This is a genomic window from Acinetobacter sp. 102 (assembly GCF_037028485.1).
Classification (GTDB): Bacteria; Pseudomonadota; Gammaproteobacteria; order Pseudomonadales; family Moraxellaceae; genus Acinetobacter; species Acinetobacter higginsii.
Genome location: NZ_JAZEZK010000007.1, coordinates 1 through 57,671, shown reverse-complemented (window position 1 = coordinate 57,671; position 57,671 = coordinate 1). Strand labels below are relative to the sequence as shown.

51 protein-coding genes and 4 tRNA genes (1 of these 55 running past the window's edge) are annotated in these 57,671 nt (G+C 41.8%); 18 read left to right on the top strand and 37 right to left on the bottom strand.

The genetic code is table 11. The features are described 5' to 3' along the window. The 7 genes from nusA to tpiA all read right to left on the bottom strand — a co-directional run. On the bottom strand, positions 1–199 hold the 5' end (the start) of the coding sequence (gene nusA, locus WA352_RS08580) for a transcription termination factor NusA (RefSeq protein ID WP_004802322.1). 1,286 nt of this gene lie to the left of the window's left edge; only the first 199 of its 1,485 coding nucleotides appear in the window; its start codon is at positions 197–199; its stop codon lies beyond the left edge, outside the window. 37 nt (positions 200–236) lie between these two features. Further along, a complete protein-coding gene (rimP, locus tag WA352_RS08575; protein ID WP_005314955.1) occupies positions 237–761 on the bottom strand; it encodes a ribosome maturation factor RimP in 525 nt (174 codons plus the stop codon). A gap of 201 nt (positions 762–962) precedes the next feature. Beyond that, positions 963–1,039 (bottom strand) — tRNA-Met (locus tag WA352_RS08570). A gap of 87 nt (positions 1,040–1,126) precedes the next feature. Continuing rightward, positions 1,127–1,203 (bottom strand) — tRNA-Met (locus WA352_RS08565). Between the two features lie 44 nt (positions 1,204–1,247). Then, positions 1,248–1,332 (bottom strand) — tRNA-Leu (locus WA352_RS08560). Positions 1,333–1,389: 57 nt separating this feature from the next. Then, complete coding sequence (gene secG, locus WA352_RS08555; protein ID WP_004802318.1) at positions 1,390–1,719, bottom strand: preprotein translocase subunit SecG; 330 nt, start codon at positions 1,717–1,719, stop codon at positions 1,390–1,392. Between the two features lie 12 nt (positions 1,720–1,731). Then, positions 1,732–2,523: a triose-phosphate isomerase gene (tpiA, locus tag WA352_RS08550; protein ID WP_005314950.1), complete on the bottom strand. Its 792-nt coding sequence runs from the start codon at positions 2,521–2,523 to the stop codon at positions 1,732–1,734. A gap of 371 nt (positions 2,524–2,894) precedes the next feature. On the opposite strand from tpiA, the gene pilB reads away from it, so the two are divergent. The 4 genes from pilB to coaE are packed head-to-tail and all read left to right on the top strand — an operon-like array spanning position 2,895 to position 7,331. Next, a complete protein-coding gene (gene pilB / locus WA352_RS08545; protein ID WP_005314945.1) occupies positions 2,895–4,607 on the top strand; it encodes a type IV-A pilus assembly ATPase PilB in 1,713 nt (570 codons plus the stop codon). A 24-nt stretch (positions 4,608–4,631) separates the two neighbouring features. Further along, positions 4,632–5,858, top strand: a complete 1,227-nt coding sequence (locus WA352_RS08540) for a type II secretion system F family protein (RefSeq protein ID WP_005314943.1) — start codon at positions 4,632–4,634, stop codon at positions 5,856–5,858. Positions 5,859–5,863: 5 nt separating this feature from the next. Beyond that, complete coding sequence (locus WA352_RS08535) at positions 5,864–6,724, top strand: prepilin peptidase (RefSeq protein WP_005314940.1); 861 nt, start codon at positions 5,864–5,866, stop codon at positions 6,722–6,724. 1 nt (position 6,725) lies between these two features. Then, on the top strand, positions 6,726–7,331 hold the full coding sequence (gene coaE, locus WA352_RS08530) for a dephospho-CoA kinase (protein WP_005314937.1): 606 nt from the start codon (positions 6,726–6,728) through the stop codon (positions 7,329–7,331). On the opposite strand, the gene WA352_RS08525 is transcribed toward coaE, so the two are convergent. The 3 genes from WA352_RS08525 to ppnP all read right to left on the bottom strand — a co-directional run bounded on the left by WA352_RS08525 (position 7,328) and on the right by ppnP (position 9,476). Further along, complete coding sequence (locus WA352_RS08525; RefSeq protein ID WP_005314935.1) at positions 7,328–8,239, bottom strand: DMT family transporter; 912 nt, start codon at positions 8,237–8,239, stop codon at positions 7,328–7,330. The two genes, coaE and WA352_RS08525, sit on opposite strands and share 4 nt — an antisense overlap. Positions 8,240–8,269: 30 nt before the next feature. Beyond that, positions 8,270–9,019: a 23S rRNA (guanosine(2251)-2'-O)-methyltransferase RlmB gene (gene rlmB / locus WA352_RS08520; protein WP_004802304.1), complete on the bottom strand. Its 750-nt coding sequence runs from the start codon at positions 9,017–9,019 to the stop codon at positions 8,270–8,272. 130 nt (positions 9,020–9,149) lie between these two features. Continuing rightward, entirely contained in the window at positions 9,150–9,476 is a 327-nt protein-coding gene (ppnP, locus tag WA352_RS08515; protein WP_004802302.1) for a pyrimidine/purine nucleoside phosphorylase, read from the bottom strand. A gap of 516 nt (positions 9,477–9,992) precedes the next feature. Here ppnP and recN point away from each other — a divergent pair. The 3 genes from recN to ruvX all read left to right on the top strand — a co-directional run bounded on the left by recN (position 9,993) and on the right by ruvX (position 12,756). Next, positions 9,993–11,651, top strand: coding sequence for a DNA repair protein RecN (gene recN, locus WA352_RS08510; RefSeq protein WP_005314931.1), 1,659 nt, complete (start codon positions 9,993–9,995; stop codon positions 11,649–11,651). Positions 11,652–11,765: 114 nt separating this feature from the next. Continuing rightward, positions 11,766–12,320, top strand: a complete 555-nt coding sequence (locus WA352_RS08505; RefSeq protein ID WP_004802298.1) for a YqgE/AlgH family protein — start codon at positions 11,766–11,768, stop codon at positions 12,318–12,320. Beyond that, the gene (ruvX, locus tag WA352_RS08500; protein ID WP_005314927.1) at positions 12,313–12,756 is read left to right on the top strand and encodes a Holliday junction resolvase RuvX; all 444 of its coding nucleotides are present in this window, start codon (positions 12,313–12,315) and stop codon (positions 12,754–12,756) included. Before WA352_RS08505 ends, ruvX begins: the two co-directional genes overlap by 8 nt. A gap of 109 nt (positions 12,757–12,865) precedes the next feature. Here the strand turns inward: ruvX and WA352_RS08495 are convergent, their stop codons facing one another. The 3 genes from WA352_RS08495 to WA352_RS08485 form a co-directional block, all read right to left on the bottom strand. Next, entirely contained in the window at positions 12,866–13,867 is a 1,002-nt protein-coding gene (locus WA352_RS08495) for an HlyD family secretion protein (RefSeq protein WP_005200512.1), read from the bottom strand. 65 nt (positions 13,868–13,932) lie between these two features. Beyond that, a complete protein-coding gene (locus tag WA352_RS08490; RefSeq protein ID WP_005314924.1) occupies positions 13,933–14,139 on the bottom strand; it encodes a DUF1656 domain-containing protein in 207 nt (68 codons plus the stop codon). After that, positions 14,132–16,225 carry an FUSC family protein gene (locus WA352_RS08485; protein ID WP_005314922.1) on the bottom strand — a complete coding sequence of 698 codons (2,094 nt, stop codon included), beginning with the start codon at positions 16,223–16,225 and terminating at the stop codon, positions 14,132–14,134. Before WA352_RS08485 ends, WA352_RS08490 begins: the two co-directional genes overlap by 8 nt. Before the next feature lie 430 nt (positions 16,226–16,655). On the opposite strand from WA352_RS08485, the gene WA352_RS08480 reads away from it, so the two are divergent. Next, entirely contained in the window at positions 16,656–17,435 is a 780-nt protein-coding gene (locus tag WA352_RS08480) for an IclR family transcriptional regulator (protein ID WP_005314920.1), read from the top strand. A 216-nt stretch (positions 17,436–17,651) separates the two neighbouring features. Here the strand turns inward: WA352_RS08480 and pgsA are convergent, their stop codons facing one another. From pgsA to lpxO, 5 genes are all read right to left on the bottom strand, one after another. Then, positions 17,652–18,239: a CDP-diacylglycerol--glycerol-3-phosphate 3-phosphatidyltransferase gene (gene pgsA / locus WA352_RS08475; RefSeq protein ID WP_004802289.1), complete on the bottom strand. Its 588-nt coding sequence runs from the start codon at positions 18,237–18,239 to the stop codon at positions 17,652–17,654. Positions 18,240–18,342: 103 nt separating this feature from the next. Beyond that, positions 18,343–19,140 (bottom strand): thioesterase family protein, encoded by a 798-nt coding sequence (locus tag WA352_RS08470; protein WP_004802286.1) that lies wholly within the window; start codon positions 19,138–19,140, stop codon positions 18,343–18,345. Positions 19,141–19,244: 104 nt separating this feature from the next. Then, positions 19,245–21,044 (bottom strand): excinuclease ABC subunit UvrC, encoded by a 1,800-nt coding sequence (gene uvrC / locus WA352_RS08465; RefSeq protein ID WP_005314917.1) that lies wholly within the window; start codon positions 21,042–21,044, stop codon positions 19,245–19,247. A 103-nt stretch (positions 21,045–21,147) separates the two neighbouring features. Then, positions 21,148–21,567 carry a PH domain-containing protein gene (locus tag WA352_RS08460; protein ID WP_336142091.1) on the bottom strand — a complete coding sequence of 140 codons (420 nt, stop codon included), beginning with the start codon at positions 21,565–21,567 and terminating at the stop codon, positions 21,148–21,150. Positions 21,568–21,657: 90 nt separating this feature from the next. After that, positions 21,658–22,572, bottom strand: a complete 915-nt coding sequence (gene lpxO / locus WA352_RS08455; RefSeq protein ID WP_004802281.1) for a lipid A hydroxylase LpxO — start codon at positions 22,570–22,572, stop codon at positions 21,658–21,660. A 394-nt stretch (positions 22,573–22,966) separates the two neighbouring features. Here lpxO and fadB point away from each other — a divergent pair, with 394 nt between their 5' ends. The 3 genes from fadB to WA352_RS08440 all read left to right on the top strand — a co-directional run bounded on the left by fadB (position 22,967) and on the right by WA352_RS08440 (position 27,097). Further along, on the top strand, positions 22,967–25,120 hold the full coding sequence (gene fadB / locus WA352_RS08450; protein WP_004802278.1) for a fatty acid oxidation complex subunit alpha FadB: 2,154 nt from the start codon (positions 22,967–22,969) through the stop codon (positions 25,118–25,120). A gap of 12 nt (positions 25,121–25,132) precedes the next feature. Beyond that, on the top strand, positions 25,133–26,305 hold the full coding sequence (gene fadA, locus WA352_RS08445; RefSeq protein ID WP_004802276.1) for an acetyl-CoA C-acyltransferase FadA: 1,173 nt from the start codon (positions 25,133–25,135) through the stop codon (positions 26,303–26,305). A 168-nt stretch (positions 26,306–26,473) separates the two neighbouring features. Further along, the gene (locus WA352_RS08440; RefSeq protein WP_005314910.1) at positions 26,474–27,097 is read left to right on the top strand and encodes a PH domain-containing protein; all 624 of its coding nucleotides are present in this window, start codon (positions 26,474–26,476) and stop codon (positions 27,095–27,097) included. Positions 27,098–27,145: 48 nt separating this feature from the next. Here WA352_RS08440 and WA352_RS08435 read toward each other — a convergent pair whose 3' ends face one another. Next, entirely contained in the window at positions 27,146–27,652 is a 507-nt protein-coding gene (locus WA352_RS08435) for a hypothetical protein (RefSeq protein ID WP_005314907.1), read from the bottom strand. A gap of 275 nt (positions 27,653–27,927) precedes the next feature. On the opposite strand from WA352_RS08435, the gene WA352_RS08430 reads away from it, so the two are divergent. Together WA352_RS08430 and WA352_RS08425 are read left to right on the top strand one after the other, a co-directional pair. After that, complete coding sequence (locus tag WA352_RS08430; protein ID WP_032859206.1) at positions 27,928–28,644, top strand: hypothetical protein; 717 nt, start codon at positions 27,928–27,930, stop codon at positions 28,642–28,644. An 87-nt stretch (positions 28,645–28,731) separates the two neighbouring features. After that, positions 28,732–29,430: a hypothetical protein gene (locus WA352_RS08425; RefSeq protein ID WP_005314896.1), complete on the top strand. Its 699-nt coding sequence runs from the start codon at positions 28,732–28,734 to the stop codon at positions 29,428–29,430. A gap of 41 nt (positions 29,431–29,471) precedes the next feature. Here the strand turns inward: WA352_RS08425 and WA352_RS08420 are convergent, their stop codons facing one another. Both WA352_RS08420 and WA352_RS08415 read right to left on the bottom strand, forming a co-directional pair. Beyond that, the gene (locus WA352_RS08420) at positions 29,472–31,277 is read right to left on the bottom strand and encodes an ABC transporter ATP-binding protein (RefSeq protein ID WP_005314893.1); all 1,806 of its coding nucleotides are present in this window, start codon (positions 31,275–31,277) and stop codon (positions 29,472–29,474) included. Between the two features lie 56 nt (positions 31,278–31,333). Further along, complete coding sequence (locus WA352_RS08415; RefSeq protein ID WP_005314890.1) at positions 31,334–32,083, bottom strand: hypothetical protein; 750 nt, start codon at positions 32,081–32,083, stop codon at positions 31,334–31,336. Positions 32,084–32,260: 177 nt separating this feature from the next. Here WA352_RS08415 and WA352_RS08410 point away from each other — a divergent pair, with 177 nt between their 5' ends. The 4 genes from WA352_RS08410 to WA352_RS08395 all read left to right on the top strand — a co-directional run bounded on the left by WA352_RS08410 (position 32,261) and on the right by WA352_RS08395 (position 37,365). Beyond that, a complete protein-coding gene (locus WA352_RS08410) occupies positions 32,261–32,956 on the top strand; it encodes a DsbA family oxidoreductase (protein ID WP_004802262.1) in 696 nt (231 codons plus the stop codon). Between the two features lie 596 nt (positions 32,957–33,552). After that, a complete protein-coding gene (locus tag WA352_RS08405; RefSeq protein ID WP_005314886.1) occupies positions 33,553–34,974 on the top strand; it encodes a hypothetical protein in 1,422 nt (473 codons plus the stop codon). A 226-nt stretch (positions 34,975–35,200) separates the two neighbouring features. Next, positions 35,201–36,334, top strand: coding sequence for a hypothetical protein (locus tag WA352_RS08400; protein ID WP_005314884.1), 1,134 nt, complete (start codon positions 35,201–35,203; stop codon positions 36,332–36,334). 134 nt (positions 36,335–36,468) lie between these two features. Further along, complete coding sequence (locus WA352_RS08395) at positions 36,469–37,365, top strand: hypothetical protein (RefSeq protein ID WP_005314882.1); 897 nt, start codon at positions 36,469–36,471, stop codon at positions 37,363–37,365. A 91-nt stretch (positions 37,366–37,456) separates the two neighbouring features. Here the strand turns inward: WA352_RS08395 and htpG are convergent, their stop codons facing one another. The 5 genes from htpG to WA352_RS08370 form a co-directional block, all read right to left on the bottom strand. Continuing rightward, positions 37,457–39,376 (bottom strand): molecular chaperone HtpG, encoded by a 1,920-nt coding sequence (htpG, locus tag WA352_RS08390; RefSeq protein ID WP_005314871.1) that lies wholly within the window; start codon positions 39,374–39,376, stop codon positions 37,457–37,459. A 114-nt stretch (positions 39,377–39,490) separates the two neighbouring features. After that, positions 39,491–39,841: a lysozyme inhibitor LprI family protein gene (locus WA352_RS08385; RefSeq protein WP_032859175.1), complete on the bottom strand. Its 351-nt coding sequence runs from the start codon at positions 39,839–39,841 to the stop codon at positions 39,491–39,493. 136 nt (positions 39,842–39,977) lie between these two features. Next, positions 39,978–40,562 carry an OmpW/AlkL family protein gene (locus tag WA352_RS08380; RefSeq protein WP_004802248.1) on the bottom strand — a complete coding sequence of 195 codons (585 nt, stop codon included), beginning with the start codon at positions 40,560–40,562 and terminating at the stop codon, positions 39,978–39,980. Positions 40,563–40,980: 418 nt separating this feature from the next. Continuing rightward, entirely contained in the window at positions 40,981–42,402 is a 1,422-nt protein-coding gene (locus tag WA352_RS08375) for a Na+/H+ antiporter family protein (protein ID WP_004802246.1), read from the bottom strand. Positions 42,403–42,523: 121 nt separating this feature from the next. Continuing rightward, complete coding sequence (locus tag WA352_RS08370; protein WP_005314867.1) at positions 42,524–43,399, bottom strand: alpha/beta fold hydrolase; 876 nt, start codon at positions 43,397–43,399, stop codon at positions 42,524–42,526. Positions 43,400–43,512: 113 nt separating this feature from the next. Here WA352_RS08370 and WA352_RS08365 point away from each other — a divergent pair, with 113 nt between their 5' ends. After that, positions 43,513–43,998, top strand: coding sequence for a DUF4442 domain-containing protein (locus tag WA352_RS08365; protein ID WP_026057579.1), 486 nt, complete (start codon positions 43,513–43,515; stop codon positions 43,996–43,998). A 61-nt stretch (positions 43,999–44,059) separates the two neighbouring features. Here the strand turns inward: WA352_RS08365 and WA352_RS08360 are convergent, their stop codons facing one another. The 11 genes from WA352_RS08360 to WA352_RS08310 form a co-directional block, all read right to left on the bottom strand. Further along, positions 44,060–44,419 (bottom strand): YMGG-like glycine zipper-containing protein, encoded by a 360-nt coding sequence (locus WA352_RS08360; RefSeq protein ID WP_004802240.1) that lies wholly within the window; start codon positions 44,417–44,419, stop codon positions 44,060–44,062. A gap of 376 nt (positions 44,420–44,795) precedes the next feature. Further along, positions 44,796–45,161 carry a hypothetical protein gene (locus WA352_RS08355; protein WP_005200545.1) on the bottom strand — a complete coding sequence of 122 codons (366 nt, stop codon included), beginning with the start codon at positions 45,159–45,161 and terminating at the stop codon, positions 44,796–44,798. A gap of 164 nt (positions 45,162–45,325) precedes the next feature. Then, positions 45,326–49,519, bottom strand: coding sequence for a DNA-directed RNA polymerase subunit beta' (rpoC, locus tag WA352_RS08350; RefSeq protein ID WP_005314864.1), 4,194 nt, complete (start codon positions 49,517–49,519; stop codon positions 45,326–45,328). Between the two features lie 154 nt (positions 49,520–49,673). Then, entirely contained in the window at positions 49,674–53,762 is a 4,089-nt protein-coding gene (gene rpoB, locus WA352_RS08345; RefSeq protein ID WP_004802234.1) for a DNA-directed RNA polymerase subunit beta, read from the bottom strand. A 309-nt stretch (positions 53,763–54,071) separates the two neighbouring features. Continuing rightward, complete coding sequence (rplL, locus tag WA352_RS08340; RefSeq protein ID WP_004802232.1) at positions 54,072–54,437, bottom strand: 50S ribosomal protein L7/L12; 366 nt, start codon at positions 54,435–54,437, stop codon at positions 54,072–54,074. A 48-nt stretch (positions 54,438–54,485) separates the two neighbouring features. Beyond that, a complete protein-coding gene (gene rplJ, locus WA352_RS08335) occupies positions 54,486–54,992 on the bottom strand; it encodes a 50S ribosomal protein L10 (protein ID WP_004802230.1) in 507 nt (168 codons plus the stop codon). Positions 54,993–55,241: 249 nt separating this feature from the next. Further along, the gene (gene rplA / locus WA352_RS08330; RefSeq protein ID WP_336142079.1) at positions 55,242–55,937 is read right to left on the bottom strand and encodes a 50S ribosomal protein L1; all 696 of its coding nucleotides are present in this window, start codon (positions 55,935–55,937) and stop codon (positions 55,242–55,244) included. Positions 55,938–55,940: 3 nt separating this feature from the next. Next, positions 55,941–56,369, bottom strand: coding sequence for a 50S ribosomal protein L11 (gene rplK, locus WA352_RS08325; protein WP_004637639.1), 429 nt, complete (start codon positions 56,367–56,369; stop codon positions 55,941–55,943). 112 nt (positions 56,370–56,481) lie between these two features. Next, complete coding sequence (nusG, locus tag WA352_RS08320) at positions 56,482–57,015, bottom strand: transcription termination/antitermination protein NusG (protein WP_004802226.1); 534 nt, start codon at positions 57,013–57,015, stop codon at positions 56,482–56,484. A gap of 7 nt (positions 57,016–57,022) precedes the next feature. After that, positions 57,023–57,463 (bottom strand): preprotein translocase subunit SecE, encoded by a 441-nt coding sequence (gene secE / locus WA352_RS08315; protein ID WP_004802225.1) that lies wholly within the window; start codon positions 57,461–57,463, stop codon positions 57,023–57,025. 76 nt (positions 57,464–57,539) lie between these two features. Further along, positions 57,540–57,615 (bottom strand) — tRNA-Trp (locus WA352_RS08310). Positions 57,616–57,671 lie beyond the last annotated feature (56 nt).

Genomic DNA, 57,671 nt, shown 5'->3' with positions numbered 1-57,671 from the left:
ATTGACGGAAAGTACGGTAATCACCCGTTTTACGATCAATCTCAACACGAAGTTGAGCTTCTTCTGAACGTGTGCCTTCGTAAAACTTTTTCTTCGTTGCCGCAACAAGTGCTTGCTCTAACGCTTGGAAGATCGCTTCACGACTAACACCTTTTTCATTACTAACCGTTTCTGCAACGGTAAGAATTTCGCGGCCCATAAGTCACCTACCGATTTCTTATAAAATTAAGTTAATATTAGTCTTGATAGATTAAATTTGCTTTATCAATATTATTACTATCAATTTCAAGCACATGATCACCTTCAACTTCAACTTGAATCATTTCATTTTCTAAGTCTACAGAAAGTAATTTGGCTTGGAATTTACGACGGTTCTCGACAGCAGCAATTAATCGTAAAGCCACTTGTTGCCCGATATAGGCAGGCAGTTGGTTCAATTGGAAAAATGGACGATCCCAACCTGGTGAAGAAACTTCTAAAGCATATTCACCCGAAATTGGATCATGAACATCAAGCATTGCACCCACTTGTTGTGTTACGAGAACACAATCTTGAACGCCAATACCACGCCCGAGTTCAACTTCACCATCTTCTGTTAAGACAGGTTCAACATTCTCATCGACCGCTTTATCAATATAAATGCGTAATAAAGAACGTTTACCTTGTGGTAGGAATTCAATTCCCCACAAATCTACACCACACGCAGCTACAGCTGGTGCAATTAGATCATGCAATGCTTGAGATTTATTTGATAATTTCATTTACTCTCGTCGCTCTCATACGAGCCAATCAATCTTAACCGTATAGTGAAGCACGACTATTTGACCAATTGATGTCGAACAACTACACGATATAGCTAAACAACCAATAAAAAAGGGCGTAAATCGCCCCTATGTTACACAGAAAAGCAATGCCCACTGTGCAAAAAGGCCCACCTTATTGTGAGCCTCTTTTTAGAAACTTGGTAGCGGGAGCTGGATTTGAACCAACGACCTTCGGGTTATGAGCCCGACGAGCTACCAGACTGCTCCATCCCGCATCAACGTGCAAAAATTATATACAAATATGAAAAAAAGTCAATTTAAGTTTTTTCATATTTGCTTGATTAAGTTGCACCTTAATCAAATGGTAGCGGGAGCTGGATTTGAACCAACGACCTTCGGGTTATGAGCCCGACGAGCTACCAGACTGCTCCATCCCGCAACAATACAAACACTGCACACACCAAACTTACTGGTTATTAAGCTTGGTGCGGAAGGGGGGACTTGAACCCCCACGCCCGAAAGCACTACCACCTCAAGGTAGCGTGTCTACCAATTCCACCACCACCGCAGTATTGTGGGACGCATTCTATTCCCTTAAACGCAAAAAGGAAAGTGCTAATTCAACTTATTCAGTTGTTTTTGGTGCAGTTGGTGAAGTTTCAGGCGATGTCGCTGGGGCAGATGTCGACGTTTGAACAGTTTTTAAACTATATGCATCTGTCGTCTGTTTTTTAGCAAATACAGCAAGCGTTAAACTTGTGACAAAAAACAATGCGGTAAAAATCGCAGTTAAACGAGTTAAAAAGTTACCTGCACCTGAGGCACCAAAAACAGTAGCAGCACCGCCACCACCAAATGATGCTCCTGCTTCCGCACCTTTACCTTGTTGTACCAGAACCAAAGCAATAATTAAAATTGCTAAAATGATATGTACAACGAGTATAAAACTATACATTTCAATTCCTCGTTATTTGCTTTGTGCAAATGCTTTTGCGATTTGGTAAAACGATTGTGCATTTAAAGACGCACCACCTACCAAAGCACCATTAATATCTGGACATGCTGCCAATTCAACTGCATTTTCAGCTTTTACACTGCCGCCATAAAGAATCGCCATCTCAGCACCAAATGCCGTGATTTGCTTTAGACCTTCACGAATTTTTGCATGCATGGCTTGAGCATCCGCAGGAGAAGCCGTCTTCCCTGTTCCGATTGCCCAAATAGGCTCATACGCTATCACAATATTTTGCCATTGTTCAGTTTTTACTACAGCGGCCATATCACAGATTTGTTGTAATACCACTTGTTCTGCTGCACCCTGTTCACGTTGCTCTAAGCTTTCGCCCACGCAATAAATGACAGTCAAACCAGCAGTTAATGCATTTCGTAATTTAGCTTTTAAAATTTCGACATCATCGCCAAATAATTCACGACGTTCAGAATGCCCAATTAAAACAAATTCAATACCACTGTCTTTTAACAGTTCGGCGCTCACTTCACCGGTATAGGCACCTGTACCTGCGACACGAGAAACATCTTGCGCAACCGTACAAATCGTTCTCGCTGCATCTTTAAACTGTGTCTGAATGCCGCTTAACGCAATTGCGATTGGCGCAACACCAATATGACATTGCTCAGCTGCAATATCTTCCTGTTGTAATAACTGTTTAAATTCTTCTACTAATTGGAAAGCATTCGCATGCATTGGATTCATTTTCCAATTGCCAACAACCCAAGGAGTAATGCTCGAGTTCGACATACTTCGCCCACCCACTGTTAATTTCTCAAAAATGCTGCATATTTTACACGGATTTTTATAAAATTCAGTTTTTTCTTTTACTGCTGTATAAATGACTAAAAATCATGAAGATCAGTAAAAGCTGCTATTCTACCGTCATAATATTATGGTGTTTCAGTGTAAAATTTAAAGCTTGCCACAATTGAATTGATTTGATTATGGATAAGATTTAATTCAATGAAAGAAAATTAATTTGCAAAAAACTCGATCAGTTCAAAGTTTTCACTATGAATCAAGGCAAAAACAACACTTTCTGTAGTAGTATTTTTGCATAACAAAAGTATAATTTTTAGAATACATATTATAAACATTTATTGTCATAAGGCGGACAGATGTCAGGATTACATACGTCTCCAAAGTTTTCGGGGTTTATTCGACGGTTAGTTGAAGATGGACACATGTCCACCACAACCATGCAAACCGCAATTGACGCGGCTAAAAAAGCACAACAAGACATCGTTGCACATCTGATTGAACAGCATCGTTTATCTCCCCTAACCATTGCTGAAACGATTGCAGCCGAATTCGGTGAACCACTTTTCGATCTGGCTGTATACGATACAGCTTTGCTACCTCGCGATCTGGCAGACAACAAACTCATTCAGAAACATAAAGTTGCACCGTTACTACAACGTGGGCAAATTTTATATGTCGCGACCAGCAATCCAACCAATATTGAAGCATTAGATGCCATTCGCTTTAATACCAAACTCAATATTGAGCCCATCATTGTTGAGCACACAAAACTCGAAAAACTGATTGAACAACAGTTTGGCGATTCTGGCAGTTTCGATTTTGGTGAAAGTGAAGACTTTGATCTCGACATTGATGTAAGTCAAGATCCAAGCAAAGAAGAAGATGACACGCCACAAGGTGATGAGTCTCCAATTGTCAAATACATCAATAAACTATTGATTGATGCGATTCGTATGGGCGCATCCGATTTACATTTCGAACCCTATGAAAAAATGTATCGTGTCCGCTATCGTGTTGATGGTGTACTCCGTCAAATCGCCAACCCACCATTACAAATGGCAACCCGACTCGCCTCACGTTTAAAAGTCATGTCACAAATGGACATTTCTGAAAAACGAATGCCGCAAGATGGACGTATTAAACTTAAACTGTCCAAGACCAAAGCTATCGATTTCCGTGTTAACTCACTACCCACATTGTTTGGAGAAAAGTTGGTACTCCGTATTCTGGACCCATCCAGTGCTATGCTGGGTATTGAAGCACTCGGTTATGAAGATGAGCAAAAAGCCTTATTTATGGATGCACTGGATAAACCACAAGGCATGTTACTAATTACAGGTCCAACGGGCTCTGGTAAAACAGTGTCTTTGTATACGGGTTTAAATATCCTGAATACCGAAGACACCAATATTTCGACCGCCGAAGATCCAGTTGAAATTAACTTGGAAGGAATTAATCAGGTTAACGTCAATCCGAAAACAGGACTTACCTTCTCTGCAGCGCTGAAAGCATTTTTACGTCAAGATCCAGACGTGATCATGGTCGGGGAGATTCGTGATCTGGAAACGGCTGAAATTGCCATTAAAGCCGCACAAACGGGTCATATGGTGATGTCAACTCTGCATACCAACAGCGCGCCAGAGACCCTAACCCGTTTACGCAACATGGGGGTGCCTTCTTTCAACATTGCAACCTCCGTCAATCTGGTAATCGCGCAACGCTTGGCGCGTCGCCTCTGTGGTCAATGTAAAGAAGAGATTGAGATCCCTAAACAAAGCTTGTTGGAACTCGGCTTTACTGAACAAGATTTAAATGACCCTGAATTCAAAATTTTTCAACCTGTCGGTTGCGCTGAATGCCGTGAAGGCTATAAAGGTCGTGTGGGGATTTACGAAGTCATGAAGGTCACGCCAGAAATTTCCAGACTGATTATGGAAGATGGCAATGCCTTACAAATTGCAGCAGCATCAGAACAAGCAGGATTTAATAATCTACGTCGTTCAGGTTTGAAAAAAGTCATGCAGGGAATTACCTCTTTGCAGGAAGTCAACCGAGTAACAAGTGAATAAAATCAATAAAAAGGATTAATAATCATGGCAGCTAAAAAAGCGCAAATGATGCCAACTTTTGCTTATGAAGGGGTCGACCGGAAAGGGGCAAAAATTAAAGGGGAATTACCGGCACGGAATATGGCTTTGGCTAAAGTCACGCTGCGTAAACAAGGGGTAACCATCAAAAATATTCGAGAAAAACGTAAAAATATTCTCGAAGGCTTGATGAAGAAAAAAGTCACCACACTAGATATCACTATCTTCACCCGCCAATTGGCTACGATGATGAAAGCGGGTGTCCCATTGGTACAAGGCTTTGAAATTGTCGCGGAGGGATTAGAAAATCCATCCATGCGTGAAGTGGTTCTAGGTATTAAAGGCGAAGTTGAAGGGGGTAATACCTTTGCTGGCGCACTCAAAAAATATCCTCAATATTTTGACAACCTATTTTGCTCTTTGGTTGAATCCGGTGAACAGTCTGGTGCGCTTGAAACCATGTTAGATCGCGTCGCGATTTATAAAGAGAAAAGTGAATTACTGAAACAAAAAATTAAAAAAGCCATGAAATATCCAATCACAGTCGTTGTGGTTGCTGTGATTGTGACGATTATTTTGATGGTCAAAGTAGTCCCCGTATTCCAAGATTTATTTAGCTCTTTTGGTGCAGATCTCCCCGCCTTTACCAAAATGGTGGTAGAAATGTCAAAATGGATGCAGGAATACTGGTTTATTCTGATTATTGTGATTGGAGCCATTATTGCGTCTTTTCTTGAAGCCAAAAAACGCAGTAAAAAATTCAGAGATCTACTGGATAAAATGGCACTCAAAGCTCCTATTTTCGGAGATTTAGTCTATAAAGCCATTATTGCACGTTATAGTCGTACGCTTGCGACGACATTTGCAGCAGGGGTTCCGCTGATTGATGCACTTGAATCTACTGCTGGTGCAACCAATAACGTCATTTATGAAGAAGCCGTCATGAAAATTCGTGAAGATGTGGCAACAGGCCAACAATTACAATTTGCGATGCGTGTTTCTAACCGTTTTCCGTCGATGGCGATTCAAATGGTCGCAATTGGCGAAGAGTCTGGTGCCCTAGACAGTATGCTCGACAAAGTTGCGACACATTATGAAAATGAAGTCGACAATGCCGTCGATGGCTTAACCTCAATGATGGAACCTTTAATCATGGCAATTCTTGGGGTGTTGGTCGGTGGTCTGGTCATCGCCATGTATTTACCAATCTTCCAAATGGGTTCTGTGGTCTAATCCTTATGCAACAATTTTTTTCTTATTTTATTGAAAACCCAACCGCTCTTTATCTCGTGGTTGGGCTTTTTAGTTTATGCATCGGCAGTTTTTTAAATGTTGTCATTTTTCGTACTCCCCGCATGATGGAGCAGGAGTGGCAGCAAGAATGTCAAATGCTGTTACACCCAGAACAACCCACCATTGATCAAAGTAAACTGACTTTAAGCCAACCAGCCTCAACCTGTCCGAAATGTGACTCGCCTATTCGTTGGTATCAAAATATCCCAGTGATTAGTTGGTTAGCTCTTCGTGGTAAATGTGGGACGTGCCAGAATCCGATCAGTATCCGTTATCCACTGATTGAATTACTCACGATGATCTGTTCTTTGGTTGTAGTTGCAGTCTTCGGTGCAACCATCCAAATGCTGTTTGGTCTAATCTTAACTTGGGTACTGATTGCCTTAACGTTTATTGATTTTGACACTCAACTGCTGCCTGATCGTTTTACCCTACCCTTAGCTGCTTTGGGTTTGGGAATAAATAGCTATGCAATTTACACGACAGCCAGTGCCGCAATTTGGGGTTATTTAATTGGTTTCCTATGCCTTTGGATTGTTTATTATATTTTTAAACTGATTACAGGCAAGGAAGGTATGGGCTATGGTGACTTCAAACTCCTCGCAGCCTTAGGCGCTTGGATGGGGCCAATGCTGCTGCCTTTAATTGTGTTACTCTCTTCAATGCTTGGCGCAATTATTGGTATTATCTTGATAAAAGTGCGCGGTGAAAATCAACCTTTTGCATTTGGTCCTTATATTGCGATTGCAGGTTGGATTGCATTTTTATGGGGTGATCAGATTATGAAAGTTTATCTAGGTGGTTAATATGCGTTTTATCTTGGGCATTACAGGTGGTATTGGTAGTGGAAAATCGGCTGCTACACAATGGTTTGAATCCCAAGGTATTGCCGTGGTCGATGCAGATGTAGTAGCCCGAGAAGTGGTTGAACCAGGTCAGCCCGCTTTGCAAGCGATTCAACAAGCATTTGGTGACTGGGTCTTATTGGAAGATGGTAGTCTCGATCGGCGTGCACTCCGTGAACATATCTTCCAATTTCCAGAAGCACGCCAAAACTTAGAAAACATTACCCATCCGGCCATTCGTCAGTCGATTATTCAGCAATTACAACAAGCTGAAAGCCCATATGTGATTTTAGTTTCACCACTCTTATTTGAAACCAATCAGCATGAGCTGGTTCAGCACACCCTACTGGTCGATGCTGATGAACAAACACAACTACAACGTGCCAGCCAACGTGATGGACAGAATGAGGAACAAATTCGAAAAATTATTGCCGCACAAATGCCACGCAGCCAAAAACAGCAGTTGGCAAATGATATCGTGATCAATGATGGGCTGTTAGAACATCTCCATCAACAGCTCAAACCTTTGCACTTCAGTTATTTACAACGAGCAGAACACACTTTTTAGCCTTGTTTCTGTTTAGCGAGTTGAGTCGCTAAAGTATCTTTACGCAGCCATCGCCATGGCTGCAAAGCACCAATTCCCATCCCGATCAAGCCACACACAATCGCGGCATTCAGCGGCTCATTCAATAAAGGAACTGCCACAGCAGCAGCAATAAATGGTGCCAATGTGACAATGCTACCGGTCTTAAATGCACCCAAACGCTCAATCGCAGCTACATAAGTCAACGTTGCCACGATCACCACCAAGACACCATGAAACAGCCCTTGAATCAATAAATGTACAGGAGCTGCATCTTGAAAATGCTTAGGAATAAATAAAATATAAATCGGTAAATAAATAATCGCCGACCAAATCACCACGCCAGCGGTTGCATGCCAAGCTGATAATTTCCATTGTTTCAGCAATACTGTAAAAATCCCCCACCACACTGCACTGATAAAAAGTAGTAAATCTCCTACGCCTAATGCCGAAGCTTGATCATGCAGCATGAGATAACTCATCAGCATCAAAGCTGCCATCATAATTATTAAACTGAACCAAGTGTGTTTATCAAAAGGCTGTCTAAATAATACATAAGCAGCCACAGCGGTACACAAGGGAATACAACCATTGAGAAAGATAGCGGCATGCGCTGCTGGCGCATGTGAAAAAGCGTTATAGACGGTGAGACAATAAACCAAGCCACCGATCAGTGCCAAAATGATTGGACGTGAATCCCACAAAAATGCGAAATCTTTTTTATAGATTAAGACTGGGAGCAGAATCAAAGAAGCAATCGCAAAGCGCATTGCCACCAGATCCCAGACACTGACATGCCAATGTGCATTGAGACGGGAAAAAATGGTAAATCCGCCCCAAATACACATGGTAATAAAGACAAAGAAATAGCCTTGCGTACGGATGGTCATCTGAGTTTACATTGCCAACATTTGGCTAAATTATACAGCACTACGCTGACGACACGCCTCATAAAGTGCCATACCTGTTGCCACACTGACATTCAGACTTTGTAGATCACCAGACATTGGAATATAAACGGTATGATCACATTGTGACTGAGTAATTGGACGAAGTCCCGTATCTTCTGCACCCATCACAATCACGACAGGACCTTTGAAATCACATTGTTGTATCGGCAATGCTTTCTCATCCAGCATCGTCCCGATCACACGGGTATGAGTGGTGTCTTTTAAATGCGCTAGGGTTCGAGCGAGGTTAGTGACTTGAATAAATTTCACTTTTTCAGCGCCGCCTGCTGCAACTTTACGTGCTGTCGGGGTTAAACTGGCTGAACGATCACGGGGAACAATCACCGCCTGAACACCCATCGCAGCCGCAGTACGAATACATGCGCCCAGATTATGCGGATCAGTCACTTGGTCAAGTGCTAACAACAATGCATCTGGCGACTGTTGCATGATTTCATCCAAATCTTTTTCATTTAAGGTTGGATGTGGACGCACAGCAGCCACCACACCTTGATGAAATGGTAGCCCTGCAAGCTTTTCCAAGCTATCACGACTGGCTTTTTGTACACTGATACCAAAAGGCTCTGCCAACTGCAAAATTTTTTGCAAACGCTGATCATCACGACCTTTCAATGTAAATAAAGTCAAAACGCGTTCAGGCTCCAACTCCAACAATGACTCAACTGAATGAACGCCATAATAATATTCGGGTTTTGCCATGAACGACCTCGTTTAGAAGCTCCTCTTTTATCAAGAGGATATTAGGGAATTTTAAAAAAATAAAAATCCTGCAAAGGAACTTTACAGGATTTTCTTTGAGCGTAGTGTACTCGATTTAAGAAGGAATAGGTTAACCTTCTAAATGGCAAACATAATCGAGTACTTCATCTGCTTCAATGTGAAACATGCTATTTCCAGGTACATAAAAAGACTGACCTGCGCGGAATAATTCACTTTCAGTGCTATCTGCGATTTTGACACGACATTCACCAGAAATAATTTCCATACGCTCTGGCACATGTGTTTCGAACGTTAACGCTTGTTCAGTAGGTAAAATAACACCTAAAGTCTTTTTTGTACCATCTTCAAATTGTACAGTATGGCTAATACACGCCCCACCAAAATACACATTCGATTTCTTAATGACCGTTACATGATCAAATTGCACTGAACTCATGCGTACTCTCCAAATAATGCCGCATTTATATTAGATTATGCTGGACGTAGTTTAATTGTGCCGTGACAACTAATCAATCCATTTTCTAGGCTAAACATAGCAATTTTCATACCTGAGCGAGGATTAACAAAGCGAAGCTTTGTCCGAGCGCAAGTCGAACAGCTATGCTGTGAGTGGCGAGAAAAAACAAAGCAACGCTTTGTCTGGGCGCAAGGCGAGCAGCTATGCTGCGAGTGAAGAGGATTAACAAAGCATAAGAAGCATCGCTTCACAAGGTTCGGGCGCAAGAGCGCCATATATGACTCATATGCTGCGAGTGGTAAGGATTAATAAAGCTAAGCATAAGGCCTACCGCTTTTTTACCCATGACTCAGAAATACAAAGTGAAACGTTCTCTTAAACTTACAAACAATCAGCAATTCCTCAGTAAATCAGGAAAATCCTGTATTCCGCTCTTGTCGTCACTTTAAAACTTCTCTATCTTTAAGCAAAAGATTCCGTGCATTGGATGCGTTTATGCTCACCCATTTAACTTTAATTAATTTTGCACTCGCCGACCATCTGGCTTTAGACATTGAACAAGGCTTCAATGTGCTGACTGGTGAAACTGGTGCGGGCAAATCATTACTGTTAGATGCACTTTCAGCATGCTTAGGTGAACGCACTGATACCAATTATGTGCGTTATGGTGCAGACAAAGCCGATGTTACCGCTGTGTTTAGTTATCAGCCCCAAAGTGCGGAAGCACATTGGCTCACCGAACATGAATTGGATGATGATTCAGGTGAGATCCATTTAAGACGTGTGATTTTTGCCACAGGTCGCAGCAAAGCATGGATTAACGGTCGCCCAAGCAGCTTGGCAGAACTCAAAGAAATTGGGCGTTTACTGGTTCAACTCTATAGCCAACATAGCCAGCAACAATTACTCGAACCACCCTATCCAAAACATTGGCTCGATCGTTATCATAATTTTGCCGAACCTTCGCAAGCAGTCCGTGAAGCGTATAGCACATGGCAACGAAATATTCGGCAACATCAAGCCGCTTTAGATGCACAAGCGACACGTATTCAAAAAATACAAAGCCTAGAGTCCCAAATAGAAGAGCTTGAAGAGGTTGTTCAAACCGATTATCGCGAAACAGAACAAGAATTTGATCGTCTCAGCCATCATGAACATATCATGCAGGACTGTAGTTATAGCCTCAATGTCTTGGATGAAGCGGAACAAAATATCACCCAAGAAGTTGCCTCAATCATTCGTCGCTTAGAATCTCATGCAGGTCGTAGCGAACAGTTAGCCAATATTTATAACTCTTTATTAAATGCACAAAGCGAAATAGACGATGCAACCGCAAGTTTACGTCAGTTTATTGATCGTCAAAGCTTTGACCCTGAACGCATGGAACACTTGAATGCCACCCTCGAAGTCTTCCATCGTCTAGCACGTAAACACCGCACTCAACCGGAATTACTGAAACAAGAATATGAAACTTGGCAGCAAGAATTAGAGCAACTGCACCAACTTGAAGATCCAGAAACGCTGGCCGAACAAGTTGAAGTTTCATATCAGGCATTTATTCAAGCTGCGCAACATCTGGATGATATTCGTCGTGCAGCCGCAATTCCATTGGCGAAACAACTGACTGAACAAGTTAAACCATTGGCACTCCCTGAAGCACATTTTGAGTTTAAATTTGAACCACAAGAACCCAATGCAGAAGGTCTAAGCTTTATTCAGCTTCTCTTTACTGCAAATAAAGGGATTCCACCGCAACCATTGGCACGCGTTGCATCAGGTGGTGAGTTATCTCGTATTGCACTGGTAATGCAAGTGATGAATGCAGAAAAAACCGATGCAGAAGTGTTGGTCTTTGATGAAATTGATGTGGGAATCAGTGGTGGCACAGCAGAAGTGGTGGGCCGCTTACTGGCTGATCTGGCACAACATGTCCAATTATTATGTATCACACATCAGGCACAAGTTGCAGCACAGTCAGATCAACATTTATTGGTGAAAAAACAACAGACAGACCCAGCCAGCAGTACCATCATCGAGTTGGGAGAGGAACAGCGTATCCTCGAATTGGCCCGCATGTCTGGCGGGGTCGAAATTAGCGAAACCACCTTACAACATGCACGCCAACTGCGTCAGCTTAAGTTCCAAACGGCCTAATTAAAGCGATAAAATTTCAGAAAAAGATTGGCGAAATCCGATTAACTCTTGTATGTTGATAAAAAGAACCTATATAGATAAATCAACACAATACATTGATGGAGAATCGCCTAGGTGACGAAACAATATTTAACTCACCGTTGTCTCATCGCTCCACCAGACATGGCAGATGACTTTTTTGCCAATACAGTCATCTATATTGCTCGCCATGACGAAGACGGCGCTCAAGGCATCATTATCAACCGACCTTCAGACTTACAAATCAAAGAATTACTCAATGATTTAGAGATTGATGCAGATAACGTACATCCTCATGCGGTATTGCAAGGTGGTCCTTTGCGCCCTGAAGCTGGCTTTGTGCTTCATACTGGTCAACCGACATGGCATTCATCCATTGCGATTGGTGAAAATGTCTGTATCACCACCAGTAAAGATATTCTGGATGCGATTGCACATAACGAAGGTGTTGGACGTTATCAAATTGCCTTGGGTTACGCCAGCTGGAGTAAGAATCAGCTCGAAGAAGAAATGATCCGGGGAGATTGGCTGATCTGTGAGTCGGATATGGATTTGATTTTTAATCTGCCTTATCACGATCGCTGGGATGCTGCTTACAAGAAAATTGGGGTAGACCGCACGTGGTTTGCTTCTGAGATTGGCCATGCCTGATATGCAAACACCCCAATCCATCATGGCTTTTGACTTTGGTACCCAAAAAATGGGGATGGCGATGGGTCAATCCAGTATTGAAAGTAGCAATCCCCTACCATTATTTCCAATGAAAGATGGTATTCCAGACTGGGATAAATTATTAAAGATTGTCAAAGAATGGCAACCCAATTTATTTATCGTGGGCTTACCACTGAATATGGATGATAGTGAATCTGAACTGTCTGCTCGGGCGCGAAAATTCGCCCGCCGTTTACGCCACCAAACCAATATTGAAACTTGGATGGTGGATGAGCGCCTAACCACACGGGAGGCCAGAGAAGAACTCGAATTTTATCAAAGTAAAGGTCAGGCAAAACGTTTATCTGCTGATAGCTTTGCAGCGGCGCTATTGATTCAGAGCTGGTATCGCGACCCAGCTGGAATTACACCTTAAAAATATCCCCATAAGATTCAATCGCCTAGTGCTATACATACCACTAGGCGATTATGTAAAACTCAAAGCACGTTTCACGAATAAGATAAGATTTTTAACCTTAATTGAATTACTTCTCGATAATTCTCACTGTTGCCGTCCGCCCAGAAACAAAGGCCAATGGATTTTTCGGCTGCTCATCCAATACAATTTTCACTGGTACGCGCTGTGCCAAACGTACCCAACTAAAGGTTGGATTCACATTGGCCAATAAGTTTGAACTACCAGAACGCTCACGATCTTCAATCCCGCTAGCAATACCTTGCACATGACCGCGAATTCTTTGCTTATCACCCATTAACTGTACGGTTGCAGCATCACCGACATGGATACGGTTCAGCTTGGTCTCTTCAAAATAACCGACGACATAGAGCTGATGACGGTCTAATAAAGCAGCAACCGCCTGTCCTACCTTCACATAATTACCCACCCGTAAGTCAAAGTTCGACAAGGTGCCATCCGCAGGTGCAACTACTTCAGAACGATTAAGATTCAACTCAGCCAAATGTAGGCTGCTGGTTGCCACTTCGATTAATGCTTGCTGCTGTTGAATGGCTGCATTGGCTTGCTCAATACTGGCAGTGAGCTGCTCACGCTCAGCAACAGCTTGATCACGAGTCGCAAAAACCTGATCTTGCTCTTGTTTAGAAATCGCACCATCCATCAAGCTGGCATAACGTGCTGCATTTTTCTCAGCCAGTTTCATATTGGCCTCAGTTTTCACTAAACTCGCTTTCGAACCTGCTAAATTTGCATGTGCTTGTGCTAAACCTGCTTTGGCTTTGGCAAGATCTGATTTGGCTTGTTCAACATCCAAAGCCTGACGTGCCACATCAATCTTGAACAGAACCTGCCCTTTTTTTACCGTCTGGTTGTCTTGTACCAAGACTTCAGTCACCAAACCATTTACATCAGAAGCAACCTGAATCACATCACCACGTACACGTCCATCGCGTGTCCACGGTGCTGCATTGTAGTAATTCCATAAATGCACGATGGTGTAAACGGCAATCACAACTGCAACCAGCAATACAATTGGACGTATAACTTTTCTTACATCAAATGCACTCATGTTTATTACCTCTACCACCTTTCTTTAAATCATTAAATTTTAGAATGAGCATTTCATCCAAGACCTCAGGCCCACAGCCAAACAAACAGACAATGCACCATTAGCATCAAACCCAAGTAAAAGCACAAATTGAAAATACTGGGCAATGCAATCCAGCCTTTGATGACCAAACGATCAACTAAGGGGCTGAGTAGCTTAAACAGTACATAAGCAACAATGGCTTGTACCAAAAGGATTGGGATATAAACCCCATAAAGATTCATTTCACCCATGAGATACCCCTAAACCATATCTGTCCGAATACATCTGTTCGATTGAGACATGACCAATACTTTCACAAATATTATTCAGTGAAATGAGCAGCCGTTGCCGCAACTGCACATCTTCAATCTGATGAGAGATGTCTTGTAAACGTTCTATTTGTTGCACAATCTGAATCGGAAAATGATGAATTGAAAGTTGCTTTTCTTGGCTTTGAAAATAATCTGCCAACTGCTGTTGTAACTGGTTCAAGCCATTTTGTAGCTCCAACAATTGTGGCAATTTTTGGCTTATTTCTTGCAAACGAACTAAATCGACAATCGAACTACTTTCAACCAATGCATTGTGAATGGCCGTTTTCACCTCTGGGTTTTGTACCATCTTGGTATTTAATACCCCAACACGGTCCAACATACTACGTAAATGAATTTTAAAATCAGTGCCATAAGACAGATGCAAAGCTTGGCGCATCGCTTGGTAATGCAAAGCTAAAATTCGCGTCGCGCTGGTATCTGGTGAAACAGCACGCACCAAATCAATCACAATCAGGGACACCAAAACGCCTAACACCATGGCAAAGGAACTATCCAGATAAGACACAGCATCCATCGTATATTTGTTGTGTAGGTTCAACCCCATCATGGTATTAATCCCCAGTACCATCCCCACAGGCATCAACATCTGATTGGCCATCAAGGTCACAGCAACCAGGAATACCGGAAATAGCACCAATGCCAATTGCCAGAAATGAGTGATATGCGGAAAGATTCCAAAAGCATAGATGAAAACTAAACCCGCCGAGACAATGCTGCCCCAAATAAAAATACGTAATACAGGTACAGGATTATCCAAGGCCGTTAAGATACAGGCCGTAATCGCCCCCATCTGCGCCATCATAAAGCCCGCTTTCCAACCCGAAAGAATCCAAGCTGCGGTCACAATAAAAGTAATCAACACCGCACTGATGCCGCCACGAACGGCAATACCATGATCCCGATGCAAACTTGGATACTTGGTGGTGATTGCAGTAATTTCAGTTGGAATCTCTTTATTGCCTTGCTGAATCTGCTGCCAAATCAATTTCACTGCCAGCATATTGGCAATAAAGTGGCGAACGTCCATCTTCAAGGCACCCAATACAATTTGCTGTTCAGCTGTGGCTTGCGCAATCAGCTCGGCAAAATCTTCTTCGAATCTAGTGGGTAAACCCTGCAAATCACTGGGTTGAACAATGCGCTCTTGCTTTAAAAAAGCCAATGTATCTTGGCGGATACGATTTAAATGCGGCCTAAGATTGCTCAATTGCATTTGTTCAAGTTGTTTCACCCGTTGCGATAAAGCCACCAGATTGGCCACCACCAATGACACCTGATGCAGCATTTCCTGCAAGGTTTTGGTCATGCCTTTTAACTCACCTTTTTCATAAGCCAAATGTACGGCTAAAGCATGAATATCAGCTGTATCACGGGTAATCACAGACAAAATTTGCGTATAGTTTTCTGGTGTTTCTTGAACAGTGATCAGCTTTTCAAAGGTACTTTCCAGATCATTCAGGGTTTTATTAACCCGCTGTTTAATCATTGCACCAACATGCACAGGGAAAAAGGTTGCTGAAACCACGGCGGTTGAAATCACCCCCACAGAAATCTCAAGCACACGAGCCAAGGCAATATCAAAAATATTATAGGTATCAATATAGGTAATCGCGTTATACACAATCATGGCGGTTGAATAACCCGCTAGCATGAATACATAGCTTCGTGGTGTCCGGTCGAGCAAAGAGACGTAGAGTGCAAAGCCCACCCACAAGGACAAAATAATGGTAAACAGCCAAGGGGTATTAATAAAATGGGGGGTCAGAAACAAAGCAATCATGGCCCCTGCAACCGTTCCCACCAAGCGATAGACACATTTTGAAGACACCATCCCCGAATAGGGACTGGCAATAATCAACACCGTACCAATCGACCACATCGGATTAATCAAATCCAATTCAAACGAAATAAACAGTGCCAACATGCCTGCTACAAAGGTTTTGCAGGCAAATATGAGGTCAAGCCGACTCGGTCTAAAAGCCAACAGCTGTTTAAATAGCATGAGTATGTCTCGGTTCAGCGTCAGTTTAATCACGCATGTCATCACTAAAAAAGTGACAAGCTGTCCAGACTGATTTGAAAGCATTCAGATCAGGGCAAGTGCGATGAGTGAAACTGGATATAAGGAGTGATCTGCAATACTTAGCATTTTTAGGCGTTTTCAGCTAAAAATAATTATCCACATAAGACATTGCATAGCTTATTTTTTCAAAATCGAGTAAATTAGTCAACATAAATTATCACCATTTGATAATTTTTCATTTTAATTTAAAATAATCACAATAAAATTTATCATTTTTCTCAGTATTCACCCTAAACGATTGATCTCGGATGATCAGATTTAAAAGTACATACACGACCTTTCGCTTTTCTGTTATAAAGCAATAAAAGTTCGGTTTTCACGTTATTTTGTAAGGAGTAGGCGTCCCATCATGGCAATTTCGAGTTTTGGTAAAATTCTTACTGTACTGGATTTATTTTCAGTTTCACGTCCGATTATCAATGTCGATATCATTTGTGATGAGCTTGCGCTATCCAAACCTACCGCTTATCGTTATCTCAAAGAACTGGTTTCGACAGACATCTTAAAACGGATTAGTGGTACATCGGGTGACTATACGCTTGGCTCTAAAATTGCCGTTTTAGATTATATTTCCCACAGCACTGACCCGCTGATTCAAATCAGCATTCCCTTTATGCGCGATATCGTGGAACGTACCGAACTGTGCTGCTTATTAACCTATTTAAATCATGATTATTGTATCGACCTACATCATGAGACCTTTAAAGATGCCGAATTACTCTCTTTTGGCCGAGGTTGTCCACGCCCTGTTTACGTCGGTGCTTCACCCAAGATCGTGATTGCACATTTAAGCAAGCAACGTATTCAAGCCTATTATCAGCAGTTTTCAAAAGAATTGGCACAAGTTGGATTTGCTCAGACTCAGGATGAATTCATCCAGCACATGCGGAAAATCAAAAAACAGGGCTTCTACTTATCCCAAGGTGAAATCGATCCTCAACTGTGCAGTTTGTCTGTGCCGATCCGTTTCTCCAACAAAGAAGCGCCGATTGCGCTCACATTAGTGGCTTCAAAGAATCGTTTTGACTTCATCAACATTCAAAAGTTAATTGAAATTTTGCAAAATAATGCGGCTCAAATTGAACATAAATTTGCAACACTGTCTGAGAACCAAGGCAACCCCATTTGAGAATATTAAAAAACATTTACATTTTACACGGTTGTAAATTTCAGCAAATTCTCATATGATGATTATGTTCTTCAGCATACTCTCCCAAAAGAGCATGGCTTTCCTCAGAGAACTAAGCTCATCGTTGTATGGGCTTTTTTCTTGTCTAGCCATTCATCAGGCAATAAAAAAGCCCTCTTTCTAGAAGGCTTTTTAAATATTAGCTTTGTAATACGATTAAGGCTGTTTTAAGTACGGCCATGCTGCTTTCAAATAAATAAACATCGACCATAGGGTGAGAATCACAGCAGCGTACAGTAAGGCATAGGCCCATATTTCCAAAGGCTTCCAGTTCAATAAGAACACACTAATCGCAATCATTTGGAAAGCTGTTTTGTATTTTCCAACAGTCGACACTGCAACACTGGTACGAGCACCTAACTCTGCCATCCACTCACGTAGCGCAGAAACGGTAATCTCTCGCGAAATAATTACAATCGCAGCAAAAGCCATTGAAATATTCGGCTGCCATTGCACCAATACAATCAGTGCTGCTGCAACCATCAACTTATCTGCGACTGGATCAAGGAACCGCCCAAAAGCAGAGCTTTGATTTAAAGTTCGTGCCAAATAGCCATCCAACCAATCTGTCACCGCAGCAAGTACAAATACCGCTGTCAGTATCAGATGACGCATCATTCCCCCATGATGCTCAGCAATTCCAATTGCCGGTGGCCAATAAGCAATCACCAAGAAAACAGGAATTAGGGCAATACGTGCCAAAGTTAAAATATTAGGAATGTTCAGGATTTGCCCTGTACTCATAAACACCGCCATGTTGTTCGCATCAAATATGCATGTCGCACAAAGGATGTGCCGAGATTATCCATGTGTAAGCAACTTTATACGAAATGCACCGCAGTGTCGACTAGGCAAAAACGGCAACTGTCTGTCTAAGTACCGCAATTAAGCGGTTTTCACGATCCCAGATATACGCATATTCAGTTGAATAACCATGTTCTGCATATTCAGTCACGACTTTGTATTTAAACCAATCTTGAATTTGATCCACAATCGGCTGCAAATAGGTAATCTGCCAAGTCAAGGAGCTGGCTGGTGCAGGCGTTTTAAACATAGGTAAAACCCCAGGTGGCCAGACATCCATCAGTGCAAACAGATCTGCCAATTGCATGTTACGGTTTGGATGCAAACTAGGTGCAAACCGCCCCCAGCCACCAAAATCAGGCACCTTACTGCCTGCCATTGGATAACTCCCTTCTGCCCAACACAATTCAAATTGCTGTAAACATTCGGGCATTAACCCCTCAATATAGAAGGTTTTATCCAGTTGTTCGGCCGTTGGATAGTCAGGAACTGTAGGTAAGTTTTGCACATGAATCCGCGATTCACGTTGTAGGCCAAAACTGGCCACCAAAATACTTTGTACCGCATCATCCTGCCAGAGTCGGATTTCTAAAGTCGTGACTGATTTTCCTTCACGTAATATTTCAGCACTGAGTCTGGCTCGTCCTTGTTGCACTGGGCCGACAAAAGTGATGTTACAGCTTAACAGTTGTTTTGCTGCATCTTGTACCGTACTCAGCGCCTTTTGGATCATCAGTCCGGCAATCAACCCGCCAAACACTGTCCGGCCTTGTAGCCAACCTGATGGAATATCGATCCATTCTTGTTGTTCAACCTGTTGATAGAGCGGAAGCAAGGACATCATTTTTCCTTCATCATCGAAATACACTATCTTTGAATGTTTTTCGCCATTTGTGAATGATCGTTTACACCGCAATATTGGGAAGATTGTGTCAATCGGTCAAATTACTCATGTAAAATTTTATAAATCGTCCGCGCCAGAACCTCACCTAACCCCGGGACTAACATCAACTCTTTTTCCGATGCTCTGAGTACCCCTTGTATCCCCCCAAAATGCGTCAATAAATCACGACGACGCTTTGGTCCAAGTCCGGGAATGGCTTCTAAGACTGAGCTACTACGGCGCTTATCGCGCTTGGCACGGTGTTTGGTGATCGCAAAACGATGCGCTTCATCACGCACCTGTTGAATGAGGTGTAGCGCTTTATGATCTTCTGGAAGCTGAATCTTGGTGCCATCGGTAAAATGTAATGTTTCCAATCCTGGCTTACGACCTTCACCTTTAGATACCCCGATCATAAAGGCATCCAGCTCTAGCTCTTGCATAACCTCCATCGCCATATGTAATTGTCCTTTACCTCCATCAATGAGCAGAAGATCAGGCAACATATTCTTTTTATAGCGACGGATCAAGGCTTGCCGCATTGCAGCATAATCATCGCCACCCGTAATATCCTGAATGGCAAATTGACGATAGTCCCTCTTTCGTGACCCACCTTGATCGAACACCACACAGGAAGCAATTGGTGCTTCGCCCATGGTATGACTAATATCAAAGCATTCAATCCGATCAATCGGACGTCCCACCACCTGTTCAAGCTGATGAAATCGTTCAGTTAACTCTAAATGATTACTGAGCTTACCTTTAATGGCATGCTGTACATTCATTTGAGCCAACTCTAACCATTCAGCTCGAGTCTCACGGATTTTATGCTTGATCTGTACCTTTTTATTAAAAGTTTGCTGTAACGCTTCTTCCAATTGTTTTTGATCTGGCACATCAACATTCACAATCAACTCTGTCGGCACTTCATCGGCAACTTGGAAGTAAAAGTTCGCCATAAAGTCACTGAGCATTTGTCCCAAATCATCACTTAGCATATCGGGGAAATAGCTTTTCCCGCCGAGCATGCGTCCATTACGCACATACATAATCTGGACGCAAGTCACCCCAGCTTGATAAGCAATCGCCAGAATATCAGCTTCACCTTTGATTTTAAACACCGCTTGTTGCGCCTGCACTTCACGAAGTAAAGACAAACGATCTCGATAGAACACCGCCTTTTCAAATTCCAGTGCTTCAGCCGCCTGCTCCATTTTCCCAATCAGTTCTTGATTTAGTTCTTTGGTATCGCCCTGAAGGAATCTAATCGAGTTATCAACATCTTCTTTATATTCTTCAGGACTAATCAAGCCGACGCAAGGCGCGGTACAGCGTTTAATCTGATATTGCAGACACGGACGTTTGCGCTGTGAAAAATAGCTGTTCTCGCATTGGCGAACATTGAACAGCTTCTGTAACACCAATAATGTGTCACGCGCGCTATAAGCACTTGGGTACGGCCCAAAAAACTTACCAATTTGATGCTTGCCCTTACCTCGTCCACTGGCAATCCGAGGATAGGGCTTGTCTGAAGAAACAAAGATATAGACGTAGGATTTATCGTCCCGCAGCATAATGTTATAAGGCGGACGGTGCAGCTTAATTAGGTTTTGCTCAAGCAATAGCGCTTCGGTTTCTGAACGTACCACCAAGCTTTCAATATCATAAATACGGGCAACCAAGGCCTGTGTTTTCGGATGCTCAATGGTTTTTACAAAATAGCTCGACACACGATTTTTTAGGTTTTTGGCTTTGCCTACATATAGTAATTCCCCATCTTTACCTAGCATTTTATAAACGCCAGGCAACTGAGTCATATGCGCCAGTATTTTTTCAATGTGTTCTCGAGCGTTTGGGTTCACGACATGCCTATTCTCTCTATTTACATCACATGATGTGATGTTTGCTCAATTTTTTTCAAGCCTTAAATGCGAATATCGTGTAAGCGCCAAGTTTATAAGTGATTTAACACTTCGAAAGGGTTTGATTTAAGGCCTTGCAAAACCTCTGTTTATCTTTAGGCGAAATCAAAATATGACTTGTAATTCCATCTTTCTGATAATCAATACGCAAACGATCCAAAGATAAAGCAGGAGATGAAATTAAATTATGGCTCGAGGATATTTTAATAATGTCAGATTTATTGATCTGCCACTTGAAGAACATCGAACGAATCGTTAAATGTTGTTCTGTCACAATATAACGCGTATTAAAAATCGGCCACCATAATAGAGCGATCGTCAGAAAATAGAGTACGGTATGTTCAGGATACTCCTGCATGGTGCCTTTCATATACATCGTCCATAAAAATTGCAGTAACAAGCCTGTCGTTGCAATCACTACACCCCAGAACCACCAATCAATTTTAGAACGAAACGTTTGCATAGATTTTCAAAGTGAATTGTTATGAATTAAAAATATTCTAAGCCAAATCCCATAAAAAAACGCCCTTTCGGGCGTTCATATTATTCAAACTTAAAAAACATAAGGACGAATAAAAATGAGGAAGAATAGACCGAGCATGATGAACCACTTCAAAAAGTAATACAGGGAACGGTTCGATTTCTTCAAAGCTTTGGCTTTAATACGAATCTGGTAAATATAGCCAAATGCTTTGTTTAAACCACCTGTTTGATCACCAGCTTCATTGGGTGAGCTCGCAGCCGTCATCACACTTTTACCAAACCAGTGATTAAACTTCTCCATAAAGCGGGTCTTTAATGGACGCTCTACATCTGCGAAGAAAATAATGCGGTTTTGGTCTGTGGTATTTTCAGCATAGTGAATATAGGTTTCATCAAAAACCACACTCTCACCATCACGCCAAGAATAGCGCTCACCATCGACATCGATAAAGCAGCGATCATCATTCGGTGTGATTAAACCTAAGTGATAACGTAATGAACCTGCATACGGGTCACGGTGACGAACCAAACGGCTATCGGGTGCCAGCTCAGTAAACATTGCGGCTTTAATCGTTGGCAATGTCTTTAACAAAGCGGTTGTTTTTGGACAAAGTTCGGCCGCTGATGGATGTGCCGAGTCGTACCATTTCAGATAGAACCGTTTCCAGCCTGTTTTAAAGAATGAGTTAAAGCCCAGGTCATCATAGCTACTTGAAGCTTTAATACCACCTTTGTCGTACAAAGCTTTAGCTTCATCACGAATCATTTCCCAATTTTCATCCAGCACTTTTAAGTCCTGAAAATGTTGAGTGTCGATATACGGTTGATTCGGCACTTTGGAAAACATGTACATTAAAAAGTTAATGGGTGCGAGAATCGTAGAATGGTCAAAAAACTGACGATAAAACGAATGCTTTACTTTACCACGGCGCTGAATATACAAAGCCGAAATGATAAAAATCGCTAATATGATCCACTTAATCATAGATTACTCTATCTTCTTAGCTGAAAACCAAATGCTCAGTTTGATGAATCAAATCTCAAAATCGCACTCAAAATAAGCTTGCTATTCTAGCAAATTTGTCGACTTAAATACCAATGAGCTTACCTAAATCGGACAAAAGCACTTTTAAAATTTCTCATCACAATCAAAGAGTAAACGCTCTATTTTAGTCGAAAAATTTATTTTTATTCATGATTTAGCAGTTCAAGTCCAAGATTACAATAAATTGATGACCCTAGCGTCACGGCTTGATACAACTTGTTATGTCCTTTTTGGATATAGTTATCGTAAGATTAGCGAAGCTTTTTTGTGTGCTGAAGCGCACACACGCTTTATGACATCCACTCAGAATCCTCCACAACAAGGGAGATCAGGCATGATCCACGCTGGCAATGCCATTACCGTCCAAATGCTTGCGGACGGAATTGCAGAATTCCGCTTTGACTTACAAGGTGAGTCGGTTAACAAGTTTAACCGTGCAACCATCGAAGACTTCCAAGCAGCGATTGCTGCAGTGAAAGCCAATAACGATATTAAAGGCTTAGTTGTTACCTCTGGCAAATCAACATTCATCGTTGGTGCTGATATCACTGAATTCGGCCAAAACTTCGCTGCAGGCGAGCAAGCGATTGTTGATTGGCTTATGCCTGTACACGAGATCTTCAACAGTTTTGAAGACTTAGATCTACCGAAAGTTGCTGCGATCAATGGTACAGCGCTTGGTGGTGGTTTTGAAATGTGCTTGGTGTGTGACTATCGTGTGATGTCAGAACAAGCGCAAGTGGGCTTACCAGAAATCAAATTGGGTATCTATCCTGGTTTTGGTGGTAGCGTACGTTTAAGCCGTTTAATCGGTATCGACAATGCCGTTGAATGGATGGCAATGGCGAACCCGAAAAAACCAGCTGCTGCACTAAAAGATGGTGCTGTAGATGCGGTTGTTGCTGCGGACAAATTACAAGAAGCTGCTGTTGATCTCGTTAAACAAGCCATTGCTGGTCGTTTGAACTGGAAAGCAAAGCGTCAAGAAAAATTAGACGCAATCAAATTGAACCCACTTGAACAAATGATGGCGTTCAATACGGCGAAAGGTGCGGTCCTTGCGAAAGCAAACCCTGCTCAATACCCTGCGCCAAAATTATTGCTTGATTCATTACAAGCTGGTGCAAGTTCAACACGTGATGACGCGTTAAAAGCAGAAGCACAAGGTTTTGCAAAAGCAGCGATTACACCACAAGCAGGTGCATTGATTGGTTTATTCATCAATGACCAAGTCGTGAAGAAAACTGCGAAAAAATATGAGAAAGGTGCTCACCCTGTTAACCAAGCAGCTGTATTAGGTGCGGGTATCATGGGTGGTGGTATTGCTTACCAAGCGGCAAGCAAAGGCACACCAATCATCATGAAAGACATTGGTAACCCACAACTTGCACTCGGTATGAAAGAAGCGAATGGCTTGCTCACTAAGCAAGTTGAACGCAAGAAAATGAAACCAGCGCAAATGGGTGAAACACTGGCTCGCATCCGCCCAACTTTAAGCTATGACGAGTTTAAAGAAGTGGATATCGTGATCGAAGCCGTGACTGAAAATCCAAAAGTAAAAGAAATCGTGCTTGCTGATACTGAAAAGCATGTTCGTGAAAATACAATCATTGCATCTAACACATCAACAATTTCAATTACACGTTTGGCGAAAGCATTACAACGTCCTGAAAACTTCGTTGGTATGCACTTCTTCAACCCAGTACACATGATGCCACTTGTAGAAGTGATTCGTGGGGAAAAGACTTCTGAAGAAGCGATTGCAACAACTGTTGTTCTTGCTCAAAAAATGGGTAAAACACCAATCGTTGTCAACGACTGCCCAGGTTTCCTCGTGAACCGTGTATTGTTCCCTTACTTTGGTGCATTTGACCTTCTTGTCAAAGATGGTGCAGATTTCCAACAAGTTGACAATGTGATGGCGAAATTCGGCTGGCCTATGGGTCCTGCATACTTGATCGACGTTGTTGGTATCGATACAGGTGTTCATGGCGCAGAAGTGATGGCTGAAGGTTTCCCTGACCGTATGAAGCCAGACTACAAAGGTTCTATCGAAGCGATGTACGAAGCAAAACGTCTTGGTCAAAAGAATGACGTTGGTTTCTACAAGTACGTGTTAGACAAGAAAGGTAAGAAAGCGAAAACTGTTGATCCAACAGCATACGAAATCATTGCACCTTTCGTGACTGGCGAAAAACGCGAGTTTGATAACCAAGAAATCATCGACCGTATGATGCTTGCTTTCTGTAACGAAACAGTTCGTTGCTTAGAAGACAACATCGTTGCAACTGCTTCTGAAGCAGATATGGCGATGATCATGGGTGTAGGTTTCCCTCCATTCCGTGGTGGTCCATGCCGTTACATCGACCAAACAGGTGTTGCTGAATACGTTGCGCTTTGCGACAAATATGCACACTTAGGTAAGGCTTATGAAGCGCCACAAATGTTGCGTGACATGGCTGCTAACAACACAAAATTCTACGGTTAAGGAGCGACGTGAATGGCTACTTTAAATCCACGTGACGTTGTGATTGTTGATGGCGTTCGTTCTGCCATGGGCAAATCACGTAACGGTATGTTCCGCAATGTACGTGCCGACAGTTTATCTGCTGAATTAGTACGTGCACTTGTTGCTCGTAACCAGTTTGATACCAACGAAGTTGAAGATGTAATTTGGGGCTGTGTCAACCAAACTTTAGAGCAAGGTATGAACATTGCTCGTAACATTGGTTTATTGGCTGACATTCCAAAAACTGCTGGCGGTCAAACAGTAAACCGTCTTTGTGGTTCTTCAATGCAAGCAATCCACACGGCGGCTGCACAAATTGCAACTAACCAAGGTGATGTATTCATCATTGGTGGTGTTGAGCACATGGGCCACGTCGGTATGATGCACGGCATCGACCTCAACCCAGAAGCGTCTAAACACTATGCCAAAGCATCGAACATGATGGGCTTAACCGCTGAAATGTTAGGTCGTATGAACGGTATCTCTCGTGAAGAACAAGATGCGTTTGGTGTTGAATCTCACCGTCGTGCTTGGGCTGCAACTCAAGAAGGTCGTTTCAAAAACGAAATCGTTGGTGTTGAAGGTCATGATGCTAATGGCTTCAAAATCCTTTGCGACATCGATGAAGTGATTCGTGCGGATGCTAACCTTGAAGCATTCAAAGCATTGAAACCAGTTTTCGATCCTAAAGGTGGTTCAGTCACAGCAGCTACGTCTTCTGCGCTTTCTGACGGCGCATCTGCAATGTTGCTTATGTCTGCTGAACGTGCTCAAGCATTGGGTTTAAAACCACGTGCTGTAATTCGTTCAATGGCGATTGCAGGTTGTGATGCTGCGATCATGGGTTATGGTCCAGTACCAGCAACTCAAAAAGCGCTTAAACGTGCGGGTTTAACCATGGCGGATATCCAAACCATCGAATTAAACGAAGCATTTGCTGCTCAAGGCTTATCAGTCATGAAAGGCTTAGGCGTTTATGACAAACAAGACATCATCAACTTGAATGGTGGCGCGATTGCATTGGGTCACCCATTGGGCTGTTCTGGTGCGCGTATCACAACAACCTTGTTGAACGTGATGGAACAACAAGATACACAAATCGGTCTTGCGACCATGTGTATCGGTCTTGGTCAAGGTATCGCGACCATTATCGAACGTGTTTAATCGACACTAAGATAAAAAGAAAATCCCCGCATTTTGCGGGGATTTTTTTATACGATCAAAATTCGTTTCATGGTTGTATAGAATTCTTAAAATACAAATGCCCACTGTAGACAGAACAATACACGGCAAATTATGATCGCTATTCCAACAAATAATAAGGTTCTAACAATGTTTAAAAATATGGCAGCCGATTTAATGGGAACCAGTGATATCGGTAAGATTATTGAACCTCAAGATTATGATAAAACGGATATTGATGACTATATTTTCCATGAAGACAATGAAAAAATCTTCTTCCTCATCAAAGCAAAAACGGATGAATACTGCTTTACCAACACCGCATTTATCCATCTCGATGGTACCAGTGCTGTTAGCAAGAAAAGAACCCTAAATCGTTATCCCTACAAACACTATCAAATCAGCCGAGTACTACTTGAAACTGCTGGAACCATTGATCGCGATGTTGAAATCAAGTTCCAGTTGGGTGGTGCAGCTTATTCAATTGATATTGAGAAAGCTCAAATCGAGAAAGTGCGCGATTTATATAAAGCGTTGTTTAGTATTTGTGAAGCTTGCAAAGAAATTGAACGCCAATACACCACTCTGGTTCAAACACAGCAAGCCGTAAACAGTATGTTCTCGCTGCGTGAGTTGCCAGAACAGGTGTTACTGAATCTACCTGATATTATTTCGCAAACGACCCTGCAAGTTGAAAACAAGTTTACCGAGCGTCGCAAACAAATAGAAGACTATGATTTTTCGGCTATTTTTGAACGCTATCTGAAGCAATAAGACAAAATCCCCGTAATATGCGGGGATTTTTTTATTCAATTCGGTAATTTAATATGGCTGTTTAAAGCCTCTTAGCCCATCTTGAATTTGCTGCTGTAATCGCAAAATATCATCGGCATTCAACTTAATCGTACCATTGCGAATTCCGTCAATATTATTTCGATTAATATTCAATGGTTCCAGCATTTTAAAAATGCCATTGGTTGGATCAGAAGACTGTAAACCTGATGCAACAGCAAGAATGTATTGCTGCAAAACCGGTGAGTATTGGGATAGATCTGGCTGTGCTGCTACAGGCTGATAATTAACACTCACAGGGTTTTCACTGACACCTGCATTCTGCATGTCATTATGCATTTTATAGACATAATGCTGTAGCGCCTGACGAACTTGCTTGTCTTCTTGAAAGGGAACAAAACCCACTTCTTCACGTAGTTCAGATTCAGCCATGACCCGAATGGTCGGCAATGAGGTCACTTCATCATTTGCCTGTACGACAGGCATGCCCATAAAAGCCAATGCAGTGATCAGGACGGATCGTTTTAGAAAATTCATCGTTTGCTCCAAACATCCCTCATCCATAAGAAGATAATGAGTTAAATAAAAGCATCTAAGAAATAGGCTACAACAAAGTTTGATTTGATTCAGTACAGGTCAGATAAACGGTAAATATCAATCAAATTTAAATTCAGGCACAAATGTATTCTGTCACTACAAGTTTTGGTTAAAGCTCATAAATTAAACTAAAAGTATCTCACTTGAATGTGCGATTCATATTGTTGGAATTTTTGTTTATAGTGACTGTTCAAATTGAATCTAAAAAACAAACAATGAATTTTAAACTATTCAATCAGAAAATATTGAGCTGCTGTTTATTGTCTTGCTTATTTATGACAGGTTGCTCAAGTAATCGAGTTATTGGTGAAACCACACGAGATTTATTCACAAAATATGAATCTGGTCATCAATGGACAACATTAATCGAAGATGACGTAGTTGCCTTTGCTAAACCCTCCATTCCCCTACCCAATGAACCGACGGATAGCATTATCATTGCAGGAAAACAATATAGCTATGTGATTAACAAAGGCGGAGCCGAATTTGTGCAATTGCTTAACCAGCTTAATCCTCAGTATATTCAGATCAGTCGTGATTTAGATTTTATTGCCCCAGCGGCTGATAGCAATCGCTTTAGCGGGAAATTTAGATTTGCTTATACTCCTGCAAATGGAAATCTCAGCGAAAAAGAGCAAGCACTATTTAAGCAATATGGTGTAGCTCCCTGTCACTGCATCAACAAACAAGAACCGCATCGTTTTGAATTAAGTCTTGAAGGCACGGTTTATCCTGCGATCAGTACCATTCAATCCCTACAACCACTATCAAAACTATATCACGTTAGAATTCAATATCTTGACTACAAGAGTGGTAAAGTCCCATTATCGACTAAAGAAAAGTTGGCGCATTTGCCACTACTTCCCTTTACACTCACCCTCGATGCAATTGTTTTGCCTTCTAAAGTTCTGGGTGTTATTTATCAACCCTAATATGATCGATCCTCACCATACAATAATGACAACCTTCAATCCAATCTAAGGCGCAGCTCTAAGCTTTAAAATATAAGGAACACATGGATGTTTACATCTCAAAGAAAGACCGTAATCGCACTAGCAACAATAGCAGGACTCGCGACAGGCTGTGCCACTTCGACACTGATCAAAAAAGACAACCGTTCCTACACCCGTACCGCCAAAGTCACCTTGATTGAAGACAATGTGGTGGCTTTTGGTCGACCTGCACAAACTGCTGCAAATTTACCGAAAGACAGTATCGTCATTGCAGGCCAGAAGAACAGTTATATCCTCACTCAGGGCGGTGCACAATTCGTCACTCTCATCAGCAAACTTGATCCTAGAAACATTCAAATCACTCGAGACCTCAATTTCTATTCAGAAAGGAATGATGGCCATTTTTCAGGAACCTTGCCACTTTCCTATGTGAAGCTGAAAGAAGACCTAAGCAAGAAAGATCTGGAATTCTTTATTGAAAATGGCGCCAAAGAGTGCTCATCCTCAAGTGATGAGCGTATGCGGGCGCAACGCTTCTGCTTTGATATCAAGCTTGCAGGTGTGGTCTATCCTGCGGCCAATAACCTCAACGCATTAAAAGCCCTGAGCAAACCTTATCAAGTCACCATTTATACCCAGAAAGAAGAAAACTATAAATCTAAATCTGGCTTGAATCCTTTTGAAAAACTGGTACTGCTGCCTTTTGCAGTCGCGATTGACGTGGTCAGCCTTCCTTTCCAAGCTGCGGACAAGATTTTTGATTAACGCTACAAAATAAAGCCTTCTCTAACAGAATGATGAAGTGACTAACTATGCGTTTCCTCTTCATCATCCCCTTCAAAAGTCTTGGAAATCTTCTCGATATTAAGACTCTTCGCCATCGCATCAAAGATGTTCTTATACACCCCTTGTTGCTGATAGAGTTGATGATGCTCACCATGTTCCACGATCATGCCATCCTGCATCACATAGGTATAATCCGCATCTATAATCTGCGACAAGCTATGCGAGATGATAATCACAGTTCGCCCCTGCTTGATCTCATCCAAACTATGCTTGATCTGCTCAGTTGCAATCGCATCCAAACTTGCAGTCGGTTCATCCAGAAAAATAATCGGGGGATTCTTCAAGAACATGCGTGCAATGGCAATCCGTTGTTGCTGGCCGCCTGAAAGCAATAAGGCATCGGATTGATAGGCCAGCGGTAACTTGAGAATCTGCTCATGAATCGAGGCTTTCTTTGCCGCAAGGATGATTTCATCCTGCGTCGCATCCATCTTGCCATAACGGATATTTTCCTCAATTGTACCCTGAAAAATATGATTTTTTTGCAGGACTAAACCAATATGATCACGTAAATATTGGGTATCTATTTCGGTCAATGCGCTTCCATTCAGTAAAATTTCACCTGACTGCGGTAAATAGAATTTATCTAATAGACTAATCAAAGTTGATTTCCCCGCACCAGACAAGCCCACCAAAGCCGTGATTTTATTGGGTTGTATGGTGAGGTTGATGTCTTTCAGTGCATGAAAACCATTGGGATAGAAAAAATTCACCTGTTTTAATTCAAACTTACCCGTCAGTGGTTGTGGTCTCAATTCTCCAGAGGTTTCTATTTCATCATCTGCTTCTAAAATTTTGAAAAAGCTTTCTGCATAAATCATCGCATCATTCACTTCATCATAGATGCGATGTAGGGAACGAATCGGTGCTGAGACATTGTTGAATAACAGAATATGAAACATGATCATACCGATGCTCATATCACCAACCAGAACAAAATAGGCCGTTAAAATAATAATAAAGACCACGCCGATCTGTTCAATAAAGGTTTTTAAGCCATCAAATAGAAAACTGAGTTGGCGGGTTCGCATCTGATCATCGGTCAGTTGTTTTTGCAAAGTCAGCTGTTTTTCCGCCTCAATTTGCTCACGGTTAAAGGACTTAATCACTGTGATCGACTGAATGATACTTAAAGTACCCTGACTTTTACGTTCGCGGCCATCACGTAAATTACGTCGTGTCCCGCTGAGTTTCTGCGCCTGCTTAAAGGTAATCCAGAAATAAATCGGCACAATACTCAACGCCACCAAACCAATCCAAAAATTGGCATAGAACATTAGGCACAGGGCGATGATGGCACTGCTAAACAATGGAAAAATATCAATAAAGAAGATCTGTACCAATCGGGTAATCGAACCGATCCCTCGATCAATCCGAGTCTGTAATTTTCCTGCTTGGTTATCATCTTGGGTAAAAAAAGCCAGACGGTATTGTAGAAACTTCACGATGATCGACTGTGCCACATCTTGTGAAATCAAAATTCGTAATTTCTCGCCAAAGAACTTTTGTCCAAACTGAAGAAAAATATTCAGCACTTCTTTGCTCAATAAAATCACACTGATGGTGAGCAGAATATGCCAGCCTGCATTTAAACCCTGCCCTGACTCCACCACCGCATTAATCTGATCGACTGCATACTGCAAGGTGAGCGCATTGACCTGTGCGGTTAATGCACCAATCAAAGTCAGTACCAGTGTCACTGCAACCAGCCACTTATAGGGAAGCACAAATGGTTTTACTTTATGAAACAGCTGCCATAAATTCATATTCTTGAGGTCTACCTCTTCTACGTCTAGGCTGAAAACTACCTGATCGATCTTAATTACAGTTCTTCTTCTAAAACCTCAGCATTATTTTGTTTAATCTTCTCCATCTTGGCATTCAGCTTTAACACATCTTGATAGAGTGTGTTGAATTTTTTCACTTGAGCGGTCTCGCGAAACAAGATCATTTTATCCTGCCTTTGCCACTGATATGTCTTCAGCATATCGAACATGGCCTGGGCCTTTTCAATGATTTGCTGCTCGATTGGGAAAATATCATGCGCTTTATCCGCTTTCAGATTATTCTCCAATTTGGCTTGGAGCGAACTTCGCATTTCATTCTGGATTGCCAAACTTTTTGCCTGCTGCATAGAACTGGCTTGGATTTGTTGCCGTGCCTGCTCATATTCAGCAGATGCTTTGCGCACCTGCAAAAACATCTGTTCAGTGTCCTTATAGTTCTGCTTGCGATCCTGATCCAGACGCTCAACATCTAAAAAGGTATCCCAATTGGCGGCTTTAAGTTCACGTAAATAATGATTACGGGCTTCTACATTTTGCATCCAGTAGTTCAGAAGAAACTCAGACATCAATTTATAATCGCCAGATAAGCGATCATCATGAATATTCAGTTGTACTGGGGTCGACCAGTCTTGTGCCTGATCATAAAGTTCACGCATTTTCTCAGACATAACCACCTCAAACATCTGCTGATTATTGATGGCACGCTGTTTCAGGCTATGCTGATAAAAGAAAAATGAACCAATACAAAGGACTACAATAGTCACAAAGATTAAAAAACGGCGCATATTGCCTCCAAGTATCATTATATTTTTTATGTTCTGAATCTGAGTTTAATTGATAAAACACATGCAGTTATAGTCCTTTTTATTTCACTTCTCGTAACGGAGCATTACATTTTCATCGCTTTAAATTCTACACGTTCGCCCCTATTATCTGTTTAACGAGAATTGAAGAGATCCACCATGCGTGTAGATATTTGGTCAGATGTGGTCTGTCCGTTTTGTTATATCGGTAAAAAACGTCTTGAACATGTTGCCCAAGAAGCGGGTATTGAATTAGACATTCACTGGCATAGTTTTGAACTGGATCCAAATGCACCTGCTAAACACGACACCTCAAATACTGAACGCTTAGCCAAAAAGTATGGTCGTAGTTATGCGGAAATGGAAGAAATGGAACGTAATGTTGCAGCCATGGCCGCAGTAGAAGGTATCGACTTTCAATGGCAGAAAGCCAATTCAGGCAATAGCTTCAATGCACACCGCATTATTCACCTTGCACAAAGTAAGGGTTTGGGAAATGAAGCGAAAGAAGCATTCTTCCATGCTTACATGACTGAAGGTCTTGCGATTGGTGAGCGTGAAGTGGTTGAAGAAATTGCCTCACGTATCGGTCTAGACAATGCCGAAGTGGAATATGTACTAGACTCGGATGAACTTGCAGATTTTGTGCGTCATGATGAGCAAATTGCCCATGAACAACTCAAAGTGACTGGCGTACCATTCTTTGTCTTTGATCAAAAACTGGCACTTTCAGGTGCGCAACCTCGTGAGATTTTCTTACAGGCGATGCAGCAAGCACAGTCAGAATCAACTGAAGAAATTGAGCAAACCGATGCAGCTCAATGTAATGATGATCAATGCGAAATTAAGCCTTAAGCTTGATTAAGCCTAAAACCGTTTTCACCTCCGTATGAAAGCGGTTTTTTTAATCTTAAAATTTTCATATTCCCCTTTGGTTTCAGTCTTTTATCTTTGAATAAATACCGTTTATCGACAGTCATAATTATTTCAATAATGATGTATTTTTATTTGCTGAGCTTTTCACCAAGAGATATGTGAAAGTGATCACAACTTATCCATAAATTTATAGATAATTTTTTATCTTATGATCTATTTATTCGATTTATTATTTTAAAATGTTTTTATTTTCAAAGAGAAACCATGATCTATATCTCGATTTAGAATACGTAAATGAGATTTTATACTAACTTGACCGCTATAGATTTTACCTCCTTTTCTTCTATAATCGTCATAAAGTGACAATCTTTTGTGATGAAAATGTTGAGTGACGATCTCTTTTAACACAGGTCAAATTACAAACAAATAGATCCAAAGATCAACGCACTTGTCACACGTATAAGACAGCATACTTTATCGACTATAACTGATTACAACCTGTTTGAAATTGCTGTCACTTTGTCCTAATTCATGATTTAAAAACAGGCTCAAGCCTATCTCTAAGGAAACAATCGATGGACGTATTAGAGAAAGCACTCTTGGTTGACGAGCTCAAAACCCTCGTCGACGGGCTGAATGATGATAAAACATCACTTTTTGAAATTGCTAAGTCAAAACAACGCATCAAAGACATTTGCGCATCTTGCGACGATCCTCACTTTCAGGATCAGCTCAGCCCATTTAAAGAATTTATTCTGAATGAAGAATTTTCTGCCGATGACTTAGCGCTTTATGGCTACACCTTGACTTACCGCGGTACTTATAACTTTATGGGGCGTGTCGAAAATGCCTTGTTTGCTTCGGCAGATATGGGCTGGGCCGCATTACGTCAAGCACAGCATTGGCAAGTTTGGGTGATTCGCCCTGCACTGTCATTCCTGAAAAGCCCTTGGCTCAACTCCTCTAAAGATGCCTTACAATGGCTACAGAGCCATGCCAGTGAGTATGTTAAAACAGACTACGAATTACAGAATTTAATCCCAATATTAGAACCCATTCAAGCTGATGACGCTGAAAAGGCTGCAAATAAAGATAGCCTGTCCATTATTAAGGAACAAACAGCTCAGTTTAAGTCACAACTCGATGCCATTATTCAAGAAAAAATTCAACCGGCTCAGATTACTCCTTCTGCTCAAGCTACAGCACGTGTCAAACCGAGTTTTAGACAAAGTCCTGTTGCTTCTGCAAATCTTAACAAGGCCAAACCCTTGGCATTGAATGATTTTAGTTTAGATGGCTTACTCTGTAGATTGGAGCGGATTGATGCTCGCACTTTTCCATCGCTATATCGGGTCGATCTGCATAACGAGATCGATCAGAATATAAAAATTGATTGGCTCTATCTCAAAGCTGAGAATGAAGCACAACCACTTTGGGGATCAGCACAAATTTTTATTGCTGAGCAACTTTATGCACAAGGCCAATTTTCACATTACGTGGTCTTAGTCGGAACTCATAGTGTTGAATATGCAACCACGATTTTACAGGCCTATACCGATCAACGTCATACGCGAACCAGTTCTATTCATCAAACCAGCTGGAATAATTTTAAACAACATTATCATCAACATGAGACCTTGTTTAATGAATGCATTATGAATGGCACTTTGGTCTGGCAGCGTGATCAACGCGTCTATCCATATATTCCAGCATCCTTTATTAACATACAGAAATTCATTCCCTTTGATGAGACTGCTGCGACCTTCTTTACGCCCGTGATTTTACTACGAGAGCGTCAAAAAATACGTGTCATCCATGGCTTAGAGCGTGTGAAGTTGTCCAATGAAGATCAAGCCTATCCATATCTATTACTCGATCGTACCGATGGCTATACATGGCAGCTGATTCGTCAAGTCATTAGCCGTTTACCGCAACCCATTTCAGTACATGATCTTTATCAGGCACTCGAAAATAGCGCTCTGCCTGAATCATCTTAAACCAGACACAGCTATACTTTTTAATTCAGGTTGTCTTATGCTGTGACTCGACTATTGGCTGTTTTTTCCAAAAGGATTTGGATCAGCTAGTCTGCTTTTATTTCACTAAGCCCTTATGATTTCTAGCATTTTTATACAGCTAAATTGCTGTTTTTTGTTTCTAATACTTGATTTTATTGCCTCAATCATCAAAAGTTAACATAAGAACAATATATAAGCCTTCATTATGAATAATTTACAGCAAATGGTACCGACACGTATCTTTTTTGCTTTGCTAACACTTTCACTGGGTACGTTGAGTGTTACCAACGCAGAAAGCAACGCTCAAAACCAGCAGCCGAATTCTGCTACGAATGCGACCACAGTAAATAGCGATGAGAATGCATTGGACTATATTCCACGCTGGGTTGATGCCACGCCAACGATCTTTCCTGCACAATCCAATCAATCCACAGTCCCAGCGACTGCCGAAACTGAAGACAAAACTTGGGCGGATAAAAAACAACGTAGTATCCGTGAATGGGCGGATCGTACTTCGGTCAAAATTGATGATTGGTTTGGCGATGTCGATCCTGAAAATCCAGCCTCAGCTACTATCCGAGTGATGCTGGATAACTACTGGAACGAACATGATGGTTATGAAGTCAAGCCACGTATTCGCGGTAAAATTAAATTACCAACCTTAGAAAAAAAAGTTAGTGTGGTGTTTGGTGATGACTCTTTAGACGATGAGTTTAAAAATAATGTTGCCAATACCAATAACCAGCCCAATTCAGATCCGGATAAAAAGTTTGACTCCAAACAAACCCGAGACAGTAACGGCTCCTTAGCCTTACGTTGGTCAAATTTTTCCAAGAAACTGCCTTTTGAAACCGATGCTGACCTTGGTATTCGCTCAGGCAGTGATATTTATGCCCGCCTAAGAGCGGAAAAACATTGGGATCTACGCAATGATTTCCGCTTTAATGCAGAACAAATCTATCGCTATGGCAGCAAAAGTGAGAATTATTTAAGAACTAATTTAGAATTGATCCATGCGCGTCCGAATCAACCCTTTATCTCCAATCAGTTCAGTTTGACCTACGCGGACAAGCAGGATGATGATCTATGGTGGGATAACCGTCTTTTCCGTCAACACCAGTTCTTTGCACATAACAACTTCAATTATGGCATTTATACCGGTGGCTATTACAATAAAGATGAACTCCGTTTAAACAGTTGGGGACCTTTCGTATCTTGGCGACAACCGCTTTGGCGTGAATGGTTCTATGTGCAAGGCGATCTGAATTATTTTAATGATCATCGAGAAGACCGTAATCATTTTGTCAGTACATTCGTTCGGCTCGAGACTTTATTCTAGTACTGAAATGATCTGTCATAATGCCCAGTTGGAATTCCAATTGGGCATTTTTATTTAAAAAAATGAAGTCCAGTAAATAAATGATTAAGCTTAAACTGCTATGCTTGTTTTCTTTTATTTTTCTTCACGTTAACATGGATCAACGATACGCTTTGGCTGTGTATTTATTGATTGTAGGCAATCTTTGCCTCGGTGAGCTACTTACACACTTCTTTCCAATGTTCTTACCGCTCAGCAGGCATTTCACCCGCGCATCACATGTATTTTTAGATCAAAAGACCTGGCATCCTCACACTCAGAAACAAGCCACAAAAACGCTTGCTTGCGATGTTGCAACAGAAAGGCCTGAAGATCAGCTCAGTGATGCACAACTAAGTCAGGAATTGATGGCCGTTTTTGGTGAAGACTCATTATGGCAACGTGCACAACAGCCGCCACTCATAAAAAAGCTTGGTAAAACCAGCAAGCATCCATCGCATAAAAATATCAATACGCCCAATCCCGTCAGCGCGAGTTGGAGTACGATTTCAAGCTGGTTACCCTTTAACAATGATCTGGACTTAGGTTCGAACTCCAATACTGATATTTATGTGCAATTTCTTGCCAAGAAGCAATGGAACTTACATTCAGGACTGAATCTGGATACGGCGCAAATCTTTCGTTATGGCTCAAGCAGTAAAAACTATGCCGAAACCAATCTGAATTTAACCCAGAACTTTCAGCAACAGGCACTATTTTCGACTCAATTCAATCTGTCGAAGACCCAAGATGAAGACTACACTTGGCGTAATCGAACTTTCCAAAAGTTGCATTTGCTCTCCAAAGACAACCTCAGCTATGGCATCGTCAGTGAAGGCGATTATGAAAAGAAAGAACTTCGAGTCAATCAATGGGGACCTTATTTTTCTTGGAAACGTCCGATTTGGCGTAACTGGCTGTATATGCAAAATGATTTGAATTATTTAAATGTTCCTGCCGATAAACAGGACAATCATTTCAGCTATCAAATGAGCTTTGAAGCCCACTTCTGATGAAAATAACAACACCACTGTGGATAACTTGAAAGTTATCCATACACATAAAAAACCTCCGCCGAAGCAGAGGTTTTTGTGATCAAAATACTTATTTCAATAACAAGCTATTAATACGTTTAACATAAGCTGCTGGATCTTCTGGTAAGCCACCTTCTGAAATCACAGCCTGATCAAAGATCACATTAGCCAAATCATCAAACTGTGCTGAGTTCTCTAATTTTTTCACCAACGGATGCTCAGGGTTGATTTCCAAAGTAGGCTTAATTTCAGGAACAGCTTGCCCTGCCTGTTTCAACATACGAATCAGCTGTGGTGAAAGCTCCCCTTCGCTGGTGACTAAGCATGCAGGAGAATCCACCAAACGCGTAGTCACACGGACTTCTTTGGTTTTATCTTTTAACGAGCTACTTAAACGATCCACCACAGGCTTAAACTGTTCAGCCGCTTGCTCTAAGGCCTTTTTCTCTTCGGCATCTTGTAGATCACCGAGATCGACTGCGCCTTTAGATACGTTCTGCAATGGTGTACCATCGAACTCAAATACAAAGTTCATGGCCCACTCGTCAACGCGGTCCGCCATCAGTAACACTTCAATGCCTTTCTTCTTGAATACTTCAAGTTGTGGCGAATTTTTCGCAGCGGTTAAACTATCTGCAGTCACGTAATAAATCGCTTTCTGCCCTTCTTTCATACGTACCTTATAATCAGCAAAAGAAGTACTGACCTCATCATGATTTGAAGTTGCATAACGCAATAATTTTAAGATACGTTCACGATTGCCCGTGTCTTCACCTAAACCTTCTTTTAAGACTGAGCCAAATTCAGTGTAGAAGGTTTTAAATTTCTCTTGGTCTTTCTCATCTTCCGATTTCGCCAAGCCATCCAATAAGGTCAATACACGACGCGCATTACCTTCACGAATGGTTTTCACATCACGGCTTTCTTGTAAAAGTTCACGGCTAACGTTCAACGGTAAATCAGCACTGTCGACCACACCTTGAACAAAACGTAAGTAGTTTGGAATCAGGTTATCTGCTTCATCCAAGATAAATACGCGTTTTACGTACAGCTTGATGCCTGCTTTTGCTTCACGAGTAAATAAATCTTGTTTGGCCTGACTTGGGATATACAGCAACTGGGTATATTCGGTACTACCTTCGACACGGTTATGCGCCCACGCCAAAGGTTCTGCAAAATCGTGGCTCAGGTTTTTATAAAACTCGATGTATTGCTCATCCGTGATTTCACTCTTGTTACGCGTCCATAACGCACTGGCTGAGTTAATCGCTTCCCATTCATCCGTCTTCACCATTTGGCCGCCTTTCGGTTCTTCACCTTCAGCGACCTCTTCCTCTTGCCACACTTCTTTTTGCATTTCGATTGGCAAGCTGATGTGGTCAGAATACTTATTGATGATTTGTTTAACTTTCCATGACTCTAAATAATCCAGTGCATCATCACGTAAATGCAAGATGATATCCGTACCACGCGTTGCTTTCTCAATCGTTTGAACTTCAAATTCACCCGTACCACCACTGATCCAACGCACAGCTTCAACTGCATCCAGCCCTGCACGACGCGATTCAACGGTAATTTTATCGGCAACAATAAAACCTGAATAGAAACCAACACCAAACTGACCAATCAACTGGGCATCTGACTTTTGGTCACCTGTCAGTTTAGACATAAAGTCTTTGGTACCTGACTTTGCAATGGTCCCTAAATTATCAATGGCTTCTTGCTGGCTTAGACCAATCCCGTTATCTGAAATGGTTAAGGTTTTATGGTCTTTATCTAAAGTGACGCGGACACGTAAGTCTGGATCATTTTCATAATATTCAGGGTGATTAATCCCTTCAAAACGTAACTTATCGCAAGCATCCGATGCATTTGAAATCAATTCACGTAAGAAAATTTCAGGGTTGGAATACAGTGAATGGGTCACTAAATGCAATAACTGAGCAACCTCAGCTTGGAAACTATAATTCTGTGCGACTTGTTCACTCATAAATCACTCCTTATCTGTGCTTATATCTTTGGAATGATTTATGAATGGTGCATATCTTGGATTTTTCAATCCTTGATGCTTATTTTTAAGCTAAAAATCGCACAAAAGTTACAATTAGAATGGGCCTTGGCTCAAGACGCGTGTTTGTAGAAGTTGATCTAACTGTTGCTGTCTTTGTGCATAAGCACGCTTCAGACAAGGGCTATTGGCAGAACAGGAATTACGTTGTTTTAGCCATTTAAATTGTTGATCTTTCTCTGCATCACGCCCACCCATAGGTAATGCATGCAGAATAATTTGGTAGGTGGTTGCGAGTTTGACATCTGCATCATTTAAACTGCGGTCATTGCAGATCTGCTGCTCAGCTTTTAACTTCGCAGCCTGACAAGAGAAACTGGCAGCCTGAGCTTGGGACAAAAGTAATAAGGGGGTGAGTAATAATGCTGTCGTTATCAATTTTTTCATCATGGATCATTCACTTTTATTTAAGCTTATGTCTCAGCATACAAAACTCAAGTGTTGAAGCCTGTATCGGTTTTATATTCAAATTGCAAAAATAAAAAACCTCACACAAGGTGAGGTTCTTCAATCATTCACTGACTTAGAATTTGTAGCTATAACCTAATGTATACACCACTGGATTGAGATCTAAATCAAATTTAGTCCCATCAACCAATGTCACTTCTGGGCTAATATCTGCGTAACGTACATCGACATAAACACCCCAGTTTTTAGCATCTGCAGGTTGGAAGTTAAAACCCAGCTGACCAGCAAAGCCAAATGCTTCTTTCACATCTTTCGCTACGCCCTTTTCATTCCAAGGAATGAAGGCTGTACCACCGACACCGATGTAAGGTGTAAAGCGAGTTGAATTTTTGAAATTATATTTTGCTGTAATCGTAGGTGGTAATTGACGAACACTAGCAACTTTTTCACCATTTAATAATACGTCATGGTTAATTGGAGTTGCTAATAATAATTCCGCTGAGAACGGTGTTTCACCAAAAAAATATTCAACTGACGGTGTAAATGCAAACTCATCATCACCTTTAACCGTTGCACCTGGGGCCAACGTTGTATCCGCAGTTGGGTTAATAACACTCGCGCCCACTTTAACTTGAAAGCCCCCTGCAAATGCAGTTGAAGATAACCCCAATAATGCGACAACCAATGCTTTCTTTAACATTAAAACAACCTCTTTAACAATTTATGTTCTTGTTAAACATAATAGGCACGGGTTTTTACATTATGCAATACTTATTAATTCCGACTATTTAAATACATTTTGTAATATATTGAATATTAATAAAATATAATTGTTAAAATATGTAATATTTATTAATTCAGACCATTTTAGTCCACTTAAACCACTATAAAACCTAGTATTCTGATCAGAATACTACAATTCATAATATTAAATAAAGTTTTTAGAAAAATTCTATTTAGATGAATTTAAAAATATAATTACGCAAAACTTAATATTAAAAATACATTATAAAATTAGATTAAAAAAGAGACAAAAAATGTCAAATACTGGTATTTTTTATATTTTAATTACTAAAATAATTATGCATAAAAAAATGGCTCTTAACGAGCCATTTGTATTATAAAATCATTGCGGCAATCCAGCCAAAAATAAGCAGCGGGATATTAAAATGTATAAAAGTCGGCACAACTGTATCCCAAATGTGATCATGTTGACCATCTACACCTAAACCAGCTGTTGGTCCTAAGGTCGAATCAGATGCAGGTGAACCCGCATCACCTAATGCCGCAGCGGTGCCAATGAGTGCAATTGTTGCCAATGGTGAGAAGCCAAATTGGACGCACAAAGGCACGTAAATCACGGCCAGCACAGGCACACTTGAGAACGATGAACCAATACCGATCGTCACGAATAAACCGATAAAAAGCATCAGGAACGCAGCTAATGCATGGTTATCTCCGATGATATGCACCACACCATTAACCAGATGCGTGATATCGCCTGTATGGGTCATCACTGAGGCAAAACCTGCCGCAGAAATCATGATAAAGCCTACCAGCGCCATCATACGCATGCCTTGTACAAATACGTCATCAGCATCTTGCCATTTAAAAATTCCAGAAGCAGATAACACAGCAAAGCCGACTAAACCACCAAGAATCATCGAACCTGAGTACAGCTGTGCAACCAGAGTTAAACCGATCGCCAGCACCGCCATAAACATGGTCTTCTTGGAGATATAAGGTACATTCTCAGCTTCTTGTTTGAGCTCTTCCGCATCAGCCTTGAGATCATATTCTGCCTGTGTGGTCACTTTCAGTGGCTTGTCTAGGTCAATGGTTTTTACGGGCGTAATTGAACGATCCACATAAATACGCGGCTTACGATAGCTAATAAATACCGCAACTAAAGTACCGATTACCATCCCTAAAACTGGAATCGCCATACCGATTGGCATCATGCCCCGTTCAACATGCAAGCCGTAAGCTGCGCCAATCTTGTTGATATTGCCCATCAGAATCTGTTCAAGGAAGATCGCACCAAAGCCAACTGGCAGGAAAATATAGGTCCCGACTAGACCTAACGTCATCACACATGCTGCAGCTCGACGATCCAGCTTTAAATGATTCATCACTTTTAATAAAGGTGGAACCAAGACTGGAATAAACGCGATATGCACAGGAATCAGGTTTTGAGAGAAGATTGCAGCAATCAACAGAATGGTTAATAACAGATATTTCACCTTTTTCTGTTGATTTTTACCTGCTTCCATCCCCAATAAACCAATCAGTTTATGCGCAAGTAAATCGGGCAATCCAGACTTTGAAAGTGCCAAGGCAAATGCACCTAATACCGCATAAGCCAAAGCAACTTCAGCACCATCGCCTAAGCCAGCATTAAATGCTTCTACAGTTTGAGAAAGACTTAGACCAGCGACCAAGCCTCCAATAATGGCTGAAATCACCAAAGTGAGAACAACAGAAACTCGTGCCAGTGACAAGATAAACATCACGGCAATCGCAATTACGACAGCATTCATGAACAAATTCAGGAGCAAAGAAAAGGCGATATTCTAGCAGATTCATGATCATGAAGCTGAAAATATCGCCGAATTGTGCTGCATCTCAAGTGATTTTTAGCTTAATAAATCCACTAAAGCATTAAGCAGCTTGGCGTTGCACAAACTGACGGATCAGTTCAGCAATTTTTTCTGGCTGGCTCAATACTGCCCAATGGTTGGCATCGAGCTCAACATACTCAAATTTTTCTACCCATTTTGGCATCGATTCAGTAATGTACTCTGGACTGACAAACGCATCGCGTTTTAACACAATCGCCTGTACAGGACATTGTGCATAGCGTTGACGTGGTTGAGTAAGAGATGGGATAAAATTGGCACGGTAAAGATTAATACCGTATTTACCATCCGCCACAATATTGGCATTCAAAGGTAAATTTTTCTTCTTTTCCAAACCACTTAGGATCTTGCCCCATTTTTCTGGACTAAAGAATGTCCATACCGTTGGTGCAACTAAAGGTAAATGGAAAGCACCGATATACCAAGATTTGGTCAGCATTTTTAATACATTGCTTGGTGCAGATTTAAATTTTTCACGCAGATACAAAGAAGCATGATCTAAGCAAGGACCTGAAATGGTGGTATAAGACAATAAGCGACCTTTTAATTTTGGTTCTGTTGCAGATTCCCAAGACTGTAATGAACCCCAATCATGTGCTGCCATATGGAAATTACGATTTGGAAGAACTTGATCCACCACCTCTTGCAAGTCTAATGATAAACGCGGCAAACGGTAATCTTTAATACGCTTAGGAATCGAAGACAGACCTGCACCACGCACATCATAAGTCACCACGTAATAATCATTGACCAGTTTTTCAATGATCGGCTCCCAAACTTCCTGATTATCTGGATAGCCATGCACTAAAACCAAAGGTGTTTTTTTCTCATCACCCCATGTTTTAACACAAAGCGTTTGCTGATCAGATGTTGTTACTGTTTTGACTTGTGCTTGCATAATTCTTTCCCATTTTGTTTTCTATCGGCTGTTCATAAAACAGCCATTGCCAGCGATGCAATAAAAATGATACTTATGGAGTATGAATAGAGTTGCAAGAAAAAAAATTGACCATGAAAGACTTTTTCAAAAGAATTCGAACCATTCCCGCAATATCCAAATTTATGCTCAATCATTACTCACCTTATCGCGGTGCAGGTATTGAGATTGAAACCATTGATCTAGATGATTATTACATTCGTGTCAAAATGCCATTGACTCGGCGTAATCGAAATATTGTCGGGACGCATTTTGGCGGTAGTCTATATTCAATGGTTGACCCCTTTTATATGCTGATTCTAATTCACCATTTGGGACATAAATATATTGTCTGGGATAAAAGTGCCACCATTAATTTTCTTTCACCAGGCCGAAACACGGTCTATGCTGAGATTCAACTGAGTCGCGATGAAATCACTGAAATCAAAAAACTGGCAGAGAATCATGAGCCCGTTTTACGTCATTACACCCTAAATATTGTAGATGATGCAGGAACACGAATCGCAGAAGTCGAAAAAGTGCTTTATATCCGTCGTAAAAAACCCAAAGCCAGTGCTTAGCACCATTCACATAAAAATGCCTGCAATCGTTTGCAGGCATTTTGAATCTGATGATCAGAAATTATCTCTTTTTCTCTTGGATTGCGGCACCAGCACCACCACCGATTGCACCACCAATTGCAGCGCCTGAGTCACCACCAAAGATTGCTTTACCCACTACTGAACCGATACCAGCGCCAATCGCGCTACTGGTGGTAGAGCTACTATTCGCGCCCTTCGCATTGGCACCTACACCTGCACCCGCAGCGGCACCAACACCCGCACCTAATCCGCCACCAACATGGTTACCTAGCCCACCACCGACAGCACCACCAAGGGCTGCTGTACCAATACGCTGATCAGCAGCACTCATATTTTGACAGCCCGTGAACATTACCGCCGATAACACTAAAGTTGAAACTAAACCAATTGTTTTTTTCATGACTATACTCACTTCTATACGTTCTATAGAAAAGCATAATCTTCTTTTATGGGGAATTTGATCACATTGTGTTATCACTATGTCCCAATCGATTGATATTTTGTAAAGGTAGATGGTCAGCTAAAGCGGCTTATGAGCTGGAAAATACATAAAAGTAGAAATAATTTGGATATGCTGAATTAAAAATTTGGTGTATTCAGGATGCTTAAAACAAATAGCAAATAGGCTAGATAAATAATAAATATCCTAGCTTAAAGCTCTCTCAGCAATCTTAGTTTCGTCACTGAGAGAGGCTCTTTAAAATGACAGAGATAGAAATAACCTGATTTAAATAGTTAAATCAGCACCACTGTCATCAGCAAGTTTAAGCTCAGACTTAGTACTTGCCTTTTTTCTCGCCATAAGCAGATCCAGCACTACCACCAAGTGCACCACCTACCGCAGCACCAGAGTCACCACCCAATACTGCACCACCAATCACCGCACCTAAGCCAGCACCGATCGCACTGTTTCTGGTATTTTTACTATTTGAACCTTTGGCATTCGCAGCAACACCCGCGCCAATTGCAGCACCAAGACCAGCACCCAAATTACCACCAACGTGCTTACCTACCGCACCGCCTGCACCACCACCAATTGCAGCAGAACCAATACGTTTGCTTTCTGGGCTCGCATTCTGGCAACCCACAAATAGCGTGCTTGACATTAAAGCGACACCTGCAATCATCATCATTTTTTTCATTAGAACTATTCCTCTCCTCAGATGTGCATAGGATAGTATTGTTTAATGAACTGTTTATTTTGATTAAGTAATCAAATACTGATGCTGTAAGGTGTTTTTGTAACAACTGCTTTATTTTTCCACAAAAAAAGGCACCCGAAGGTGCCTTTTTAATTCGTTAAGACTTAGAACTGGTCTGAGTTCAACGCTTGACTAAATGCTTGATCAACTTCACTGAAATCGTTATGAAGTTCAAATTCAGCAGCTTCTGATTCTTGACGACGACGCTCTAAGTGATACGCAAGACCTGTACCCGCTGGGATCAAACGACCCACAACAACGTTTTCTTTCAAGCCACGTAAATCATCTTCTTTACCTGTTACAGCAGCTTCAGTTAACACACGTGTTGTTTCCTGGAACGATGCAGCAGAAATGAACGAGTCTGTAGAAAGTGATGCTTTGGTAATACCCATAAGCAGACGTTCAAACTTCGCAGGGAACTTGTTCTGAGCCAAGACAGCTTGGTTCTCTTGAACAACGCGGATGTAATCCACTTGCTCACCCTTGATGAAGCTTGTATCGCCACCATCAGTGATATCAACTTTACGCAACATTTGACGTACAACAACTTCAATATGCTTATCGTTGATTTTTACACCTTGGAGACGGTAAACGTCTTGAACTTCATTCACGATGTAGTTCGTTAACGCAACTTCGCCTTTCAAACGTAAGATGTCATGTGGGTTTTGTGGACCATCAGAAATAGTCTCACCACGGTTCACATGCTCACCTTCGAACACGTTGATCGTACGCCATTTTGGAATTAACTCTTCATAAATCTCAGAGCCATCATCCGGACTGATCACTAAACGGTTCTTACCTTTGGTCTCTTTACCGAAGCTCACAATACCAGACACTTCTGCCAAGATTGCATGTTCTTTCGGCTTACGCGCTTCGAACAAGTCAGCTACGCGTGGAAGACCACCGGTAATATCACGAGTACGTGAAGATTCTTGTGGTACACGACCAAGTACATCACCGACACCAATCGTTGCGCCATCGCGAACGGTTACGATCGTGTTTTGTGGTAAGAAGTAGAACTGTTCGCCGCCATCTGTTGTATCCAACACAATTGCAGGACGTAAATCTTTACCAGAAGCAGGACGAGCTGTTACAGGTAAAATTTCAACAGTGGTCATACCTGTTGCATCATCTGTCTTAGAAGTAGCAGTTACACCATCAGCGATTTGGCTGAAACGCGCTTTACCCGCAACTTCGGTAACAAGTGGATGTGTATGTGGATCCCAAGTCGCCACGATACCACCAGCTTCTACAGCTTCACCATCTTTCAACAAGATGCTTGCACCGTAAGGAAGTTTATAGCGCTCACGCTCACGACCTAAGTCATCCGCAATACCAATTTCACCTGAACGTGAAACTGACACCAAGTGACCTTTAGCATGTTGTACAGTTTTCACGTTGTGGAAACGTACAGTACCTTTGTTACGTACTTGAACACTGTTTGCAGCAGAAGTTCGGCTTGCAGCACCACCAACGTGGAAGGTACGCATCGTTAACTGTGTACCAGGTTCACCAATCGATTGTGCAGCCATTACACCAACAGATTCACCTGGGTTTACCAAGTGACCACGTGCAAGGTCACGACCATAACAACGAGCACATACACCGAAGGTAGATTCACATGCAATCACTGAACGTACTTTAACTTCATCGACACCCGCTTCTTCAAGCTGAGCAGCAATTTTCTCGTCAATTAACGTACCACGTGGAAGTACCACTTCATCATCAGATGCACGACGTACGTCTTCAGCAGTTACACGACCCAATACGCGATCGCGTAATGGTTCGATTACGTCACCACCTTGAATGAATGGTGTCATGACTAGGCCACCAGCTGTACCACAATCAGATTCAGTAATAACTAAATCTTGTGCTACATCTACCAGACGACGAGTCAAGTAACCAGAGTTCGCAGTTTTCAATGCGGTATCGGCCAAACCTTTACGCGCACCGTGTGTTGAGATGAAGTACTGAAGTACGGTCAAACCTTCACGGAAGTTTGCTTTAATTGGTGTCTCAATGATCGAGCCATCCGGCTTCGCCATCAAACCACGCATACCAGCAAGCTGACGGATCTGCGCCGCACTACCACGGGCACCCGAGTCAGACATCATATAAATTGAGTTGAATGACTTTTGCTTCTCGTCTTCACCTTGTTTGTTTTTCACAAGGGTATAAGACAAGTTGTCCATCATCGCTTTTGCAACTTGGTCATTGGTACGTGCCCAAATATCGACCACTTTGTTATAGCGCTCACCCGCGGTTACGAAGCCTTGCTCAAACTGTTGTTCGATTTCACGAACTTCAGTTTCAGCTTTGTCGATAATGGTGTGCTTATTTGGTGGAATAAGCATGTCTTCCATACCTACAGATACACCTGAACGCGTCGCTTGACGGAAGCCCAAATACATCAATTGGTCAGCAAAGATAACCGTATCTTTCAAACCAAGCTTACGGTAGCAAGAGTTGATTAACTTAGAGATGTTTTTCTTAGTCATCTCAAGGTTGATCGATTCAAAGCTTAAACCTTGTGGAACAACTTCCCACAACAAGCAACGACCTGGTGTTGTATCAACAATAATAGTTTGCTTTTCACGCTGACCATTTTCATCGATTACAGTTTGGTGTACACGTACTTTAACGCGTGCATGGATCGCAACTTTACCAGTCGCTAAGGCACGGTTAACTTCGTGTGTATCCGCAAACACCATGCCTTCACCTTTGGCATTTACCGCATCACGTGTGATGTAGTAAAGACCCAAGACAACGTCCTGAGAAGGAACGATGATTGGCTCACCGTTTGCAGGTGACAAGATGTTGTTGGTTGACATCATCAATGCACGTGCTTCTAACTGTGCTTCAAGTGTCAATGGAACGTGTACCGCCATTTGGTCACCATCGAAGTCGGCGTTAAACGCAGCACATACGAGTGGGTGAAGACGGATCGCTTTACCTTCAATCAGAATAGGTTCAAATGCTTGAAGACCTAAACGGTGAAGTGTTGGCGCACGGTTCAACATCACTGGATGTTGACGAATCACAGATGCAAGAACGTCCCAAACTTCTGGTGTCTCACGCTCAACCATTTTCTTCGCAGCTTTAATGGTTGTTGCTTGGCCAGAAGCTTGTAGTTTCGCGAAAATAAATGGCTTGAATAGTTCAAGTGCCATCTTCTTCGGAAGACCACATTGGTGAAGACGTAAAGTAGGACCAACGGTAATTACCGAACGACCAGAATAGTCAACACGCTTACCAAGTAAGTTTTGACGGAAACGACCTTGTTTACCTTTGATCATGTCTGCCAAAGATTTCAATGGACGTTTGTTCGAACCTGTAATTGCACGACCACGACGACCGTTATCAAGCAATGCATCTACAGACTCTTGTAACATACGTTTTTCGTTACGTACGATAATGTCTGGTGCAGCAAGATCAAGAAGACGCTTCAAACGGTTGTTACGGTTAATCACACGACGATATAAATCGTTCAAGTCAGAAGTCGCGAAACGACCACCTTCAAGTGGTACAAGCGGACGTAAGTCTGGTGGAAGTACTGGAAGTACATTCATCACCATCCATTCTGGCTTGTTGTTCGAATCGTTAAAAGCTTCCATCAATTTCAAACGCTTAGACGATTTCTTAAGTTTCGTCTCAGAAGTTGTTTGAGGAATTTCTTCACGTAAACGTGTAATCTCTGCTTCAAGATCGATATCTTTCAATAGATCTTGAATTGCCTCTGCACCCATTTTCGCAGCGAATTCATCACCGTGTTCTTCAAGTGCATTGTAGTATTCTTCGTCTGTTAAAAGTTGGTACTTTTCAAACGGAGTCATACCTGGATCAGTAACAACATAAGATTCGAAATACAATACACGCTCGATATCACGTAATGTCATATCAAGTAATAAACCAATACGGCTCGGTAATGATTTCAAGAACCAGATGTGTGCAACTGGAGACGCAAGCTCGATGTGACCCATACGTTCACGACGAACTTTCGCAGTTGTTACTTCAACGCCACATTTTTCACAAATGACGCCTTTGTATTTCATACGCTTGTATTTACCACACAAGCATTCGTAATCTTTTACTGGACCAAAAATTTTGGCACAGAACAAACCGTCACGTTCAGGTTTAAAAGTACGGTAGTTAATGGTTTCAGGCTTTTTAACTTCACCGTGAGACCATGACTTAATCATCTCTGGCGACGCAAGACCAATACGGATACGGTCAAATTCAACAGGTGCATGACCTTCTGAATCCGTTTTCTTACGCATGATATCGAGCAAGTCTTTCAATTTTTTTCTCCGTGTGTCGGGAAGCTAAGCTCACCCGACTGGGTCACAAATATTGTTTTTACTGAAATTTGGGAATCTATAATCCCCCCTAAATCCCCCTTTACAAAGGAGGACTTTCTCCCCTCTTTCTTAAAGAGGGGTTGGGGGAGATTTTTTAGTCACCATTTTTCAGTTCAATGTTGATACCTAAAGAACGGATCTCTTTGGTCAATACGTTGAACGATTCAGGCATACCCGGATCCATATAATGGTTACCATCTACAATATTCTTATAGATACGTGTACGACCTTCGACGTCATCCGACTTCACAGTGAGCATTTCTTGGAGTGTATATGCTGCACCGTATGCTTCAAGTGCCCATACTTCCATCTCACCGAAACGCTGACCACCGAATTGTGCTTTACCACCAAGCGGTTGTTGTGTAACAAGTGAGTAAGAACCTGTTGAACGCGCATGCATCTTGTCATCAACCAAGTGGTTCAATTTGAGCATGTACATGTAACCTACAGTTACAGGACGATCAAACTGCTCACCTGTACGTCCGTCAAACAATACCGTTTGACCTGTACGTGAGATGTCTGCTAATTCAAGTAAGTCTTTGATCTGGCTTTCTTCAGCACCATCAAATACAGGTGTTGCTAATGGAACACCGGCACGTAAGTTACCTGAAAGCGCCAAGATTTCGGCATCAGTTAAGCTATCAAGCTCTTCTTGCTCACCACCGACCTTGTTATAAATCTTGTCTAAGAAGTCACGTAGTTCTAACACTGTACGTTGTTCTTTCAACATTTTTTCAAGTTTATCGCCAAGACCTTTGGCCGCCATACCTAAGTGAGTCTCAAGAATCTGACCCACGTTCATACGTGACGGTACACCCAATGGGTTCAATACGATATCGACTGGCACACCATTCGCATCGTGCGGCATGTCTTCAACAGGCAAGATGTTTGATACAACACCTTTGTTACCGTGACGACCCGCCATCTTATCACCAGGCTGGATACGACGTTTAACCGCAAGGTAAACCTTAACAACTTTCAATACGCCAGTGGTTAATTCATCACCTGTAGAAAGTTTACGCTTCTTCTCTGCAAACTTCTCATCAATTTCATAGCTCTTCTCTTTCAAGAACACTTGAATTTGAGTTAGACGCTCTGCAATTGCTTCATCAGTCGGTTGGATTTCAAGTAAATCAACAAGCTCTAAACCAGACAATACGTCTTCAGCAAGTTTATCACCGCGTTTAGTTGAACCGCCACCGTTAGACTCTTGACCTTTCAACAAACGAACAATACGTTCACGTGCTGCTTCTTCGAAGATTTTGTATTCTTCTTTCAAGTCTTTACGGTATGCATCAAGCTGAGCTTTCTCAATTGCTTGAGCACGTTCATCTTTTTCCAAACCATCACGCGTGAAGACTTGAACGTCAATCACAGTACCTTTAGTGCCAGATGGAACGCGTAAAGAAGAGTCTTTAACGTCAGCAGCTTTTTCACCAAAGATTGCACGAAGTAGTTTTTCTTCAGGTGTTAACTGAGTTTCACCTTTAGGCGTTACCTTACCAACAAGGATGTCACCAGCAGTTACTTCAGCACCGATATAAACAATACCAGACTCATCCAACTTAGACAGTGCAGCTTCACCTACGTTAGGAATATCGGCAGTAATTTCTTCTGCACCTAACTTAGTATCACGCGCTACACATGACAATTCTTGAATGTGAATCGAGGTTAAACGGTCTTCTTGAAGTACACGCTCAGAAAGTAAGATCGAGTCTTCGTAGTTATAACCGTTCCATGTCATGAACGCGACGCGCATGTTTTGACCAAGCGCAAGTTCACCCATATCAGTCGATGGACCATCAGCCAAGATATCGCCACGAGCAACTTTGTCGCCCAAGTTGACGATAACGTTTTGGTTGATACATGTATTTTGGTTTGAACGTGTGTATTTGATCAGGTTGTAGATATCTACACCCGCTTCACCCGCGATCATTTCATCTTCGTTTACACGAATCACGATACGAGATGCATCTACATATTCAATCGCACCACCACGGTCAGCAATCACACACACGCCAGAGTCACGTGCTACGTTTGCTTCCATACCAGTACCAACAAGCGGCTTGTCAGCACGTAAGGTAGGAACAGCCTGACGTTGCATGTTCGAACCCATCAATGCACGGTTCGCATCATCGTGTTCAAGGAATGGAATCAATGATGCTGCAACAGAAACAACCTGCTGTGCAGAAACGTCCATATGTGTTACGCGCTCAGGCGACATACGTACGAATTCACCTTGATGACGTACAGAAACCATTTCTTCAGTCAGGTGACCATCTTTATCAACAGCAGAATCGGCCTGTGCAATGACAGTCCCTACTTCTTCAATTGCAGATAAATATTCAACATCATCAGTTACACGACCATCAACAACTTTACGGTAAGGTGTTTCCAAGAAACCGAAATCGTTTGCTTTTGCATAAACAGAAAGCGAGTTGATCAAACCAATGTTTGGACCTTCAGGCGTTTCAATTGGACAAACACGACCATAGTGAGTTTGATGTACGTCACGTACTTCAAAGCCCGCACGTTCACGTGTCAAACCACCAGGGCCAAGCGCAGATACACGACGTTTGTGTGTAATCTCAGACAATGGGTTGTTTTGATCCATGAACTGAGACAACTGGCTTGAACCAAAGAATTCTTTGATTGCAGCAGCAACTGGTTTTGCATTGATCAAATCTTGCGGAGACAAGTTATCTGTTTCTGCTTGGCTTAAACGCTCTTTAACAGCACGTTCAACACGGACTAAACCAACACGGAATTGGTTTTCTGTCATTTCACCAACAGAACGTACACGACGGTTACCCAAGTGATCGATATCATCGACTTCACCTTTACCGTTACGGATTTCAACCAATGTACGCAGTACATCGATGATATCTTCGTGCGATAAAATACCTTCAACTTCACGCGACTTCTGATCAGTACCGACTTCGTAAGGACGACCCAAACGACGGTTGAACTTCATACGACCCACTGGAGAAAGGTCATAACGCTCAGAAGAGAAGAACAAGTTGTTGAATAAGTTTTCAGCAGCTTCTTTTGTTGGTGGCTCACCTGGACGCATTACTTTATAGATTTCAACAAGCGCTTCTTCACGGCCTGTTGTCGTATCTGCACGTAATGTATCTGCAACGAAAGAACCACGGTCGATGTCATTGGTGAATAGGATGTTAAATTGTTTAACACCACCTTCAGCCAATTTCACCAAGATTTCATGGCTAAGCACGGTATTCGCAGCAATCACATCGCCATTTTTCAATGGAATGTCTTCAGCTGTAATACGCTCATATAAATATTCATCAGGTACAGAAAGCTTCGCTAAGTTAGCAGCTTCCATTTGACGTACGTGACGTGCATTAATACGTTTACCTTGTTCAACGATCGCTTTACCATCATTGTCCAAGATATCAAATTGCGCCATTTCACCACGTAAGCGATCTGGAACAAGGTCAATCTGATAGCTACCCATATCAAGATATACAGGCACTTTTTCGTAGAACAAATTCAAGATCTGTTCATTGCTGTAATTTAAGGCACGTAAAACCACCGTTGCCAATAATTTACGACGACGGTCAATACGTACAAAGACTAAATCTTTAGCATCAAATTCAAAGTCTAACCATGAACCACGGTAAGGAATAATACGTGCTGAATACAACACTTTACCGCTTGAGTGGGTTTTACCCTTGTCATGGTCAAAGAATACGCCTGGTGAACGGTGTAATTGAGATACGATTACACGCTCTGTACCGTTGATAACGAAAGTACCGTTATCGGTCATGAGTGGCATTTCACCCATGTAAACTTCTTGTTCACGAACGTCTTTAATTGATTTCGTTTCACGATCTTTAATGATCAAACGAATTTTTACGCGCATTGGTGCTGCATAAGTTGAACCACGTAAAATACATTCACGTACGTCAAACTCAGGCTTACCAAGACTATACTCAACAAATTCTAAAGCAGCATTGCCAGAATAACTTTCAATAGGAAAAACTGAACGAAATGCGGCTTGGAGACCGATATCTTCGCGATTTTTTGGAGTTTTACCGCCTTGTAAGAATGTACGGTACGAATCGACCTGAATCGAAAGTAAGTACGGTGCTTCCATTACGTGGGGCAATTTACCAAAATTCTTACGGATCCGTTTCTTTTCGGTATATGAGTATGCCATCTGGAGTCCTCGGAAAGTAAACTAAACCCGCCTGCAGAACGGGTCTAGAAGGAATTACGCAGGCCGATATGGCCACCACTGTTTACAAATGCTGCAATTTTTAGTGGTATTAAAACGCTTAACAATATTTTTATAAGCAAAAAAATATTGGTAAGCGTTTGATTTTATGTATTTTGTTTAAATAATACGCACGTTAAACGTAAAACTAACAAAAAACGAGCCGATTATTGTAACGCAAAAAGGCTGATGACCCAAGAGCCATCAGCCATTTTTTGGAGCCGATTTTCAAAAAATCGACTCCCTACAGCATTACTTAAGTGTAACTGTAGCACCAGCTTCTTCAAGCTTCTTCTTAAGTTCTTCGCCTTCTTCTTTAGAAACGCCTTCTTTAAGAACTGCAGGAGCGCCTTCAACAAGATCTTTAGCTTCTTTAAGACCAAGGCCAGTAGCTTCACGAACTGCTTTAATTACAGCAACTTTGTTAGCACCGAAAGAAGTCAACTCAACGTTGAATTCAGTTTGTTCTTCAACAGCAGCAGCAGCTGGACCAGCAGCAACAGCTACAGCAGCAGCAGATACGTTGAATTTTTCTTCGAAAGCAGAAATAAGTTCAACAAGTTCAAGAACAGTTTTTTCAGCAACTGCGTTTAAGATTTCTTCGTTTGTTAAAGCCATGAGAGTAACTCCAAATGGATATTGAATGGTGTGAAAGTAGATTTAAGCTTAAGCAGCTTCTGACCCGTTTTTCTCTTGAAGCGCTGTAAGTAAGCGACCCAATTTCGAAATAGGAGCTTGAAGAACAGAGGCAAGCATAGTAAGCGCTTTTTCTTGGTTCGGAAGATTCGCGATAACGCTAACGTCAGCACCTTGATAAAGTTTGCCTTCAAATGCAGCAGCCTTTAATTCAAATGCTTTATTAGTTTTAGCAAATTCTTCGAACAAGCGTGCAGCCGCACCCATGTCGTCTTCAGAAGTTGAGAATGCTAAGATTGTTGGACCAACAAGGTCGTCATTCAAGATAGCGAATGGCGTATCTTGAAGAGCACGTTTAGCTAAAGTATTACGTACAACACGTGTAGCAACACCTAGTTTACGAGCTTCAACACGAAGAGCAGTTAATTGCTCAACAGTTAAACCTTGGTAGTCAGCAACAACGGCAGCGAACGCTGTAGAAGCAATTTCACTTACTTCAGCAACGATCTGTTTTTTGTCTTCGATAAGAAGAGCCATCGTAAAACCTCCTAACGGTGATTTATGCACTCATACGAGTGCACTCCCAATTCGTAAGCCCTATTCAGACTTACACGCGGAGGAGCAACAAATCACACCACCGCGTCTACTCAGACTGGATGATTAAGAAAAACATTCGAAAATATTTTTCGCCTGAGGTCTTTGACGCTGATAAACATTCATTTATCAATTCAAAGTTTGCTTAGACTTCCTCAAAGAGAAAATCTAAGGCTTCAAAATTCTTACTAATTACTTAGAAACGTTGCTTACGTCAACGATCAAACCAGGACCCATAGTTGAGCTCAAAGTGATCTTTTTAACGTATACACCTTTAGAAGTTGCAGGCTTTAACTTTTTCAAGTCTGCAATTAAAGTTTCAACGTTTTGACGTACAGCTTCTTCGCTAAAGCCAAGTTGGCCGATCGCAGCGTGGATGATACCCGCTTTGTCTACACGGTAACGTGCTTGACCAGATTTAGCATTCTTAACCGCGTTAGCAACGTCAGGAGTTACTGTACCCACTTTAGGGTTTGGCATTAAGCCACGTGGACCAAGAATCGTACCAAGCTTACCAACAACGCGCATTGTATCAGGAGCAGCAATCACTACGTCGAAATCAAGGTTTCCACCTTGAATGCTTTCAGCAAGGTCATCAAAACCAACGATATCAGCACCAGCAGCTTTCGCAGCTTCAGCAGCAGCACCTTGAGCAAATACTGCAACACGTACAGTTTTACCAGTACCCGCAGGTAAAGTTGTAGCACCACGAACAACCTGATCAGATTTACGTGGGTCTACACCAAGGTTTACAGCGATATCTAAAGATTCTTTGAACTTCGCAGCTGGAAGGCTGTTAAGAACTTGTACTGCTTCTTCCAAAGTGTAAACTTTGTTTGCTTCTACAGCAGCAGCAATGGCTTTTTGACGTTTAGTTAACTTTGCCATGTCTTATAGCTCCACTTCCAAGCCCATAGAACGTGCAGAACCAGCAATGGTACGCACACGAGCGTCTAAATCAGCACCAGTTAAGTCTGGTTCTTTAGTAGTCGCGATTTCTTCTAACTGAGCACGAGTCAACTTACCAACTTTAGTTTTGTTAGGTACAGAAGAACCCTTTTGAATACCAGCAGCTTTCTTAAGAAGAATAGATGCAGGTGGAGTTTTCATGATGAAAGTGAACGACTTATCGTTGTACACAGTGATCACGACAGGAATTGGCAAACCAACTTCAAGTTTTTGTGTAGCAGCATTGAATTCTTTACAGAATGCCATGATGTTTACACCACGTTGACCTAAAGCAGGACCAATTGGTGGAGATGGATTCGCTTTACCAGCTGGAACTTGCAGCTTGATATAGCCGTCAATCTTCTTAGCCATTGAAAATTACCTCTGGGTACAGACGCCGTTAGGCTCCCCAAAAAATTAAACAACACCGAAGTGTTAGAACAACAATGCCCGATCAGATCGGGCGCTTCTCAACCGACGCAGATTAAATCGTTTTTTCGACTTGGCGAAACTCGAGTTCAACCTGAGTTGGTCGATTAAATACATTAATCGTCAACGTTAAACGTGACTTTTCGTATTGAACTTCCTCCACGACCCCTTTAAAGTCAGTGAACGGACCGTCAACAACGAGCAATTCTTCACCAGGTTCAAACATCGTCTTAGGACGAGGTGCTTCACCTGTATTACGCACACGAGCAAGGATCGCATCAGCTTCACGTTGTGAAATCGGCGCTGGTTTCTCTGGTGTACCACCAATAAAACCAAGAACTTTTGGACATTCTTTTACAATGTGCCAAGTATCATCATTCATTTCCATTTCGACCAATACATAGCCAGGAAAGAATTTACGCTCAGACTTACGCTTCTTACCATCCTTCATTTCCACTACTTCTTCAGTAGGGACAAGGACTTCACCAAAGCTTTCAGCAACAGTACTACGCTGAATTCGATCATTAAGCGAACGCATCACTTGTTTTTCAAAGCCTGAATAGGCATGAATAATATACCAACGTTTCATCGCGTTCTTACCCAATAATTAACTTAATAAACCAACCTAACCCGTAGTCGAAACACCATAAAACCAATGATGCAACAAGTACAACTAAGAGAACTTGCCACGATGTCGTGATCGTCTCTTGTTTTGTTGGCCAGGTCACTCGACGCAGTTCAATTCGCGCATCTTGCAATAAACGCACAAAGCCTTTGCCTTGATGGGTGGCGTATAATAAACCTAAAGCGACTACGACACAAGCCAAAATCACCCCAACACGCACCCAAATATCATTTGCTGGTGCCCAATAGGCAGGTAAATGCTGATTTACCAATGCTGAACCGACTAATAAAGCTATAGCAATCAACCACAAGACAACATCTAGCGGTGAGCCAGAACTTACAACTTCTGCAACATTATTTCTTTGAGGGATTGGCGCGTCGCTTAATGCGTCACGCGATTTATCATTCGACATTTTTTTACTCGTCGTAGAATTCGCGACTTATTATATGACAACTCAGCCAGAATTAAGCTTTTTTATTTAAAAAAAGTGGCAGGCCAGGAGGGACTCGAACCCCCAACATTCGGTTTTGGAGACCGACGCTCTACCAATTGAACTACTGACCTAACGTGCAAATCGAAAGCCGGAGCTTTCGATTTGAGTGTAACACATGGTATTGGGC

Coding starts and splice junctions, on each gene's coding strand:
- rimP (WP_005314955.1), bottom strand. CDS start 761: ATGAAATTATCAAATAAATCTCAAGCATTGCATGATCTAATTGCACCA.
- secG (WP_004802318.1), bottom strand. CDS start 1,719: ATGTATAGTTTTATACTCGTTGTACATATCATTTTAGCAATTTTAATT.
- tpiA (WP_005314950.1), bottom strand. CDS start 2,523: ATGTCGAACTCGAGCATTACTCCTTGGGTTGTTGGCAATTGGAAAATG.
- pilB (WP_005314945.1), top strand. CDS start 2,895: ATGTCAGGATTACATACGTCTCCAAAGTTTTCGGGGTTTATTCGACGG.
- WA352_RS08540 (WP_005314943.1), top strand. CDS start 4,632: ATGGCAGCTAAAAAAGCGCAAATGATGCCAACTTTTGCTTATGAAGGG.
- WA352_RS08535 (WP_005314940.1), top strand. CDS start 5,864: ATGCAACAATTTTTTTCTTATTTTATTGAAAACCCAACCGCTCTTTAT.
- coaE (WP_005314937.1), top strand. CDS start 6,726: ATGCGTTTTATCTTGGGCATTACAGGTGGTATTGGTAGTGGAAAATCG.
- WA352_RS08525 (WP_005314935.1), bottom strand. CDS start 8,239: ATGACCATCCGTACGCAAGGCTATTTCTTTGTCTTTATTACCATGTGT.
- rlmB (WP_004802304.1), bottom strand. CDS start 9,019: ATGGCAAAACCCGAATATTATTATGGCGTTCATTCAGTTGAGTCATTG.
- ppnP (WP_004802302.1), bottom strand. CDS start 9,476: ATGAGTTCAGTGCAATTTGATCATGTAACGGTCATTAAGAAATCGAAT.
- recN (WP_005314931.1), top strand. CDS start 9,993: ATGCTCACCCATTTAACTTTAATTAATTTTGCACTCGCCGACCATCTG.
- ruvX (WP_005314927.1), top strand. CDS start 12,313: ATGCCTGATATGCAAACACCCCAATCCATCATGGCTTTTGACTTTGGT.
- WA352_RS08495 (WP_005200512.1), bottom strand. CDS start 13,867: ATGAGTGCATTTGATGTAAGAAAAGTTATACGTCCAATTGTATTGCTG.
- WA352_RS08490 (WP_005314924.1), bottom strand. CDS start 14,139: ATGGGTGAAATGAATCTTTATGGGGTTTATATCCCAATCCTTTTGGTA.
- WA352_RS08485 (WP_005314922.1), bottom strand. CDS start 16,225: ATGCTATTTAAACAGCTGTTGGCTTTTAGACCGAGTCGGCTTGACCTC.
- WA352_RS08480 (WP_005314920.1), top strand. CDS start 16,656: ATGGCAATTTCGAGTTTTGGTAAAATTCTTACTGTACTGGATTTATTT.
- pgsA (WP_004802289.1), bottom strand. CDS start 18,239: ATGAGTACAGGGCAAATCCTGAACATTCCTAATATTTTAACTTTGGCA.
- WA352_RS08470 (WP_004802286.1), bottom strand. CDS start 19,140: ATGTCCTTGCTTCCGCTCTATCAACAGGTTGAACAACAAGAATGGATC.
- WA352_RS08460 (WP_336142091.1), bottom strand. CDS start 21,567: ATGCAAACGTTTCGTTCTAAAATTGATTGGTGGTTCTGGGGTGTAGTG.
- lpxO (WP_004802281.1), bottom strand. CDS start 22,572: ATGATTAAGTGGATCATATTAGCGATTTTTATCATTTCGGCTTTGTAT.
- fadB (WP_004802278.1), top strand. CDS start 22,967: ATGATCCACGCTGGCAATGCCATTACCGTCCAAATGCTTGCGGACGGA.
- fadA (WP_004802276.1), top strand. CDS start 25,133: ATGGCTACTTTAAATCCACGTGACGTTGTGATTGTTGATGGCGTTCGT.
- WA352_RS08440 (WP_005314910.1), top strand. CDS start 26,474: ATGTTTAAAAATATGGCAGCCGATTTAATGGGAACCAGTGATATCGGT.
- WA352_RS08435 (WP_005314907.1), bottom strand. CDS start 27,652: ATGAATTTTCTAAAACGATCCGTCCTGATCACTGCATTGGCTTTTATG.
- WA352_RS08430 (WP_032859206.1), top strand. CDS start 27,928: ATGAATTTTAAACTATTCAATCAGAAAATATTGAGCTGCTGTTTATTG.
- WA352_RS08425 (WP_005314896.1), top strand. CDS start 28,732: ATGTTTACATCTCAAAGAAAGACCGTAATCGCACTAGCAACAATAGCA.
- WA352_RS08420 (WP_005314893.1), bottom strand. CDS start 31,277: ATGAATTTATGGCAGCTGTTTCATAAAGTAAAACCATTTGTGCTTCCC.
- WA352_RS08415 (WP_005314890.1), bottom strand. CDS start 32,083: ATGCGCCGTTTTTTAATCTTTGTGACTATTGTAGTCCTTTGTATTGGT.
- WA352_RS08410 (WP_004802262.1), top strand. CDS start 32,261: ATGCGTGTAGATATTTGGTCAGATGTGGTCTGTCCGTTTTGTTATATC.
- WA352_RS08405 (WP_005314886.1), top strand. CDS start 33,553: ATGGACGTATTAGAGAAAGCACTCTTGGTTGACGAGCTCAAAACCCTC.
- WA352_RS08400 (WP_005314884.1), top strand. CDS start 35,201: ATGAATAATTTACAGCAAATGGTACCGACACGTATCTTTTTTGCTTTG.
- WA352_RS08395 (WP_005314882.1), top strand. CDS start 36,469: ATGGATCAACGATACGCTTTGGCTGTGTATTTATTGATTGTAGGCAAT.
- htpG (WP_005314871.1), bottom strand. CDS start 39,376: ATGAGTGAACAAGTCGCACAGAATTATAGTTTCCAAGCTGAGGTTGCT.
- WA352_RS08385 (WP_032859175.1), bottom strand. CDS start 39,841: ATGAAAAAATTGATAACGACAGCATTATTACTCACCCCCTTATTACTT.
- WA352_RS08380 (WP_004802248.1), bottom strand. CDS start 40,562: ATGTTAAAGAAAGCATTGGTTGTCGCATTATTGGGGTTATCTTCAACT.
- WA352_RS08375 (WP_004802246.1), bottom strand. CDS start 42,402: ATGAATGCTGTCGTAATTGCGATTGCCGTGATGTTTATCTTGTCACTG.
- WA352_RS08370 (WP_005314867.1), bottom strand. CDS start 43,399: ATGCAAGCACAAGTCAAAACAGTAACAACATCTGATCAGCAAACGCTT.
- WA352_RS08365 (WP_026057579.1), top strand. CDS start 43,513: ATGAAAGACTTTTTCAAAAGAATTCGAACCATTCCCGCAATATCCAAA.
- WA352_RS08360 (WP_004802240.1), bottom strand. CDS start 44,419: ATGAAAAAAACAATTGGTTTAGTTTCAACTTTAGTGTTATCGGCGGTA.
- WA352_RS08355 (WP_005200545.1), bottom strand. CDS start 45,161: ATGAAAAAAATGATGATGATTGCAGGTGTCGCTTTAATGTCAAGCACG.
- rpoB (WP_004802234.1), bottom strand. CDS start 53,762: ATGGCATACTCATATACCGAAAAGAAACGGATCCGTAAGAATTTTGGT.
- rplL (WP_004802232.1), bottom strand. CDS start 54,437: ATGGCTTTAACAAACGAAGAAATCTTAAACGCAGTTGCTGAAAAAACT.
- rplJ (WP_004802230.1), bottom strand. CDS start 54,992: ATGGCTCTTCTTATCGAAGACAAAAAACAGATCGTTGCTGAAGTAAGT.
- rplA (WP_336142079.1), bottom strand. CDS start 55,937: ATGGCAAAGTTAACTAAACGTCAAAAAGCCATTGCTGCTGCTGTAGAA.
- rplK (WP_004637639.1), bottom strand. CDS start 56,369: ATGGCTAAGAAGATTGACGGCTATATCAAGCTGCAAGTTCCAGCTGGT.
- nusG (WP_004802226.1), bottom strand. CDS start 57,015: ATGAAACGTTGGTATATTATTCATGCCTATTCAGGCTTTGAAAAACAA.
- secE (WP_004802225.1), bottom strand. CDS start 57,463: ATGTCGAATGATAAATCGCGTGACGCATTAAGCGACGCGCCAATCCCT.